General features: G+C 66.1%; 48 protein-coding genes and 3 rRNA genes (2 of these 51 cut by a window edge). 19 read left to right on the top strand and 32 right to left on the bottom strand.

Annotation, left to right across the window (positions count from 1 at the left end):
* Window positions 1-830, top strand: the 3' portion of a protein-coding gene (locus tag LFT46_RS05045; RefSeq protein WP_236821448.1) for a phosphotransferase. The gene continues 97 nt to the left of window position 1, outside the view; only the last 830 of its 927 coding nucleotides appear in the window; its start codon lies off the left edge, out of view; the stop codon is at window positions 828-830.
* 414 nt (window positions 831-1,244) lie between these two features.
* The gene (locus LFT46_RS05040) at window positions 1,245-1,856 is read left to right on the top strand and encodes a TMEM175 family protein (RefSeq protein ID WP_236821447.1); all 612 of its coding nucleotides are present in this window, start codon (window positions 1,245-1,247) and stop codon (window positions 1,854-1,856) included.
* Window positions 1,857-1,925: 69 nt separating this feature from the next.
* Here the strand turns inward: LFT46_RS05040 and LFT46_RS05035 are convergent, their stop codons facing one another.
* Window positions 1,926-2,222, bottom strand: a complete 297-nt coding sequence (locus LFT46_RS05035; protein ID WP_236801349.1) for a hypothetical protein — start codon at window positions 2,220-2,222, stop codon at window positions 1,926-1,928.
* A gap of 67 nt (window positions 2,223-2,289) precedes the next feature.
* Window positions 2,290-2,682, bottom strand: coding sequence for a nuclear transport factor 2 family protein (locus LFT46_RS05030; RefSeq protein ID WP_236821446.1), 393 nt, complete (start codon window positions 2,680-2,682; stop codon window positions 2,290-2,292).
* Window positions 2,683-2,896: 214 nt separating this feature from the next.
* On the opposite strand from LFT46_RS05030, the gene LFT46_RS05025 reads away from it, so the two are divergent.
* Complete coding sequence (locus LFT46_RS05025) at window positions 2,897-3,298, top strand: YybH family protein (RefSeq protein WP_236821445.1); 402 nt, start codon at window positions 2,897-2,899, stop codon at window positions 3,296-3,298.
* A gap of 52 nt (window positions 3,299-3,350) precedes the next feature.
* Here LFT46_RS05025 and LFT46_RS05020 read toward each other — a convergent pair whose 3' ends face one another.
* Together LFT46_RS05020 and LFT46_RS05015 are read right to left on the bottom strand one after the other, a co-directional pair.
* Window positions 3,351-3,617 (bottom strand): hypothetical protein, encoded by a 267-nt coding sequence (locus LFT46_RS05020; RefSeq protein ID WP_236821444.1) that lies wholly within the window; start codon window positions 3,615-3,617, stop codon window positions 3,351-3,353.
* A gap of 115 nt (window positions 3,618-3,732) precedes the next feature.
* Window positions 3,733-4,230, bottom strand: a complete 498-nt coding sequence (locus LFT46_RS05015) for a hypothetical protein (protein ID WP_236821443.1) — start codon at window positions 4,228-4,230, stop codon at window positions 3,733-3,735.
* A gap of 238 nt (window positions 4,231-4,468) precedes the next feature.
* Between LFT46_RS05015 and LFT46_RS05010 the strand changes: the two genes are divergently transcribed.
* Window positions 4,469-5,530 carry a glycerophosphodiester phosphodiesterase family protein gene (locus LFT46_RS05010; RefSeq protein ID WP_236821442.1) on the top strand — a complete coding sequence of 354 codons (1,062 nt, stop codon included), beginning with the start codon at window positions 4,469-4,471 and terminating at the stop codon, window positions 5,528-5,530.
* A 99-nt stretch (window positions 5,531-5,629) separates the two neighbouring features.
* Here the strand turns inward: LFT46_RS05010 and LFT46_RS05005 are convergent, their stop codons facing one another.
* The 3 genes from LFT46_RS05005 to LFT46_RS04995 all read right to left on the bottom strand — a co-directional run bounded on the left by LFT46_RS05005 (window position 5,630) and on the right by LFT46_RS04995 (window position 8,821).
* Window positions 5,630-6,487: a GmrSD restriction endonuclease domain-containing protein gene (locus LFT46_RS05005; RefSeq protein WP_236821441.1), complete on the bottom strand. Its 858-nt coding sequence runs from the start codon at window positions 6,485-6,487 to the stop codon at window positions 5,630-5,632.
* Between the two features lie 211 nt (window positions 6,488-6,698).
* Window positions 6,699-7,733, bottom strand: coding sequence for a TerC family protein (locus LFT46_RS05000; protein WP_236801341.1), 1,035 nt, complete (start codon window positions 7,731-7,733; stop codon window positions 6,699-6,701).
* Between the two features lie 218 nt (window positions 7,734-7,951).
* A complete protein-coding gene (locus LFT46_RS04995) occupies window positions 7,952-8,821 on the bottom strand; it encodes a DUF1295 domain-containing protein (protein ID WP_236821440.1) in 870 nt (289 codons plus the stop codon).
* Window positions 8,822-8,957: 136 nt separating this feature from the next.
* Between LFT46_RS04995 and LFT46_RS04990 the strand changes: the two genes are divergently transcribed.
* From LFT46_RS04990 to LFT46_RS04980, 3 genes are read left to right on the top strand one after another with little or no spacing between them, the layout of a single operon-like run.
* Window positions 8,958-9,419, top strand: a complete 462-nt coding sequence (locus LFT46_RS04990) for a MarR family winged helix-turn-helix transcriptional regulator (protein WP_236821439.1) — start codon at window positions 8,958-8,960, stop codon at window positions 9,417-9,419.
* Window positions 9,416-11,284: an AMP-dependent synthetase/ligase gene (locus tag LFT46_RS04985; RefSeq protein ID WP_236821438.1), complete on the top strand. Its 1,869-nt coding sequence runs from the start codon at window positions 9,416-9,418 to the stop codon at window positions 11,282-11,284. The genes LFT46_RS04990 and LFT46_RS04985 overlap by 4 nt, the downstream gene beginning before the upstream one ends.
* On the top strand, window positions 11,281-11,712 hold the full coding sequence (locus LFT46_RS04980) for a DUF2177 family protein (protein ID WP_236821437.1): 432 nt from the start codon (window positions 11,281-11,283) through the stop codon (window positions 11,710-11,712). The genes LFT46_RS04985 and LFT46_RS04980 overlap by 4 nt, the downstream gene beginning before the upstream one ends.
* Here LFT46_RS04980 and fdhF read toward each other — a convergent pair.
* The 5 genes from fdhF to LFT46_RS04955 all read right to left on the bottom strand — a co-directional run bounded on the left by fdhF (window position 11,663) and on the right by LFT46_RS04955 (window position 18,894).
* Window positions 11,663-14,422 carry a formate dehydrogenase subunit alpha gene (gene fdhF, locus LFT46_RS04975; protein WP_236821436.1) on the bottom strand — a complete coding sequence of 920 codons (2,760 nt, stop codon included), beginning with the start codon at window positions 14,420-14,422 and terminating at the stop codon, window positions 11,663-11,665. The genes LFT46_RS04980 and fdhF overlap by 50 nt on opposite strands.
* Window positions 14,419-16,161 carry an NAD(P)H-dependent oxidoreductase subunit E gene (locus LFT46_RS04970; RefSeq protein ID WP_236821435.1) on the bottom strand — a complete coding sequence of 581 codons (1,743 nt, stop codon included), beginning with the start codon at window positions 16,159-16,161 and terminating at the stop codon, window positions 14,419-14,421. The genes fdhF and LFT46_RS04970 overlap by 4 nt, the downstream gene beginning before the upstream one ends.
* A gap of 219 nt (window positions 16,162-16,380) precedes the next feature.
* Window positions 16,381-16,524: an MFS transporter small subunit gene (locus LFT46_RS04965; RefSeq protein WP_236801333.1), complete on the bottom strand. Its 144-nt coding sequence runs from the start codon at window positions 16,522-16,524 to the stop codon at window positions 16,381-16,383.
* 1 nt (window position 16,525) lies between these two features.
* A complete protein-coding gene (locus tag LFT46_RS04960) occupies window positions 16,526-17,911 on the bottom strand; it encodes an OFA family MFS transporter (protein ID WP_236821434.1) in 1,386 nt (461 codons plus the stop codon).
* A 173-nt stretch (window positions 17,912-18,084) separates the two neighbouring features.
* Window positions 18,085-18,894: a slipin family protein gene (locus LFT46_RS04955; RefSeq protein ID WP_236801331.1), complete on the bottom strand. Its 810-nt coding sequence runs from the start codon at window positions 18,892-18,894 to the stop codon at window positions 18,085-18,087.
* A gap of 161 nt (window positions 18,895-19,055) precedes the next feature.
* Between LFT46_RS04955 and LFT46_RS04950 the strand changes: the two genes are divergently transcribed.
* Window positions 19,056-20,732: an FAD-binding dehydrogenase gene (locus LFT46_RS04950; RefSeq protein ID WP_236821433.1), complete on the top strand. Its 1,677-nt coding sequence runs from the start codon at window positions 19,056-19,058 to the stop codon at window positions 20,730-20,732.
* 215 nt (window positions 20,733-20,947) lie between these two features.
* On the opposite strand, the gene LFT46_RS04945 is transcribed toward LFT46_RS04950, so the two are convergent.
* Window positions 20,948-21,448, bottom strand: coding sequence for a GNAT family N-acetyltransferase (locus LFT46_RS04945; RefSeq protein WP_236821432.1), 501 nt, complete (start codon window positions 21,446-21,448; stop codon window positions 20,948-20,950).
* A gap of 60 nt (window positions 21,449-21,508) precedes the next feature.
* On the opposite strand from LFT46_RS04945, the gene LFT46_RS04940 reads away from it, so the two are divergent.
* Both LFT46_RS04940 and LFT46_RS04935 read left to right on the top strand, forming a co-directional pair.
* Window positions 21,509-22,399 carry a potassium channel family protein gene (locus LFT46_RS04940; RefSeq protein ID WP_236821431.1) on the top strand — a complete coding sequence of 297 codons (891 nt, stop codon included), beginning with the start codon at window positions 21,509-21,511 and terminating at the stop codon, window positions 22,397-22,399.
* Between the two features lie 42 nt (window positions 22,400-22,441).
* Window positions 22,442-22,948: a DinB family protein gene (locus LFT46_RS04935; RefSeq protein WP_236821430.1), complete on the top strand. Its 507-nt coding sequence runs from the start codon at window positions 22,442-22,444 to the stop codon at window positions 22,946-22,948.
* Window positions 22,949-22,986: 38 nt separating this feature from the next.
* Here LFT46_RS04935 and LFT46_RS04930 read toward each other — a convergent pair whose 3' ends face one another.
* Together LFT46_RS04930 and LFT46_RS04925 are read right to left on the bottom strand one after the other, a co-directional pair.
* Window positions 22,987-23,904 carry a CPBP family intramembrane glutamic endopeptidase gene (locus LFT46_RS04930; protein WP_236821429.1) on the bottom strand — a complete coding sequence of 306 codons (918 nt, stop codon included), beginning with the start codon at window positions 23,902-23,904 and terminating at the stop codon, window positions 22,987-22,989.
* A 16-nt stretch (window positions 23,905-23,920) separates the two neighbouring features.
* On the bottom strand, window positions 23,921-24,970 hold the full coding sequence (locus LFT46_RS04925; protein WP_236821428.1) for a helix-turn-helix transcriptional regulator: 1,050 nt from the start codon (window positions 24,968-24,970) through the stop codon (window positions 23,921-23,923).
* Window positions 24,971-25,150: 180 nt separating this feature from the next.
* Between LFT46_RS04925 and LFT46_RS04920 the strand changes: the two genes are divergently transcribed.
* A complete protein-coding gene (locus LFT46_RS04920; protein ID WP_236821427.1) occupies window positions 25,151-25,585 on the top strand; it encodes a nuclear transport factor 2 family protein in 435 nt (144 codons plus the stop codon).
* A gap of 84 nt (window positions 25,586-25,669) precedes the next feature.
* On the opposite strand, the gene ppsA is transcribed toward LFT46_RS04920, so the two are convergent.
* The 5 genes from ppsA to LFT46_RS04895 all read right to left on the bottom strand — a co-directional run bounded on the left by ppsA (window position 25,670) and on the right by LFT46_RS04895 (window position 32,035).
* Window positions 25,670-28,099: a phosphoenolpyruvate synthase gene (gene ppsA, locus LFT46_RS04915; RefSeq protein WP_236821426.1), complete on the bottom strand. Its 2,430-nt coding sequence runs from the start codon at window positions 28,097-28,099 to the stop codon at window positions 25,670-25,672.
* A gap of 146 nt (window positions 28,100-28,245) precedes the next feature.
* Window positions 28,246-29,079: a pyruvate, water dikinase regulatory protein gene (locus LFT46_RS04910; RefSeq protein WP_236801321.1), complete on the bottom strand. Its 834-nt coding sequence runs from the start codon at window positions 29,077-29,079 to the stop codon at window positions 28,246-28,248.
* A gap of 9 nt (window positions 29,080-29,088) precedes the next feature.
* Window positions 29,089-29,727: a LutC/YkgG family protein gene (locus LFT46_RS04905; RefSeq protein ID WP_236821425.1), complete on the bottom strand. Its 639-nt coding sequence runs from the start codon at window positions 29,725-29,727 to the stop codon at window positions 29,089-29,091.
* Complete coding sequence (locus tag LFT46_RS04900; RefSeq protein WP_236821424.1) at window positions 29,727-31,235, bottom strand: LutB/LldF family L-lactate oxidation iron-sulfur protein; 1,509 nt, start codon at window positions 31,233-31,235, stop codon at window positions 29,727-29,729. The genes LFT46_RS04905 and LFT46_RS04900 overlap by 1 nt, the downstream gene beginning before the upstream one ends.
* Entirely contained in the window at window positions 31,232-32,035 is an 804-nt protein-coding gene (locus LFT46_RS04895; RefSeq protein ID WP_236821423.1) for a (Fe-S)-binding protein, read from the bottom strand. The genes LFT46_RS04900 and LFT46_RS04895 overlap by 4 nt, the downstream gene beginning before the upstream one ends.
* A gap of 196 nt (window positions 32,036-32,231) precedes the next feature.
* Between LFT46_RS04895 and LFT46_RS04890 the strand changes: the two genes are divergently transcribed.
* The 5 genes from LFT46_RS04890 to LFT46_RS04870 all read left to right on the top strand — a co-directional run bounded on the left by LFT46_RS04890 (window position 32,232) and on the right by LFT46_RS04870 (window position 38,559).
* Entirely contained in the window at window positions 32,232-33,980 is a 1,749-nt protein-coding gene (locus LFT46_RS04890; protein WP_236821422.1) for an L-lactate permease, read from the top strand.
* Between the two features lie 82 nt (window positions 33,981-34,062).
* Entirely contained in the window at window positions 34,063-34,815 is a 753-nt protein-coding gene (locus LFT46_RS04885; RefSeq protein WP_236801316.1) for a FadR/GntR family transcriptional regulator, read from the top strand.
* Between the two features lie 17 nt (window positions 34,816-34,832).
* Entirely contained in the window at window positions 34,833-37,661 is a 2,829-nt protein-coding gene (locus LFT46_RS04880; RefSeq protein ID WP_236801315.1) for an FAD-binding and (Fe-S)-binding domain-containing protein, read from the top strand.
* 105 nt (window positions 37,662-37,766) lie between these two features.
* Window positions 37,767-38,405 (top strand): hypothetical protein, encoded by a 639-nt coding sequence (locus tag LFT46_RS04875; protein ID WP_236821421.1) that lies wholly within the window; start codon window positions 37,767-37,769, stop codon window positions 38,403-38,405.
* Window positions 38,398-38,559, top strand: coding sequence for a hypothetical protein (locus tag LFT46_RS04870; RefSeq protein ID WP_236821420.1), 162 nt, complete (start codon window positions 38,398-38,400; stop codon window positions 38,557-38,559). The genes LFT46_RS04875 and LFT46_RS04870 overlap by 8 nt, the downstream gene beginning before the upstream one ends.
* 4 nt (window positions 38,560-38,563) lie before the next feature.
* On the opposite strand, the gene LFT46_RS04865 is transcribed toward LFT46_RS04870, so the two are convergent.
* The 5 genes from LFT46_RS04865 to LFT46_RS04845 form a co-directional block, all read right to left on the bottom strand.
* On the bottom strand, window positions 38,564-38,866 hold the full coding sequence (locus LFT46_RS04865; RefSeq protein WP_236801312.1) for a hypothetical protein: 303 nt from the start codon (window positions 38,864-38,866) through the stop codon (window positions 38,564-38,566).
* A gap of 208 nt (window positions 38,867-39,074) precedes the next feature.
* Complete coding sequence (locus tag LFT46_RS04860; RefSeq protein ID WP_236821419.1) at window positions 39,075-40,172, bottom strand: DUF2891 family protein; 1,098 nt, start codon at window positions 40,170-40,172, stop codon at window positions 39,075-39,077.
* A 35-nt stretch (window positions 40,173-40,207) separates the two neighbouring features.
* On the bottom strand, window positions 40,208-41,179 hold the full coding sequence (locus LFT46_RS04855) for a DUF979 domain-containing protein (RefSeq protein WP_236801310.1): 972 nt from the start codon (window positions 41,177-41,179) through the stop codon (window positions 40,208-40,210).
* Complete coding sequence (locus LFT46_RS04850) at window positions 41,176-41,889, bottom strand: DUF969 domain-containing protein (RefSeq protein WP_142130864.1); 714 nt, start codon at window positions 41,887-41,889, stop codon at window positions 41,176-41,178. The genes LFT46_RS04855 and LFT46_RS04850 overlap by 4 nt, the downstream gene beginning before the upstream one ends.
* 211 nt (window positions 41,890-42,100) lie before the next feature.
* Window positions 42,101-42,778 (bottom strand): GntR family transcriptional regulator, encoded by a 678-nt coding sequence (locus LFT46_RS04845; protein ID WP_236821418.1) that lies wholly within the window; start codon window positions 42,776-42,778, stop codon window positions 42,101-42,103.
* Between the two features lie 245 nt (window positions 42,779-43,023).
* Between LFT46_RS04845 and LFT46_RS04840 the strand changes: the two genes are divergently transcribed.
* A complete protein-coding gene (locus tag LFT46_RS04840; RefSeq protein WP_236821417.1) occupies window positions 43,024-43,623 on the top strand; it encodes a hypothetical protein in 600 nt (199 codons plus the stop codon).
* The gene (locus LFT46_RS04835) at window positions 43,620-43,829 is read left to right on the top strand and encodes a hypothetical protein (protein WP_236821416.1); all 210 of its coding nucleotides are present in this window, start codon (window positions 43,620-43,622) and stop codon (window positions 43,827-43,829) included. The genes LFT46_RS04840 and LFT46_RS04835 overlap by 4 nt, the downstream gene beginning before the upstream one ends.
* 6 nt (window positions 43,830-43,835) lie before the next feature.
* On the opposite strand, the gene LFT46_RS04830 is transcribed toward LFT46_RS04835, so the two are convergent.
* From LFT46_RS04830 to LFT46_RS04805, 6 genes are all read right to left on the bottom strand, one after another.
* Window positions 43,836-45,584 (bottom strand): acetyl/propionyl/methylcrotonyl-CoA carboxylase subunit alpha, encoded by a 1,749-nt coding sequence (locus LFT46_RS04830; protein WP_236801307.1) that lies wholly within the window; start codon window positions 45,582-45,584, stop codon window positions 43,836-43,838.
* Window positions 45,577-47,256 (bottom strand): 5-oxoprolinase/urea amidolyase family protein, encoded by a 1,680-nt coding sequence (locus LFT46_RS04825; RefSeq protein WP_236821415.1) that lies wholly within the window; start codon window positions 47,254-47,256, stop codon window positions 45,577-45,579. The genes LFT46_RS04830 and LFT46_RS04825 overlap by 8 nt, the downstream gene beginning before the upstream one ends.
* A 2-nt stretch (window positions 47,257-47,258) precedes the next feature.
* A complete protein-coding gene (locus LFT46_RS04820) occupies window positions 47,259-48,017 on the bottom strand; it encodes a LamB/YcsF family protein (RefSeq protein ID WP_236821414.1) in 759 nt (252 codons plus the stop codon).
* 420 nt (window positions 48,018-48,437) lie between these two features.
* Window positions 48,438-48,554, bottom strand: a 5S ribosomal RNA gene (gene rrf / locus LFT46_RS04815).
* A gap of 172 nt (window positions 48,555-48,726) precedes the next feature.
* Window positions 48,727-51,856, bottom strand: a 23S ribosomal RNA gene (locus LFT46_RS04810).
* A 505-nt stretch (window positions 51,857-52,361) separates the two neighbouring features.
* Window positions 52,362-53,884 (bottom strand): 16S ribosomal RNA (locus LFT46_RS04805).
* The 16S, 23S and 5S rRNA genes sit together here, the layout of an rRNA operon.
* Window positions 53,885-55,111: 1,227 nt before the next feature.
* Between LFT46_RS04805 and LFT46_RS04800 the strand changes: the two genes are divergently transcribed.
* Entirely contained in the window at window positions 55,112-55,582 is a 471-nt protein-coding gene (locus LFT46_RS04800; protein ID WP_236801302.1) for a hypothetical protein, read from the top strand.
* A gap of 173 nt (window positions 55,583-55,755) precedes the next feature.
* On the opposite strand, the gene LFT46_RS04795 is transcribed toward LFT46_RS04800, so the two are convergent.
* Window positions 55,756-56,467: the 3' portion of a PASTA domain-containing protein gene (locus LFT46_RS04795; RefSeq protein ID WP_236821413.1), read on the bottom strand. The gene runs 50 nt beyond the window's last position; the window shows 712 of its 762 coding nt (coding positions 51-762); its start codon lies beyond the right edge, outside the window; its stop codon occupies window positions 55,756-55,758.

Below are 56,467 nucleotides of genomic sequence, written 5' to 3'. Positions count from 1 at the left end.
AACTGTTCCGTTTCGATTCCGATGAGCGAGGCCCCTGCGCGGTCAAGGTCCGGCCGGAAGGGTGGGAAAGAGTCAGCAGATGCCTTCAACTGCAGGCGATCGCCGCCGATGCGGGGTTTCCTTGTGCCCGTCCCATGACGGACGCGGCCCGGCTCGGCCCCGGGATGGTCGTTAGCGCAGAGTCTTGGCGCTCCGGCGGTGAGATGCACGTGGATGGAGACGTCCGGTTCGCTGATCGCTCGGCATCCCTCTTGGCCGACCTTGCAGCGATCCTCGAAGTGGAGTCCCCGAGGGGCCTGGGCGCGCCGCCGCCATGGATGTACTGGAATCCCCCGACACGCAGCTTGTGGCCGCCAAACCCGATCGCGGACGCGATGGACCAGGACCGGGTACCTGCGCACGTGAACGCGATTGCCCGTGCTGCGTCCAAGCGACTCGCCGCAACGTCTCTTCCTTTGGTCGTCGGCCACGGAGACTGGAAGAGCCAGAATCTTCGATGGAAGGATGCCAGCCCCTGGGCCGTACACGACTGGGACAGCCTCGTGGCACTACCGGCTGCAGCTATCGTCGGAGCAGCATCAGGGGCATTCACAAGCACCGCCGTCCCGACGCTTGCGTCCCTGGAAGCATCGGAGGAATTCATCGATTGCTATGAACGCACGAGAGGCAAAGTATTCACCTCAGAGGAGCGCGAAATCGCCTGGGCTGCCAGCCTGTGGCCGGCGCTGCACAATGCCAGAGGTGAAAGCCTCTTTCAATCGCCACCCACTGCACTGGAGGCACTCACCAGCCAAGCACCTGAAAGGCTTCGCCGCGCTGGTATCCGCTGAATGATCTTGAGCGGGGCCGCTAAAGGTCTTGTCGGGCACTGTGACAAGGGGCTGCCACCCTAGGACCAAATGGTTACAGCTCGAATCTGCTTCGCGACGCCAAATGATTCCACTGCCCTCGAGACAATCGAAATTACTGCCGATCGGCTTCTCCTTGATTGGCTTCTTCCTAATCAGTGGCCGCAAGGGCCTTCCGCCGGTGGGGGAGCCCAGGGGATTGGGTCCAAGACTTTTTCGGCCACTACCATCTGGGAGGCTTCGTCGTACACGGACAAGCGCACGGCGCGGACTCCAATCCACAGGGATACGGCGCTGTCCTCCGCGACGCTATAGCGCTGTCCGGCACGGTAATCTGTGCAGGCGTCTTGGTCAGTCCGGTCTAAGCAAGCTCGGCTTTGCGTGCATGATATTCGGATGAACAAGAACCGGCTTGAAGCTTTCAGCGACGGCGTTTTGGCCATCATCATCACCATCATGGTGCTCGAACTGCACACCCCGGAGGAACCAACATGGGCCGGGGTCGCCGCCATCCTGCCGACGCTGTTCACCTACCTCCTGAGCTTCGTGTATGTGGGGATCTACTGGAACAACCACCACCACATGATCCACCTCGCCAGCCGGGTGAACGGCGCCATCCTCTGGGCCAATTTGCACCTGCTGTTCTGGCTGTCACTGTTCCCGTTCACCACGCGGTGGATGGATGAGTCCGGCTTCCTGCAGATCCCCGTGCTGCTGTACGGGATCAACCTGCTGTGCGCCGCGATCGCCTACTTCATCCTGGAACGGCGGCTCATTGCCGTGCAGGGTAGGGACGGCGCCCTCGCGCGGGCGGTCGGGAAGGACTGGAAGGGCAAGGCCTCGCCGCTGATCTACCTCACCGGCATCGCCCTCACCTTCGTTCAGCCGTTGCTGGGCGTCGCCGCCTTCACCGTCGTCGCGCTCATCTGGCTGGTGCCGGACCGGCGGGTGGAACAGTTCGTCGTCAAGGCGCACGAGGACACCGCCGGCCAGGGCCACAGCAACTGAAGGTCATAGGCAACAGGCCGGCGCGAGAGGGCTGCAGCGCCCCGACGAAGGCGAGGCGCCGACGGGTTTTCAGGCCGCGGCGTTGCGGGTGAAGTAGTTGTGCACGTCGCAGAAGGTCATCTTCGGTGGTGCGGCGAATCCCAGTTCCATGCTCAGCGGCCCCATCGTGTCGCGGGCGAAGGCATCGAACTGCTCGCGGCTTTCCCAGACATCCGTGACCTGGAAGCCGTTATCGGTTGCTGTGGCCCAGTGGGAAATTGATCCCTCCGGACCAGGCCCTCCCGGGGTCAGCCCCATTCTCCTGTTGATCTCGTCATATTGTTCGAGCGTTGAACCATCGAACTCCATGATGATTGCTACCGCCATGATCGCTCCCCTTTTTTTCATCGTTGTCCGATTCCCGCGAAAAATGATTTGGCCGGCCTGCGGGCAGTCAAGACCAGAAATCAGACACGAGGGTTGTTTCCTCCTGCATTTCGGTGCCCTCCGTGACTTTGCCGTCGGCGATGCTGAACACGATAACCTGCCGCATATCCATGGTCTTGCCGTCTCGCTCCGCGTGTGAGAACTGGACGCCAACCGTATATCTGTCCCCCGCCGCCACGTCCTCCACCGTGACCCTCATCGAACCGTTGGACCGCGCATAAAGTTCGCCGAAGTAGGCCAGGATCGCGTCCCGGCCCTTCTTATCGCCGGACAACGGACCTGTGCCGCCGACATGCCAGACGGCGTCTTCAACGAACAGGTCCCGGAGCGTATCCATGTCGCCTGCGCTGAACGCTTCGTAGCCCCGCCGCACCAGTGCGGCGTTTTCTGGTGCTCCCATTTCGGGCACCTCCATCCTCCTCGCCGGATCCTTGCGAGGACAGATTAGGCCCGGGCTGGGGACCGGTCGAGGGGAACAGCACCCCACATTGCCCCCCTCTTTTCTGCGGCGCTTTACCTAGCAACCGGGGCGGGGTTGCTGGAAATGAAAGCGCGCGCTCATAGGGGACTTTCCGCCCTTTTCCGGGCCCACACCGCACAGGTATCTTGACGCGATGAGTGACCGCGAGGACTTTCTTCAGTGGGTCAGGACGACGCTGCACGACGCGGAAGTCGCCCTGCACAACGGAGACGCGAATCCGCGCCGTGCCCTCTGGTCCCACACCGAGCCCGTCAGCATCCTCGGGGCACTGCGCAACGCCTACGGGCTGGACGAAGTGGAGCAAAGCTTCAGGTTCCTGGAGAACAGCTTCTCCAACTGCTCGTCGTGGGAGCTGGAGCTTCAGGCGTGCGACGTTTCCGGGAACATGGCCTATACCGCAGGCATCGAGCGCATCTCCTTCCACAGGGACGGCAAGCCCACCAACCTCACGCTCCGCGCCACTCAGGTCTACCGGCGCGAGGATGGCCAGTGGAAGGTGGCCCACCGGCACGCCGATGTAGTGCCCCAGCAATAGCCAAGCGCTGCACATTCCCGCTCTGCCTGAGCAGCGCGGCTGCATCTCTGGGCTACTCTCCCATGCCTGGATGCACCGGCACGAAGTCCACCCTGTTGCCGGAGTTGGTCCGCTTTGCCGGAGCCCGGTTGAACCCTTTCGCGTCGAGCCCGTTCTTGGCCCGGAACTCGGCGAGCGCAGCGTCGTAGGCGTTGTTGAGGGTCTGGCCCGAGAACTCGCCGGTGGTGCCGTCATTGAAGGCAATCCTGATTCGGACGCTGGCCGGGTAGTGCCGGTTCATGCGGACAAAGCCGTCGGCGTCCTGCTGGAGAGTTATCAAGGGAGTCCTGCTTTCGTTGGTGGGAGGAGCAGACTCCAGTGTGGCGCAGACTCCAGTGTGGCGCACGAACCCGGGACGGCGGCACCCGTCCGGGTACCGCCGTCGAAATTCTTGGTTAGCAGTGAACGGGGCTGTAGAACGCAGCACCCCAGCTGGATTTGTCCGTTGAGTTCGGCCCAAAGCTCGCGTCCAGGGTGATGCACTGGCCGCCGACCGGTTGCGTATCCGTGTAGACCGGTCCCGCATAGTAGGAGTAATAGTCGTGCGAGATGTCGTCGGGGCCGTAGGACGGGTACCGTCCGATCATGTTCTGGCGGTACATCCGGACACCGTAGGTGGGGCCGTAGGCGTAAGCGACAGAACAGTTTTTCCGCGCCGTAGAGTTCCAGTACACATCGATGGAGCCGGTTTTGGTTCCGGGCTTTCCGTAGCGGTAGTCCTTGCTGTAGCTGGGCACGGTGATGGGGTGGGAGCCGATGTACGTGTATCCGGTGCCGCACGGGCCTGCGGCATCGGCGGGAAGCGCTGCGACCAGGGACGCCCCTGTCGTCACCCCAACGGCGACAAGCAGCGACAAGCCCTTGAGCTTCGGTTTACCCTTCGTGAATTTCATGATTCTCCAACGTGGTGAGTGGCTGGTTGCAGCTGAATGCTGCAGCGCAGGCTCATATAAGCACAACGAATAGACACAAAAAGACAGGGAACAGGATGGGGAGTCCTCCCCTGCCGGCGGCTACGTCCCGTTAACCTCCCCTCCAACTCGCCGCACCCATTGCGCAACCTGCCCTCCCTAGCGTGGACTGGTCACTCGCCGGCCACCCGCCGGCCCCGCCACCCCAGGAGGAACCACCATGCGCCACGTCCTGACCGCCGCGGCAGCCGCCGCCCTCATCGCTTCCATGGGGGGCCCCGCCGTCGCCGCCGAAGGCAACCCGGCCGGCACGCCGTCGTCGAACGCTGCCGGAACCGCCACCTCGGCGATCAAAACCAACGAGCGCAACGGCTCCTTCGATCTGCAGAGCCACCGTGGCGGCCGCGGCCAGTGGACCGAGGAGTCCCTGGCCGCGTTCGGGAATTCCCTTGCCCTGGGCGTGACGACGCTGGAGCTGGACACGCACCTGACCCAGGACGGCAAGGTGGTGGTCTGGCACGACGACACCATCCAGGCCAACAAGTGCGTTGACACCGCCCCTGCCAGCGCGGGTGATCCCGAGTTCCCCTATGTGGGCCGCCGCGTGGCCGACCTGTCCCTGGCCCAGCTGAAGACGCTGGACTGTGGCTACAAGCAGCTGCCCGGGTTCCCGGAGCAGGACGTGATAGAGGGCAACCGGATCGCCGAGCTCAAGGACGTCTACCAGCTGGGCCGCGACCGCAAGGCCGACAAGGTCCGGTTCAACGTCGAAACCAAGGTCAACGACACCGAGATTGGCGGCGCCGGCATGGAGTCGCTCACCCGCGCCGTGGTGGCGGAGATCGAAGCATCCGGCATGGCGGACCGCACCACCCTGCAGTCCTTCGACTGGTCCTCGCTGAACCTCACCAAGCAGATCGCGCCGGAGCTGACGCTCGTTGCGCTGTCCAGCGGCGACGCCTGGATGGGCGTGGGCAAGCCGGGTGCCAGCCCCAACCTGGGCGGCATCGACATCGACGACTACGACGGTTCCCTTCCCAAGGCGGCCGCCGCCCAGGGGTACGACGTCGTCTCCCCCACGTTCAGTTCAGTCACCCCCACGATGATCGCCGAAGCCCACGAACTGGGCCTGGCCGTCATCCCCTGGACCGTGAACACCACCGCGGACATGACCCGGCTGATGGACATGGGCGTGGACGGCATCATCACCGACTACCCCACCCGCCTGCGCACCCTCATGGAGGAACGCGGCCTGAAGCTGCCGAAGGCGTACCAGGGCTGACACCCTTTGACCTTTAGGGCACACAGCCGACGGCGGCACCCAGGCCGGGTGCCGCCGTCGGCCGTTGCGCACACCGGACGGTAGGGGTTACCAGGCCGCTTATCCCTCGCAGGCCACCCCGTCGCCGTCGCCGTCCAGCCCCGAGCGGTACCCCGGGGAATCCGCGTAGAGCGGGGCTGCTCCCGCTGCCACCGCCTCGGCGCAGTTGGCGTAGTAGACGGTGGTGGACGCAGAGGCGGGTGCGACGGTGGTCGGTGCCGGCTGGCCGGGGCAGCCGGCCAGGATGCCGGCGATTGCGTCATGCTCGGCCTGGGTCACCCACAGGCTGTAACGCGCTTTCACGGAAACCTGCCGCGCCACGTACTCGCACCGGAAGGCCTTGGCGGGCGGCAGCCAGGTGGCGGCGTCGCCGTCGCCCTTTTGCTGGTTGGTGGGCCCGTCCGTTGCCTGCAGGTTCAGCGGGTCGTTGGCGAACGCCGTCCGCTGCTCCGTGGTCAGCTGCTGGGCGCCCTTCTGCCAGGCGTCGCTGAGGGCCACCACGTGGTCGATCTGCACGGCGCTGCTGGTGGTGGTGCCACGGACGAAGTTGATGACGGTGCCCGTGTAGGGATCCGCGAGCACCCCGGTCTTGACCGTGCAGGGGACGCTGTTGACGTAGGTGATGTCGGTAAGGTCCCGGTTGAGGATGTCGTTCCGCGTGTCGCAGCCGTTCTGGTCCACGTCCGCCCATGTGGGCCCGAACAGCGACCGCTCATACCCCGTCTTGGGCGCGCGGCCCTTCACGGGGAGGGTTTCCAACAGGTCCGCGGCCTGGACTGTTGCGGCGGTGGCGCTGTCCGCGGCAACCGCCGGCAGGTTTGCTCCGAAGAGGGCCAGCAACGCGGAAAGGACGACGGCGGCGCTCCAGCGGGTTCCGGACGCAGGCGCGGTGGTGGGCAAGGACGCGTGGCTGGACATGCAGTTCCCCCGGATTGTGCACGAAAAGTTTGGTGCGTCAGCCCCCATTACGCTGACGCCACGAAAGAGCCTAGCGGCCAGAATCCGCTGAGATTGACGGTTTCAGCGCAACTGGGGCAATCCTTCCCGACTCCTGCGCTTAAGCTGCGACGGCGGCACCCAACCCGGGTGCCGCCGTCGTCCGTCCTGCATAGGTAGAGCCAGCCAGTGGCTACCGCGGCGTGCCCGCCGTGGAGTCAGTATCCTCCTGGGTCACCTCAGGGTGGACGGCTCCGCCGCCGCCCAGCCCGCCGCGGGTCTTGGCCAGGCTGGCCACCGTGGCCACCAGGATGGTTGCGCCGATGAAGAGCAGCGAGAGCCAGATGGGGATCTCCGGCACCCACAGGAGCGGCTGGCCGCCGTTGATGAACGGGAGCTCGTTGACGTGCAGGGCGTGGAAGAGCAGCTTCACGCCGATGAACGCGAGGATCACGGCCAGGCCCTGGGCCAGGTACACCAGGCGTTCCAGCAGTCCGCCGATGAGGAAGAACAGCTGGCGCAGGCCCATCAGGGCGAACGCGTTGGCGGTGAAGACGATGTAGGCCTCGCTGGTGAGGCCGTAGATCGCGGGGATCGAGTCGACGGCGAAGATCAGGTCCACGAACCCGATGGCGATGATGGTGAGCATCATCGGCGTCACGAAGCGCTTGCCGTCCAGCTTCACGGTGAGCCGGTCCCGGTGGTAGTCCGGAGTGACAGGGAGGACGCGGCGGACCAGCTGCATGAATTTGCCGTCGGCCGGGTTGGCGTCGTGGCCGCCGAAGGCCTGCTTGTAGGCGAGGAAGAGCAGCAGGGCGCCGAAGATGTAGAACACCCAGGAGAAGTTTTCGATCAGCGTGGCCCCGATGGCGATGAACCCGCCGCGCAGGACCAAGGCGATGATGATGCCCACCATCAGCACTTTCTGCTGGTACTTCTTGGGAACGGCGAACCCTGTCATCACGATGAGGAACACGAAGAGGTTGTCGACCGACAGTGCTTTCTCGGTGAGGTAGCCGGCGAAGTACTCGCCGCCGAACGTCCAGCCCGAGACCACGCCGATGCCGACGCCGAACAAAAGGGCGAGCCCGATGTAGAACGCGGACCAGCGGGCGGATTCGCCGATGGACGGCTCATGCGGCTTGCGGACGTGGGCGAAGAACTCGTAAACGAAGAACAGAATGGTCACCGCGAGGGTGATGATCCAGACCAGGGGTGTTACCTGCATGTGGGTACTCCAAGGGTAGGCGCTGACATTGACGCCAAGGTCTCCTCCGCCCGGTGAAAACCGGAGCCGGTGGCCCGGGATGCATCGCTGCATCCGTATTGACGGGCCAACCACAGACGGGAGTACTCCCCTTGATGGGTTAAATCGTACCTGAACAACGGGCGACGGCGGCACCCGGTTCCGGAGGCCGCCGTCGTCAATCCCTGTTTGGGAAAGCCCTACTTCAGTTTTGGTACCAGCACAGGGGTGTTCTTCTTGTAGGCCTCGTAGTCGGCCTGGCCGCCCCACTTCTTGTCCGCCTTTTTCTCAAGGGGCGGCACGCCGCTGCCCTTGATCAGGAGCAGGGCCACGAACACCGGGGAAATCAGTGCCGCCCACTGCCAGCCCTGGAGTACAGGCAGCGCGATGATGGCCACGCCCACCCAGAGCGTGATCTCTCCGAAGTAGTTGGGGTGGCGGGACTTGGACCACAGGCCGGTGTTGATGAACCGGCCCTTGTTTGCGGGGTTGTCCTTAAAGCGGGTCTTCTGCACGTCGGCCACGGTCTCGATACTGATGCCAACCAGCCACACCAGCAGGCCCACCCAGAAGAACCCGTCCAGGCCCACTTTCTTGTCCGAAGTGATGGCCACCCAGGCAAGCGCGGCGGTGAGCACCACCCACAGGCCCTGGAGGGTCCAGGTATTCAGGAAGCGGAAGAAGTCGGGCTTGAGCTCATCGAAGCGGTCGTCCTTGCCGTGCTTGCTGATCCGCAGGAACAGGAAGCTTCCCAGCCGCGCGGCCCACAGCACCACCATGGCCGCCAGCAGCAATCCGCGCGCGTCCACCCCCGGGGACGCCAGCACCAGGAACACCGTGATGGAGATGTAGGTGAGGGCGCCGGTGAGGTCGTAGAACTTCTCCGTCTGCGCCTTGAAGGACGGAATGAACACCAGCCACTGGATGACGAACGCGATGGCAACTCCCAGCGCGAACACGGGCCACCCGGCGATCCTGGCTCCGCCCTGGCTTCCGGCGAGGGCGATGAGCACCGCCAACACCACGGCGATAACGGTACTGATGAGTGCCTTGCGGCTCTTGTCGTTCACGGACAGGTTCCTTTCCCCTGGCCGGCCGCGCGCTGCTGCACGACCGGTCCCAACCGCGCCTGCTAGTCTTTCATGTATTCAAATGAATTTGATGACTAGAGGACAATAACTACTATAAGGCTGCTGAGGAGGAACCATGGCCCCGCCGCCCTACCACCCCGCCGCGTCCGCGCTCCAGGCTTTGTTCGACCTCGCCAACGAAACCGAGCGGGAAGTGGCCCGCTGCCTGCACCTGAACCTCACCGACTACCGCGCACTCTCGGCGCTGGCCCAGTCAGGGGCAGTCACCGTGGGCACCCTTGCCGAAAAGCTGGGCGCCACCGCTGCCACCACCACCGCCATCGTCGGACGGCTGGAAGCGCGCGGTTACGCCGAACGGCTTCGCTCGGAGGAGGACCGGCGGCACGTGCATGTCAGCGCCACCCCCGCGGCCACCAAGGACATCATGGACCTGATGCGCCCCCTCATGGACGCCACCAACCAGTACCTCGAAGCCCTCCCCCGCGCCCGGCAGGACGCCGTCGGGGACTTCCTCAACATCGCACTGAACCTCATGCAGGACCACCTGCACTCCCTTTCCGAGAAGGACACCCCTTGAGAGAGTTCACCTCCCCGCCGCTGGCCGACCTGTCCGGGCACCGGAACGCCACGGACCTGCTGATGCACCGCTTCCGCATCTCCCCGGACCACGTCGCCTTCGAGGTCCGGGCCGGCGGAGCCCCCGTCACCGATCCCTGGCGGCAGGTAACCACCCGGCAGTTCGTGGACGAAGTCCGCGCCCTGGCCAAGGGCCTGATCGCCGCCGGCCTGCAGCCCGGCGATTCGATGGCCATAATGTCCCCCACCCGCTATGAATGGGCGGTGGCGGACATGGCAGCGTGGTTCGCCGCCGCCGTCGTGGTTCCCATCTACGAAACCTCCGCCCTGCCGCAGGTGACCGCCGTCCTGGAAGACGCCGACGTCCGCCTGGCGCTCGCCGGCACCGCCGCGCACGCTGCCCTGCTGGAGCAGGGCTTTGCGGGGAACGGTGCTGGGCACCTGGGTGTCTGGACCATGGATGCCCGCCCCGGCGCCGACCTGGCAGCCCTGGTCCAGGGCGGCGCGGAGATACCGGACGGCGACGTGGAGGAACGCCGCCTGCTGCACGACCTCGATTCGGTGGCCACCATCGTCTACACCTCCGGCACTACCGCAGCCCCCAAGGGCGCCCTGATCACCCACCGCAACTTCGTCGGCCAGATCCTCAACGTGGGCGCCGCCTACACCAGCGTGGTCCGCGAGGACGGCAATACCATCATCTTCCTGCCCATGGCGCACGTCCTTGCCCGCGGCCTGCAGCTGATCTGCGTGGCCAACGGCATGCGCATCGCGCACCTCTCCGACCCCCGCGACGTGGTGCCCGCCCTCGGCGCGCTCAGGCCCACGTTCCTGGTGGTGGTCCCCCGCGTCCTGCAGAAAATCCAGGCCTCCGCAGCCGCCGCCGCGGCGCAGAAACACCTGGGCCGCGTGTGGGCGTTGGCGCAGCGCACGGCCGTGGAGTGGGGCAGGTTTGCCGAAGCGCACGACGCCGATCCCTCCCTGAGTGCCCCGCGCGGCCTGCGGGTGCGGCGCGCGGTGTTCGACCGGCTTTTCTACCCCCGCCTCCGGGCGCTGGTGGGCGGCCGGCTGGACTGCCTGCTCTCCGGGGCGGGCGCCCTGGATGCCGATCTGTCCCTCTTCTTCCGCGGCCTGGGCCTGCCCGTCATCGAAGGCTACGGGCTCACGGAGACCACTGCCCCGCTCACCGGCAACCTGCCCGGCGCCATCCATTCCGGAACGGTCGGCGTGCCGATGCCCGGCACCACGGTGCGGATCTCGGACCAGGGCGAGGTGCTGGCCCGCGGCGTGGGAGTCTTCGCCGGATACCGCCGGGCATCCGACAATGCGGATGCTTTTGTGGACGGCTTCTTCCGTACCGGCGACCTGGGCTCCCTGGACTCCGGCGGCCGGCTCACCCTCAAGGGCCGGATCAAGGACGTGATCGTCACCGCGGGCGGCAAAACCGTGACCCCCTCCATCTGGGAAGGCTACGTGGAGGGCGACCCCCTGGTGGCGCACGCCGTCATGGTGGGCGAGGGCAAGCCCTACCTGGGCGGGCTGGTGCTGCTGGACCCGGAGTCCGTGGCGGCCTGGGCCGAGCGGGAGGGCATCGCCGACCTTGCCGGGCTGCGGATCCCCGATGACGGCAGCGCGGTCCAGATCGAGGACGAGCGGCTGCTGGGGGTGGTGGGCAAAGTGGTCACTGCCGCGAACGCCCGCCTGGCCCGGTCGGAACAGGTGCGAAAGTTCGTGCTGCTGCTGGCCGACCTCAACGAGTCCCACGGGCTGGTCACCCCCACCATGAAGCTCAAACGCGCCGTCTTCACAGAACGCGCCCGCCACTTCGTGGAAAACCTCTACACCGACGCAAGGAGCAGAGCATGAGCCCCCGCACCAGGAACTGGCTGACCGCCTACGTTGTCACCGCCTTGATCTTCGCCGTGCTGGACGTCGCGTGGATCCTGCTGGTGGCCAACCCGTTGTACCAGGGCCAGATCGGCGGCCTGCTGGCGCCCAAGGCGAACCTCCTGGGCGCGGTGCTGTTCTATGTCATTTTCGTGGCGGGGATGGTGCACTACGGCGTCCGTCCAAACGCCCAGGACGTCTCCGTGCGGCAGCGGGTCACGGGGGCGGCACTGTTCGGGTTCTTCACCTACGCCACGTGGGCGCTCACCGGGTTTGCCGTGCTGAAGGACTTCACCGCGCTGGTGGCCGTGACGGACATCCTCTGGGGCGCTGCGGCCTGCAGCCTGGTCACGTGGATTACCGCGACGGTCCTCCGCCGGCGGATCGGGAAGACGCAGCCAGCCTGACCGCGGTGACCTTGTACTCCGGGCAGCCGGTGGCCTCATCCCCCACCGGCGAGGTGAGTCCGTTGACCGCGGCGCCGGGGAAGTGGAAACCGGCGAACACCTGGCCCGGTTCCACGTCGTCACTGATCTTCACCTGAAGCACCGCCTCCCCGTGCCTGCTCGCCACCCGGACGGTGTCACCGTCGCCCACGCCCAGCGCCGCCGCGTCGCCCGGCCCGACGTCCACCGTCTCCCGGCCCAGCAGGCGCAGGTTGGCGGTGCGCCGCGTCATGCTCCCCGAGTTGTAGTGCTCCGCCCTGCGCCCCGTAATCAGCAGGAACGGGAACTGGCCGTCGCATTCCTCGCCGGGCGGAAGATAGGGCCTGGCGGCCAAATGGGCCAGCCCGTCCGGCGTCGCGAAGCGGTCCTCGTAGAGCCGGGCCGTACCGGGGGAATCCGGGGATCCGCACGGCCAGTGCAGCGGCCCTTCACGGTCCAGCCGGGAGTGCGTGACACCGCCGAACAGGGGCGCCACGGCGGCGCACTCCGCCATGGCATCCGCGGGCGTTTCGCAGCCGAGGCCCGCCCCCATCCGGTCCGCGACGGCGTGCAGCACGGCAAAGTCAGTGCGGACACCTGCAGGGGGTGCAACGGCTTCCCGGACCCGCTGGAAGCGCCGGTCAAAGTTGACGAACGTTCCCTCCTTCTCCAGCCACGCCGCCACAGGGAATACGACGTCGGCGGCCGCGGCGGTATCGGACAGGAACAGGTCGTTGCAGATCACCAGCGGGCAGGCCTCCAGCGCGGCGCGGACGGCGGTGCTGTCCGGGTCCGTGGTGAGCACGTCCTCGCCAATGATCCAGAGCGCCTGGAGCGCCCCGGACCGGGCGGCAGCAAACATTTGCGGGATCCGAAGACCGGGCCGGGCAGGCACTTCAGCCCGCCAGGCGGCCGCGCACCGGTCCCGCGCGGCAGGGTCACCGACCTTCTGGTACCCGGGCAGCAGGTCCGGCAGGGCCCCCATGTCCGAAGCACCCTGGACGTTGTTCTGTCCCCGAAGCGGGTTCACACCGCCTCCGCCGCCGGGGCCCACAGCTCCGCGCAGGACTGCGAGGTTGGACAGTGTCCGGACACCGTCCGTGCCGTGCAGGTGCTCCGTCACGCCCAGCCCGTAGAAGATGGCCGGCGCCGCTGCCTGCCCGTAGAGCCGCGCCGCCTGCACCAGGTCCTCCGCCGGCACCCCGCTGATCGCTGCCACCCGGTCCGGTGGGTAGTCCTCCAGCAGCACCCGCAGTTCCTTATAACCGGTGGCGTGCGCCGCCAGGAACGCGGAATCAGTCATCCCCTCCCGTACCAGGACGTGCGCCAGTCCGTTGAACACAGCCACGTTGGTTCCCGGCCGGGGCCGGAGATGGACAGCCGCGTGCCGGGCCAGGTACGTCCGCCGGGGATCCACCACCACCAGGCGCGCTCCGCCCATGACCCGCTCGAAGATGCGTGAGCCCACCACGGGGTGTGCCGCCGTCGGGTTCGCACCCACCAGCAGGATCGCGTCACACGCATCCAGGTCATCGAACGGGTTGGTCCCGCCGCCCAGGCCGAAGGCGGCAGCCAGGCCGGTGGCCGAGGGGGCGTGGCAGAGACGGGAACAGTTGTCCACGTTGTTGGTTCCCATGACGGCGCGGGCAAACTTCTGGGCCAGGTAGTTCTCCTCATTCGTGGCCCGTGCCGATGAAATCAGGGCGAATCCGTCCGGGTCTGCGTCCCGGACTGCGGTGAGCCTGCCAGCCACGAACCCGATGGCCTCGTCCCAGGTTGCGGGAGTCAGCGTCCCGTTCCGCCGGATCAGGGGCGTGCTGAGCCGCTCCGCTGAGTTGAGGAACCCGTGGGCAAACCGGCCTTTGACGCAGGCGTGTCCCCGGTTGAGGGACCCGTTCATGGCCGGCTTGACGGTCATGATGCTGCTGCCCCGGGTAGCCACCTCCAAAGTGCAACCGACGCCGCAATAGCCGCATGTCGTCGTCGTCCGCTGTTCGCTGGGTGCCTGGTCACTGGGTGCTTGTTCGCTGGGTGCTTGTTCGCTGGTTGTCCGCTGCAGGTCCAGCAGCCCGGGCTCCGAGAGGGCCCCCGTGGGGCAGGTGTCCACGCAGGCGCCGCAGGAGACGCAATCTGATTCCGCCCACGGGCCACCCGTCCCCGGCGCCACCACCGTCCCCGCTCCCCTGCCCACCAGGGTGAGGGCGAACGTGCCCTGGATCTCCGCGCAGGCGCGCACGCACCGCCCGCAGGCAATGCAAAGGTCGCGGTCCAGCTTGACGTACGGGTGGGAGTGGTCGACGCCGCGGACCGGGAGCAGCACGGCGCCCGCCGGGGCGCGCACACCGTGCTCCGCACACTCCCGGGCCAGCTCACTCCGGTCCGCCTCCGGCCCACCTTGGTATGCGTCCAGCGCCCTGGGCGGCAGTCCCGCCACAATGGCTTCGAGTGCCGCCCGCCGGTCCGGCCGGGAGGCTTCCACCGCGATGACAAGCCCGTCCTGGGCAGGTGTGCTGCAGGCTGCCGCGAGGCCGCGGCCGGCCACTTCCACCAGGCACGTCCGGCACGAGGCCACAGTGCTGAGCCGGTCATCGTGGCACAAGGTGGGAACCGCCAGCCCGGCGGCGCGCACGGCGTCGAGCAGGGTTGCGCCGTCCGTCACGTCCACCGGGTGCCCGTCGACGGAGAGCCTCATGCCGTCCACCCGGGAAGTCCGTAGACACGGGCGAGGCTTCGCACCGCAGCCGGGACGCGGCGTCCGAATGCGCACAGGCTGCCCACTGCCATGGTGCGCAGCACGTGGTTCCGTTGCGCGCCGCCGTCGTCCCCCTGCTGCGGGTCTTCCGGCAGCCCGGCCAGCGTCCGCCCGCGCCACGTGCCCACCCTGCAGGGCGAACACTGCCCGCAGCTCTCCTCCGCGGCGAAGTCCCAGAGGTTCTGCAGCACCTGGGTGCCGGTCAGCCGGTCATCGAAGGCGACGATTCCCGCGTGGCCCAGGGCTGCCCCATGCCGGGACAGGGCGGCTTCGCTCAGCGGGATATCGAGGTCGTCAGGGCCAAGGAAACCGCCCAACGGATCGCCTATCTGCAGGGAGCGCAGGGTGGCGCCGTCACGCAGTCCGCCCCCGAGGTCCTCCACAATCCTCCGCACGGGCGTGCCGATCTCCACCTCATAGGCGCCGGGCCGCAGGAACCGCTCGGACAGGCATGCCAACATCGTCCCGGACTCGGTTGCAGTTCCCATCTCCGCGTACGCGGGACCGCCGTGCTGCATGATCCACGGGACGGCGCAGAGTGTCTCCACGTTGTTCACCACGGTGGGCCTGCCGTGCAGCCCGTGTGCTGTGGGGAACGGCGGGCGCGGCCGCACCACGCCGCGCAGTCCCTCGAGCCCGTTCAGCAGGGCGGTTTCCTCGCCGGACACGTAGGACCCGGCGCCAACCGCCACCCGGATGTCCAGCCGCGTTCCACTACCTGCCACGTCGGGGCCAAGGTGGCCGGCTTCCCGAGCCGCAGCCAGCGCCTCCCGCAGCCTGGCCGCGGCGCGGGGATACTCGGAGCGGACAAAAACGATTCCGGTCTCTGCGCCGACGGCGTAGCAGGCCAGCGCCAGGCCCTCCAGGACGCGGTGCGGGTCCTCTTCCATCAGGAGCCGGTCGGCAAAGGAGCCCGGGTCCCCCTCGTCACCGTTGGCCACCACCACCCGGGGCGCAGGGTGCTCAAGCGCAGCCCGCCATTTCGCGGCGGTTCGGAAGCCTGCCCCACCCCGTCCCCGCAGTTGCGCCGCTTCCACTTCTGCCAGCACATCCCCGGGGGCTGCGGAGGCTGCGATGGCGGGCCATACCGACCACGGCTGCGCTTCTCCCAGCACCCCGGCCGTCACCACGGGCACCCGGCTGTTGCTCGCCACCGGGATGGGCGGAGCGGTCCGCGGAGCTTGGTGCGCCAGTTGAGCTGCCAGGTCCGGCCCGGCGTGTGCCTCAGCGCCGTCCAGCGCTGCCGGCCCCGAATAGCAGAAGCCCAGGCAGTGCACCGCCTGGAACGAGACGGAGCCATCCCCGGCCCGGCTCCCGGCCTCCACTCCGAGTGCCGCCTCCACGGTGGCCAGGTGCGTCCCGCCGGTTGCCGCGAAGCATGCCGCGGCGGTGCACACCCGCACGTGCCTGTTGCCGTGGGGCACTGCGAAGTCCGCGAAGAAGGACGCCGGGCCTTCCACGGCCGCGGCGGGAAGGCCCAGGGTGCGGGCTATCCCGCGGGCGGTCCCCGTGCCACCCTCGGGCCCGGCAGCATCCGTGCCGGCCATGGATTGCAGCAATGAGTCCGGGACACGGGTGATTTCACGCCCAAAGCGGGCGGCATACCGCCGGAACGGATCGTCCGTGGTCCAATCCCCTGTGCCATCGGTTGGGGAGCCCGGCTGCCGGGGTTCCTGCATGACCCCAACCCTCGTCGCTTCGGAGCAGCCCGGGGAAGGGTCCAAAGTCCCCGCCCATGGAGCGCGGACTGGTGCACCCGGCCGTCGGTGGCGTGCCCGGCGTCACGCCCGCACACAGACTGGCCCAGTTTTCAGGAGGAAACCGCTGAAATTCAGCGGCCCCACGGACGTTCGTCCCTGAAAACTGGGCCAGTGTGACGCGCAGGCAAGCGTAGCGGGCTATCCGAAGAGCGCCGCCACCTGGGTCAGTGTCTGGAAGACGCCGTAAGCCAGCGGGATCCCTACCAAAGCCCAGCCCAGGATTAGCCGGCCGGTGGACCGCTTGACCGGCTGGGCGCCGGGGGTGTGTGCAGTGCTGCTCATGTCAGGCCTCCATGGAAGATGTGTGCCGCTCGGGGCGGGGTTCGTGGAATCGGGCATCGACGGGTTTGACCAGCAGGTTGGCAATGAAGCCGATCACCAGCAGTGCCACCATGGTCAGCAGCGCGGGCTGGTAGGACGCGTCGTTCAGCTGGCCCGGCTTGCCCTGCGCGTCGAGGATCGAGTTGACGATCAGCGGCCCGGCGACCCCGGCCGCAGACCATGCGGTGAGCAACCGGCCGTGGATGGCGCCCACCTGATAGGTCCCGAAGAGGTCCCTCAGGTAGGCGGGGACTGTGGCGAAGCCGCCGCCGTAGAAGGAAATAATGACGAACGCCAGTGCCACGTACAGGAAGGTCGAGGTGGAGCCGGCCAGCGCCAGGATGATGTACAGCACGGCGCCGACGCCCAGGTACATCATGTAGATCCGCTTGCGTCCGGTGACGTCGGAGGTGGCGGACCAGGCGAAGCGTCCGGTCATGTTGCCGATGGACAGCAGCCCCACGAAGCCGGCCGCGACGCTCGCGGTCACCAGGGACTTGCCATCGGACTGCCGGAAGAAGTCCTGGATCATGGGCGCTGCCTGCTCCAGGATGCCGATGCCCGCGGTGACGTTGCAGAACAGCGCCACCCACACCAGCCAGAACTGCCGGGTCTTGATGGCGTTCTTCGCGGACACGTTATCCGTGGTCACCAGCTTTGCCGCCTTGACCTTGGCGGGGTCGAACCCGGCGGGCCGCCACCCCTCCGCAGGCACCCGGATGGTGAATGCACCGAAGAGCATGTACACGAGGTAGACGGCGGCGAGGGTCAGGAAGAGCTTGCCCACGGCATCGCCGCTGGCAACCCAGCCCTGCGCACCGGAGTTGGGGTCGTATGCCTTGAGCAGGGCCTGGGATACCGGGCTGGCGATCAACGCACCGCCGCCGAAGCCCATGATCGCCATGCCGGTGGCCAGGCCGGGCCGGTCCGGGAACCACTTGATCAGCGTGGACACGGGCGAGATGTAGCCGATGCCCAGGCCGATGCCGCCCACCACGCCGTAGCCCAGGTACACCAGCCAGAGCTGGCGGGTGAAGATGCCCAGCGAACCGATCAGGAAGCCGCCCACCCAGAACATGGCGGCGGTGAACATGGCCTTGCGCGGGCCGTTGGTGTCAACCCAGGTGCCCATGATCGCGGCGGAGAGGCCCAGCATCACGATGGCAATGGAGAAGATGACGCCGACCTCGGTGAGGCTGGCGCCGAAGTGCTTGACCAGCGCGGTCTTGTACACGCTGGTGGCGTAGGCCTGCCCGATGCACAGGTGGACGGCGAGCGCGGCGGGCGGCACCAGCCAGCGGTTGAAGCCCGGCGGGGCGATGGAGTGGTCACGGTCCAGGAAGCCCATGGTTTGATTCCCTTTGCTTGTGGAAGACGTCAATGTCTGATCGGGCCAGAGGCCAAGGGCCTTGGTTTGGCCCGGCCCGTTGCCTTCGGCAATCATGATGCAAATCATCAGCAAACGTACTGTTGGCGCGCCGAGCGGCGGGTTTTTTGTGCCGAGCGGCGTGCAGGCGAAAGTCAGGCCGCCTTGACGGGTGACGTGCTGCCGGAGGATGCCGCCTGGCCTTCGCGGGCCAGGAAGGCGGAGAGTTCGCCGATTGTGCTCATCAGCGGGGCGGGGAAGACGACCGTGGTGTTCTTGTCCACGCCGATCTCTACGAGGGACTGCAGGTTTCGAAGCTGCAGTGCCAGCGGGTGGGCCATCATGGTGTCGGAGGCGTCACCGAGGGCTGTTGCGGCGATCGCTTCGCCTTCGGCGGCGATAATCTTTGCCCTTTTTTCGCGTTCCGCTTCGGCCTGGCGGGCCATGGCACGCTTCATGCTTTCGGGCAGCTGGATGTCCTTCAGCTCCACCAGCGTGACCTCGACGCCCCATTCGACGGTAAGTACATCAAGGATTTCCCTGATGTCGGCGTTGATCCTCGCGGTCTCCGACAGGGTCTGGTCCAGGGTGTGCTGGCCTACGACTTTCCGCAGCGTGGTCTGGGCGATCTGGTCGATGGCCGCGGCCACGTTCTCGATCGCGACGACCGACTTCACGGCGTCCACCACCCGGTAGTAGGCCACCGCGGAGACGTCCACGCTCACGTTGTCCTGGGTGATGATGCCCTGGGACTGGATGGGCATGGTGACGATCCGCAGGCTGACCAGCTGCAGCCTGTCGATCACCGGGATGATGAACTGCAGGCCCGGTTCCCGAACTCCGATGACTCTGCCAAGCCGGAAGAGCACGCCCTTTTCGAACTGACGCACGATCCGGACCGCCATCCTCGCGACGATGAGCAGCAGGATGACCAGGACGATGACAACCAATGTGGTGGGGTCCATAAGGATCCCCTCCTGAATTGCTGGCGGGACCTGCCGGAACCGGGCGGCGCCGTGACAGATGTCCCGGCTCCATTCTCCCACCAACCTTGAAAGGGAGAGCTTCAAACCTGCTGTAGTTTGATGCTGAACTCTCACTTACCAACAACCGGGGCAGGGATCGCATGGACGCGGACGTCATCATCATCGGCGGCGGCCTGGCGGGGCTGGTGGCCGTCAACGAACTGGTCCGCGCGGGCAAGCGGGTGGCCGTCGTGGAGCAGGAGAATGAGGCCAACCTGGGCGGGCAGGCGTTCTGGTCCCTGGGCGGGCTCTTCCTGGTGGACACCCCGATGCAGCGCCGCCTGGGCGTGAAGGATTCCTTCGAGCTGGCGTGGCAGGACTGGCAGGGATCGGCACAGTGGGACCGGCTGTCCGGCCGCCTTCCCGAGGACGAGTGGGCCCGCCAGTGGGGCCGCGCGTACGTCGAGTTCGCCGCCGGGGAGAAGCGCGCCTGGCTGCAGCAGCAGGGCATCCGGTTCACGCCGCTGGTGGGCTGGGCCGAGCGCGGAGACGGCAGGGCCGGCGGCCACGGCAACTCAGTCCCCCGCTTCCACGTCCCGTGGGGCACCGGCACCGGCGTCTCCGAGCCGTTCGCTGACAAGGCCCGCGAGGCGGCTTCGTCGGGCAGCGTCCGGTTCTTTTTCCGGCACCGGGTGGACGGTTTAACGTACGACGGCGGCACGGTCACCGGGGTGCGGGGCTCGGTACTGGCACCGGACACGTCCCCGCGCGGGGTGTCCTCCACCCGGGAGGTGGTTGGCGGGTTCGAGCTGCAGGCGCAGGCGGTGGTCATCGCATCCGGCGGGATCGGCGGCAACCATGACCAGGTGCGCCGCTGGTGGCCGGAGCGGCTGGGGACGCCGCCGCAGAAGTTGGTCACCGGGGTGCCGCAGCACGTGGACGGGCGGATGCTGGACATCGCGGACCAGTCCGGCGTCCGGCTGGTAAACCGGGACCGCATGTGGCACTACACGGAGGGCATCCAGAACTGGAACCCCATCTGGCCGGACCACGCCATCCGGATCCTGCCGGGCCCGTCCTCGCTGTGGTTCGATGCGCTGGGCCGGCGGCTCCCCTCCCCCGGCCTGCCGGGCTACGACACCCTGGGCACCCTGAACCTCCTGCGAACCACCGCCGACATCCAGCAGTACGACCATTCCTGGTTCATCCTCAACCAGCGCATCATCGAGAAGGAGTTCGCCCTCTCCGGCTCCGAGCAGAACCCGGACATCACCAACCGCGACCTCAAGCTGCTGCTCCGGACCCGGCTGGGCCGGGGCGCCGGCGCCCCGATCGAGGCGTTCAAGGAGCACGGCGCGGACTTCGTGGTGGCGGACGACCTGGCGGATCTGGTCCGCGGGATGAACGGGCTGACGGAGGAGCCGCTGCTGGACTACGCGCAGCTCCGGCGGCAGATCGGGGAGCGCGATGCCGAGGTCCGGAACCCGTACTCCAAGGACGCCCAGGTGGCAGGCATCCGCAACAGCCGCCGCTTCCTGGGCGACAGGCTGTTCCGTACCGTTAAGCCGCACCGGATCCTGGACCCGAAGGCCGGGCCGCTGATCGCGGTGCGGCTGCATGTGGTCACGCGGAAAACCCTCGGCGGGATCCAGACCAACCTGTCCGGCCAGGCGCTCGGGCACGACGGCGTTGCCATTCCCGGCCTCTACGCTGCGGGCGAGGCGGCAGGCTTCGGCGGCGGCGGCGCCCACGGCTACAACGCGCTCGAGGGCACCTTCCTGGGCGGCTGCATCTTCACCGGGCTCACCGTGGGCCGGAGCCTGGCCGCCGCGCTCTGACCTCACCCCGGCTGGCCTGCCCGGTACCCAGGCCGAACGTCCTCACTTCCCGCGAACTCAACCGCACCTACGGCACGGACGCGGCGCCCGCCGTCGTCCATAACCCGCGAGATGGCAGTTCGCAGCAATGTTCCTGTGAAGCACTGCCGTGAACTGTCATCTCGCGTTGGGCGCGCACTGCCGCCGTCGTACGCAGCTCCCGTCGCCTCCTGCTGCTAAGGCTGCGCCCGCCGCACCAGCCGGACTTCGGGCAGTTCCTCCCATTCGGGCGGCAGGGTGTTGCGCTTGCCATCCGGCCGGAACCCCTGCTTCCGGTAGAAGGCCAGGGCGCGGGGATTGTTTTCCAGCACCCACAGGTAGGCCGGGCCGGAGCCGACGGCGGCACTCACCAGGGCCGCCCCCAGCCCCGTTCCGTAGGTGCGCCGGAGGGTGTAGATAGAGTAGAGCTCCAGCGCTTCGGGGGCGTCGTCCTCCCGGCCGGGGCCGGCGTCCGCGTAGCCCACAAGCTGGTCGTTGCCGTCGAAGGCAAGGATCCGCGGCTCGTCCCTGGCCAGGAACGTCCGCCGCCGCACCACCCGCTCCGGGATGCTGGCCCTGCGCCGCGCGAAGAAATCCGCCGACAGCAGGTGCGGGTAGCACTCCTCGTGCGCCTGCGTCTGCATGAGCACCACTGCCTCGGCGTCCTCCGGCGTGGCCTGGCGAAGTCGAAAGTCCATGGCGCCAGCCTAGCCAGCGGGCCGGCGTTCCCGCGCCATCCTGCGCACTTAGGATGAGGCATGGACTTTGAAGGCGTGCTTTTCACGGTGGTGGGCTTAGCGCTGATTCTGCTGATGATCGCCGATGTCTTCATGACGCTGCTGTACCCGCATGGCTCCGGTCCGGTGGGCCGGACCATCATGCGGGTGTTCTGGCGGGTGTCGAGGAAGGTCCGGGGCGGGGCCTCCTCCGTCGCCGCGCCGATGGCCATGGCAGCCGTCATCGCGGCGTGGGCTGCCCTGGCTGCGGTGGGCTGGGCGCTGCTGTACCTTCCGCACCTGCCGGCCGGTTTCTCCTACTCGGCGGACATTCCCCGGCAGGCCGACTTTGCCGAGGCGCTCTACGTTTCGCTGGTGGCCCTTTCCACCGCGGGGTTCGGCGAAATCGTGGCCATCCACCCGGTCCTTCGGCTGGTCATGGCATTCCAGGCTGTTGCGGGTTTTGGCCTGCTGACCGCCACGGTCTCCTGGATCCTGCAGACCTACCCGGCGCTGAGCAGGCGCCGCGCGCTTGCCCACCAGCTGAACCTGTTCCGCGAGGCAGCCGGTCCGTCCGGCATTGCCTCGCTGGAGGCCCGGCACGCTGCGGGACTGTTGGAGTCGATGGCGGAGAACGTGGCCTCCGTGAGCATCGACCTGCTGTCCTTCAACGAGACCTATTACTTCCACGAGGTGGAGCAACGGGGGTCGCTGCCGGCCACGCTTGCCTACGCCCACCAGCTGGCGTCGGAGGCCCAGGGCAGCGACAACGCCGAGCTTCGGTTCGCCGGGCGGATGCTCTACGCGGCGTTGGAGGACCTGGCCGAGGTGCTGCGCGGGAAGTTCGGCCACGAGGGAAGCACCTCCTCCGACGTGTTCGACCACTACGAGCTCCACCACCGGCACCGGCGGCCGCCGGAGCGGCGAAAGTGAAGTGGCTGCTTCCAGGGGCGCCCGCCTTGCTAGGGTCTGCCTATGGCACCCCACTTCCACTCGATGGACGACGTCATCAACGAACCCGAGCGCGGGCAGTTCGAGTTCTTCCTGGACGAGCACCGGGCCGCCCTCAACGGTTGCCTGGACGGCCTGACCGAGGAGCAGGCACGACGGCGGCTGGTCCCCTCCCGCACCACGCTGCTGGGACTGGTGAAGCACGCCACCTTCGTGGAGAAGGTCTGGTTCGATGAAGCCTTCACCGGCCGCCCACGGAGTGAGATCGGCATCCCGACGACGCCGGACGAGTCATTCATCCTGCACGATGGCGACACGATCGATTCGGTCCGGGCGGCGCATCGGGAAGCCTGTGCCGCGTCCCGTGCCGCAGCGGCCCCGCTGAGTCTGGACAGCGTGGTGACCGGCAACCGACGCGGGCCAGTCCCGCTTCGCTGGGTCTACCTGCACATGCTGCGCGAGCTGGCCCAGCACTGCGGCCACGCAGACATCCTGCGCGAACAGATCCTGGCGGAGCACGGCGCGGCCTGAAGCGGAGGCGGCGGCCGGCACCGCACGCGGCCCGCAAGCTACCTCCGCCTGTGCGGTGCCCTGTGATGTGACCGGACGTTGATGGGCAGGAAACGGCGGCGGCCGGTCATCTCGCCGCGGCTCGTCAGTGCCACGGCGGCGACCGCCACCCACGTTGCGGCGGCCTGGCCCCACGGGTATACCTGCTGGGGAACTCCGGGTGTCAGCGGGTTAAGGATGAACTGGAAGGCCGCCAGGCTCGCGTGCATCAACGCCGCCACAAGCACACTCCCCGTATGTTCGTAGACCCAGACCATCAGCACCCGGTAGGCGGTCAGCTGGCCGACGAGCACCGAAACCACCCAGAACGACATGAAGATTGCCAGCGGCACCCCGCCGTTTGTCCCGCCGCCACCCCAATAGCTCACGAAGAAGTGCCAGACACCCCAGAGCACGCCCACCAGCAGCCCGGTCCACAGAACGCTGTAATGCTGCCTGGCCTTGGGAATGGCAAACCCGGTCCACCCGATCTCCTCAAGAAATCCAGCCGCCAGACCGATGGCGAGCGCCATCAGGATGGTTCCTGCCTTATCCGGCTCCGTGACAAACCGCGGCGCATAATCCAGGGAAAACAGCCACAGCACCAGCACGGGGACCGCCAACGTCACCGGTGCCACCAGCAGTGCGAAGAGGTACCATCGCCGGTCAACCCGCCAGACACGCAGCCGCGACCAGAGGTCCCGGTACCCTGCCCGTCCCGACACGATTCCCGTCAGAACCAGGCTGGCGGCAGCTGGTCCCAGCAGCATGGCCGGCACCGTCACGGGAATGGTGAGCTGGAACTGTTCCGGCGTGGGCGACAAGCCACCCGTGACCGCCAGGACGGCCACCACAATGGCGGCCCAGGACAGGAAGAAGGTCACGCCGAAGTACCACGGCAGCGGATGTCTGCGCACCGATTCCGTCAAGGCATGCATGAAACCTCCCCGCCTTTCAGGCTACGAGCCGGGCCACCAACTCCCCCCGGCTGCCAACGCCGACTTTTTCGAACACGGACTTCAGGTGGTCGTGCACGGTGTGCGGCGAGATGAACAGGTGCCGGGCGATCTCCGCGGTCGGGTTTCCGGACAGCACCTCCAGGCAGACGTCCCGCTCGCGGGCAGTCACCCCGTACGCCATCAGCAGCAGGCCGGCGAGTTCGTGGGTGGTAGCGGGTTCCACAGTGACCACCATCTGCTCCGGATCATCGCCGGTAATCAGCCGGCTGGCCTGCAGCATCACCCAGTTGTTCCTGGCATCGCGCATCCTGGCCCGCGCCGTGCCGGACGCCGCGACATGCGCCTGCGCGACTACGGCATACAGCGTCTGGCTAAAGCGGCCGGGCGCCACGTCCTCCACCCCGGCCAGCCAGGAGGCGGCGGCGGGCGTAGCGGCGCGCAGGTCACCGTGCAGCCCGGCCAGGACAATGACGGGCCCGACGGCGGCCGGCCCGGTGGGGTGCCCCACCCGGACAACCGCCCGGGTGGCCGCAGCCAGGGTTGCGGTCACGGCGGCCAGGAACTCCACCTCCCGGTCGGTAAAGTCGCGGCCGCCTTCGCGGAAGATGCTGCCCACTCCCCAGCACGCCTCGTCCACCCGGAAGGCGGCACGCAGCTCATGCTCCAGGCCGAGCGGCCTGAGCAGGTCGTTGATCCGGACACTGCGGACCACATCCCGGTGCGGCGCATCCGAAATCCTGGCGACGGGACGCTGGCGCCGCAGCAGCTCGACGAACGTGTTGGGTTCCCGGCCCGTGTACTCGGACTGGGCAAACCGCATGAAGTACTCCTCAAACTGGTGCCCGCCCACCGGCCACGGCTGCCAATTGGTGATGGAGGTCATCGCCATCGAGTCGGGGTCGACGCCGGCCCAGCACCCCTGCTCGAACGGCACCGCCCGCTGCACAACGGCAAGCGCCGCGGCATAGAGGTCCGCCAAGTCCATTCCGCCGACGGCCATGGCAGCGATCTCCCGCCGGGCACGCTCCGCGCGCTCCTCCCACATACCTCCAGTATCGTCCCGGCCGCCATTGCAGCAATCCCCTATTTTGGGGGTTCCCGCAGCACCCCGAAACCCCCATCGAGGGGGTCGCCGTGGTGCGTGCCGCCGTCGTACTTTTCCTTCACGGACGCCGCGCGGGACGCGACGTTTCGGGGCTCATCCCAAGGACCAAAGGAGGCTGAAATGGGACAGGCAAGCGATGCCATGGACCGGTTAATGGCTGCCATGGCGGCAAAAGACATTGAGGAACTGGCGGATTGCTTCGCCGCTGACGCCGTGCTCCGGACTCCGGACCAAGGCGAAATCAGCGGCAGGGAGGCGATCGCGGAGTACTTCCACCACTTCTGGGAGGCGATGCCGGATGTCAGGTACGAGCAGTCGGCAAGGCATGAGGCCGTGGACGTGGCCATCGTCGAGGGTTTCGTGGCGGGCACGAACTCCAGGTCGCTGGGCCTGCCCACCGGCGGGACCCTGCCCGCGACCGGGAAGCAGGTCCGGGTGCGAAGCTGCGACATTGCCAGAGTGCAGGCAGGCCTGATCACCGCGCACCACGCCTACTTTGACCAGATGGAACTCCTGGGACAGCTGGGGCTGCTCCCTGAACTATCCAACCAGTGAGGACCAAGCAGTAAGGGCGGCCCCGTCACGGCCTTTCGGCTATGGCGGGACCGCCCTTGGCAGCTGCGGGCTACTGGTTGTAGGTCAGGCTGCACCGGCGGCGGCAACCGCCGCGCCGTTGGAGGCAGCTTCGGGAGCATCAGACGCGCCGGCGAGCCGGATCCAGGTGTCCACCACAGTGTCCGGGTTCAGGGAGACGGAGTTGACGCCTTCCTTGACCAGCCATTCGGCGAAGTCGGGGTGGTCGCTGGGGCCCTGGCCGCAGATGCCCACGTACTTTTCCCTCGCCCGGCAGGCCTTGATGGCCATGCTGAGCAGCTTCTTCACGGCCGCGTCCCGCTCGTCGAAGCTGTTGGCCACGATCGCCGAGTCCCGGTCCAGGCCCAGGGTCAGCTGGGTCATGTCGTTCGAGCCGATGGAGAAGCCGTCGAAGTACTCCAGGAACTCGTCGGCGAGCAGCGCGTTGGACGGCAGCTCGCACATCATGATCACCTCGAGGCCGTTCTCGCCGCGGCGCAGCCCGTTCTCGGCCAGCAGTTCGATGACGCCCTGCGCCTCGTCCAGGGTCCGCACGAACGGGATCATCAGCTTGACGTTGGTCAGGCCCATCTCGTTGCGGACGAAGGACAGCGCCTCGCACTCAAGGTCGAAGCAGTCCCGGAAGGACGGCTCCAGGTAGCGGGACGCGCCACGGAACCCGATCATCGGGTTTTCCTCGTGCGGCTCGTAGGCGGGGCCGCCGATCAGGTTGGCGTACTCGTTGGACTTGAAGTCGGACATGCGCACAATCACCGGTTCCGGCGCGAAGGCCGCGGCGATGGTGGCCACGCCCTCGGCCAGCCGCTTGATGTAGTACTCGCGGGGGCTGGCGTAGGCGCTGATCCGCTGCCGGATTTCGGCGGCTACGTCCTCGGGCTGGCTGTCCAGGTTCAGCAGGGCCTTGGGGTGGATGCCGATCTGCCGGTTGATGATGAACTCCAGCCGGGCCAGGCCCACGCCGTGGTTGGGCAGCTGCGCGAAGGTGAACGCCTGCTCCGGCGTGCCCACGTTCATCATGACCTTCACGGGAGCTTCGGGCAGGTTGGTAATGCCGGTTTCCTCCACGCTGAAGTCCAGCAGGCCCTGGTAGATGACGCCCGTCTCGCCATCGGCGCAGGACACCGTGACCTCCTGGCCGTCGGACAGGGTATCGGTGGCGTTGCCGGTTCCGACGACGGCGGGAATCCCCAGTTCCCGGGCGATGATGGCTGCATGGCAGGTGCGTCCGCCCCGGTTGGTGACGATGGCGGAGGCGCGCTTCATGATCGGTTCCCAGTCGGGGTCGGTCATGTCCGCCACCAGCACGTCGCCGGTCTGGAAGGAGGCCATCTGGTCGATGGCGGTGAGGATCCGGACCTTGCCGGCGCCGATGCGCTGGCCGATGGCACGGCCTTCCACCAGCACGGGGCCGCTCTCGTTCAGGCGGAACCGGCTCATGCTGCCGGGGGCCCGGCGTGACTGCACGGTCTCCGGACGGGCCTGCAGGATGTACAGGCCGCCGTCGATCCCGTCCTTGCCCCATTCAATGTCCATCGGGCGGCCGTAATGCTTCTCAATGGCGACGGCGTGGCGGGCAAGCTGCTCTACGTCGTCGTCCGTGAGGCTGAAGCGGGCGCGCTGGGACTCCTCCACCGGAACGAAGTCGATGGTGCGGCCGATCTCGCTGCTGCTGGTGTACGTCATCTGCAGGGCCTTCTCGCCCAGGCCACGCTTAAGGATCGCGGGCCGGCCAGCCGCCAGGGCAGGCTTGTAGACGTAGAACTCGTCCGGGTTCACGGCGCCCTGCACCACGGCCTCGCCCAGGCCGTAGGAGGAGGTGACGAAGACGGCGTCCTGGAAGCCGGATTCGGTGTCCATGGTGAACATGACGCCGGAGGCGCCGACGTCGGAGCGCACCATGCGCTGGATGCCCGCCGAGAGTGCCACCTCGGCATGTTCAAACTTGTGGTGCACGCGGTAGGCGATGGCGCGGTCGTTGTAGAGCGAGGCGAAGACGTCCTTGATGGCCTGCAGGATGTTCTCGATGCCGCGCACATTCAGGAAGGTCTCCTGCTGCCCGGCGAAGGAGGCATCGGGAAGGTCTTCCGCGGTGGCGCTTGAGCGGACCGCCCAGGACAGGTCCTCGGAGCCTGCGTGCTTGTCCACCAGCTGCTGGTACGCCTCGCGGACCTGCGCCTCGAAGTCCGGCAGGAAGGGCGTCTCGCGGACCAGGGTCCGGATCTCCTGGCCGGCTGCGGCGAGGGCGGTCACATCATCGGTGTCCAGCCCCACCAGCCGGTCGGCGATCTTCTGGTCCAGCCCGGAATCGGACAGGAACCGGCGGTAGGCGTCGGCCGTGGTGGCGAAGCCGTCCGGGACCTGGACGCCGGCGGAGGTCAGGTTCTGGACCATCTCGCCCAGGGAGGCGTTCTTGCCGCCCACCTTGTCCAGGTCCTTGAGTCCGAGTTCAGAGAACCACAGAACGTCTGTCGTCATGTTTACTGCTCCTTTGCAGAGGGTGGCGTAGGCGTGGCCGGCCGTTCACGGTAGTGCCGGCCGGAAGGAAAACCCTGCTAACAGTTTCAGGTCTGCAGCGGAGTTTCCACATCATGTGGGCTACGCCACTTTTGTGAAATCGGGGGCTAATGCTTCAGGTTCATCCGCTGCAGGATGGTGGCCGCCATCTCCTCCACGGAGACGGTGGCCGAGTTCAGGTACGGGATTCGGTGCGAGACATACAGCTGTTCGGCGCTGCGCAGCTCAAACCCGCACTGCCGCAGGGACGCATACGGCGAGCTGGGCCGGCGTTCCGTGCGGATCTGGCTCAGGCGCAGCGGGTTGGAGGACAGGCCAAAACACTTCGACACGAAAGGCCGCAGCGGTTTGGGCAGCCCGTCCCGCTGGAAGTCCTCGTCCACCAGCGGAAAGTTTGCCGCGAAGATCCCGTGCTGCAGCGCCAGGTACATGGTGGTGGGCGTCTTGCCGCACCGGGACGGGGCCACCAGGATCACCTGGGCCTTCTCCAGCGCACGCAGGCTCTGGCCGTCATCGTGCTCCATGGCATACTCCACGGCCGCCATCCGGGACTGGTAGCGCGCGGCGTTCCCCAGCCCGTGCGCCCTGCCGGGTTCGCCGCTGGCCGGGTGTCCGAGCGCCTCCTCCAGGACTCCCACGTGGGTGCCGATCAGGTCCACCATGGCGCCCTTGCATCCGGCCAGGATCTGCCGGATTTCGCTGCTCACCGCGGTGGAAAAAACCAGCGGTCGCGGCCCGGTGGCGGCCAAGGCGTCGATGGTCCGCACCACGGACCGCGCCTGCTCCTCGGTGGTAATGAAGGGGATGGTCACGCGGTCAAAGTTGTCCACCGGGAACTGGGTGAGCAGCGTATTGCCCAGCGTTTCCGCGGTGATGCCGGTACTGTCCGAGAGGAAGTAGACAGGCCGCAGGGCAGAAGTGTTCAGAGCAGCAGTGGTCATGGAAAAACTCTAGCGGGCAATGATGACATCCAGCCTGCGGGGGCCGTGGACCCCCTCCACGCGTTGCAGCTCGATGTCGCTGGTGGCACTCGGGCCGCTGATCATGGTGATGGGCCGGGTCCCGTCGATCCGGCCCAGCGCCTCGGGCAGGATGCCGGCAATATCCGCGGCCTTGACCACGCAGATGTGGTGGTCGGGGACCAGGCTGATGGCGCGGCGCCCCTGGTTGGCGCTGCCGTCCAGGATGATGGTTCCCGTCTCGGCCACGGCCACCGCGCTGCCGGTCACCACGGCGTCGGTGCCGTCCAGGTCGGCCACGCTGAGCGGTTCCGCCGGGGAGTCGACGCGACGGCGGGACCCGCCGGTGCCGGCGTCGTCCATCGCTGCCAGCCAGCCGCCGTCGAGCCCTTCCGGGACGACGTAGCTGCGCGCCCCCTCAAGGAGCGAGGCAATCGTGGCCGGCACCTCGGCGGCGGGCACCACGGCCACCTGCGCCTTGTAGTCCACCAGCCGGTCCACCAGGAGGTCAACGAGGCCGTCGGCGTCCATGCCTGATGCGGCCCGGTACTCCCGGGGGATCTGCGGCGCCTCGGGGCTGTCCTGCAGCGCGGAGCGGATCCGCGAGAGGATGTCTTCGCGTGCACTCATTACTGGGTTTCCTTTTCGTCTCGTGACGGCGCGGGCGACTTATGCTCCTTGGCCCACCAGTCCCGGAAGGACTGGGCCGGGGGCGCCGGGATGTCGCGGCTCTGGGTCCAGCCGCCGGCGATGCCGGGCAGTTTCTTGATCTTCTTGTCGCGTCCGGCGGCGAGCCGGCCCAGCGGCAGTCCTTTCTCCACCAGGCCGAGGTGCTTGCCGGAAGACAGTGCCCAGGAGGCCGCCTTCATGCCCACGTCCATCTGGCTGGGGACCTTCTTCGTCCCGCGCTTGCTGTCCACGTCCACGCTGCGCAGGTGCACCAGGATGTCGGGGATGTTGATCTTCACGGGGCAGGCGTCGTAGCAGGCACCGCACAGGGAGGAGGCGTAGGGCAGGGAGCTGTTTTCCTCCGCCTGGATGCCGGTCAGCAGCGGGGAAAGGATGGCACCGATGGGGCCGGGGTAGGTGGAGCCGTAGGCGTGCCCGCCCGTCCGCTCGTATACGGGGCAGACGTTCATGCAGGCGCTGCAGCGGATGCAGTGCAGCGCCGAGCGGCCCATTTCATCCGCGAGCGCAGCGCTGCGGCCGTTGTCCAGGAGCACCAGGTGCACATTCTGCGGCCCGTCACCCTCCGTGACGCCGGTCCACAGTGAGGTGTACGGGTTCATCCGCTCCCCGGTGGAGGACCGCGGGAGCAGCTGCATGAACACTTCCAGGTCCTGCCAGGTGGGCAGCAGCTTCTCGATGCCCATCACCGTGATCAGCGTTTCCGGCAGGGTGAGGCACATGCGGCCGTTGCCTTCGGATTCGACGACGGCCAGGGTGCCGGAATCTGCGAGGGCGAAGTTGGCCCCGGACACAGCCACCTTGGCGGTGAGGAACTTGCGGCGCAGGTGCTCGCGGGCGGCCATGGCCAGGACGGGCGGATCGTTGGTGAGTGCCGGATCGGCTCCGGGCATCTCGCGGAGGAAGATGTCCCGGATTTCGGTGCGGTTCTTGTGGATGGCCGGCACCAGGATGTGGCTGGGCTTGTCGTGGTCCAGCTGGACGATGAGCTCGGCGAGGTCCGTTTCGAAGGCCTCGATTCCCTGCTCCTCGAGGTACTCGTTGAGCCCGATTTCCTGCGTGGCCATGGACTTGACCTTGACCACTTCGGTTTCACCGGTCGCCCGGACCAGTCCGGCCACGATTTCGTTGGCCTCCCTGGCGTCGCGGGCCCAGTGGATCACGCCGCCGCGGGCGGTGAAGTTTTTCTCGAACTCCTCCAGCAGCTCGGGCAGCCTGGCCATTACCGACTCCTTGATGGCGGAGCCGGCATCGCGCAGCTGCTCCCAGTCGGGCAGTTCGGAGACCACGGCCTGGCGCTTGTCGCGGATGGTGTGCGTGGCATGGCCAAGGTTGGCCCGCAGCTGGGCGTTGCCCAGTTCGCGGTGCGCCGCCTTGGGAAAGGATTCGCCGGCGAACAGGTTGCCGGAGCCGAAGGCCGGAAGCGCGGGCATTCCCAAAAAGGTGGTCATCGGAGGGCCTTTCCGGTAGAGACGCGGACTTCGCCGGTCACGGACGCCGGTTCTTCCATGGTGCTTGCGAGGATTTCCGCCAGGTGGAGGGTGGTGGTGGAGCTGCCCTGCCGGGAGAGTCCGCCGCCGATGTGCATCAGGCAGGAGGCGTCCCCGCCGGTGCAGAGTTCGGCGCCGGTGGCTTCGACGTTGGCCGCCTTGTCCTGGAGCATGGCCGAGGAAACATCGGCGTTTTTCATGGAGAACGTGCCGCCGAAGCCGCAGCACTGGTCCGCCTCGGGCAGGTCGGCAAGGTCGATCCCCTGCACGGTCCGCAGCAGGCGGGACTGCCTGTCCCCGAGCCGCAGCAGGCGCATGCCGTGGCAGCTGGGATGGTAGGTGACCCGGTGCGGGAAGTAGGAGCCCAGCTGGGCGCCGGCGTCGGTCACGCCCAGCACGTCCACCAGCAGTTCGGACAGTTCGTAGGTTTTGGCGCCGACGGCGGTGGCGCGGGCTTCGAGCGCGGCGTCACCGCAGGAGCGGGCCACCATGGGGTGCTGGTGCTTGACCGAGGCAACGCAGGAACCGGACGGGGCGACGGCGACGTCGTAGTCCGCGGTGTCAAAGGCGGCGACGTGGTTGGCCACCACGGGGACGGCTTCTTTGAGGTAGCCGCTGTTGACATGCATCTGGCCGCAGCAGGCCTGGCCCTCAGGGAACACCACGTCGTGTCCCAGGCGCTCCAAAATCTTGACGGTGGCCTTCGCCGTGGCCGGATACATCGCATCCACAATGCAGGTGGCGAACAAGGCAATTCTCATGGCGGCCTTCCGGGAAGGGGTAGGGATGTTCGTATGGTCTGACCACAGTAGAACACGTGATACCAGCCACTTTCAACCCCGGACCCGGTGGTGAAGCGGCTCACACCAACTGGGAATTGTGGGCTACACTTCCGTGGTCGGACCATTGTGGTCTGACCAAACACGACCCCAACACCCCTCAACGTGGAGGAACTCTGTGGACCACTTCACCCCCAGCACTGACCCGGTGCTGAACAGCGTTGCCTGGTCGGCCATTGTCGCCCTGCTGCCGCTGCTGACCTTCTTTCTCCTGCTCGCCGTCGCCAAGACCAAAGCCCACGTGGCCGGCGGATTTGCCCTGCTGGTGGCCCTGGTGGTGGGCATCCTGGCGTTCAAGATGCCGGCCGGCCTGGCGCTCCTGTCCGCAACCCAGGGCGGCGTTTTCGGCGCCTTCCCTGTGCTGTGGATTGTGGTCATGGCCGTCTGGCTCTACCAGGTGACGGTGCTCAGCGGCCGCTTTGAGGACCTCCGCCGGGTCTTCGATGTCATTGGCGGCGGCGACGTCCGCCTGCAGGGTGTCCTCATCGCCTTCTGCTTCGGCGGGCTGCTCGAAGCCCTTGCCGGGTTCGGCGCGCCGGTGGCCATTACCGCCACCATGCTGCTGGCCCTCGGCCTTCCTCCGTTGCGGGCAGCCGCCGCCGTGCTGGTGGCCAACACCGCTCCGGTCGCCTTCGGCGCAATGGCCATCCCGATCACTACCGCCGCCGGACTTACCGGGCTGCACGCGACGGACATCGGCGCCATGGTGGGCCGCCAGGCACCGCTGCTGGCAACTTTCGTCCCGCTGATCCTGCTCTTCATCCTGGACGGACGCAAGGGCTTGAAGGACTGCTGGCCTGCCGCTTTGGTCGTCGGATTTTCCTTTGCCGCAGCGCAGTTCCTCTGCTCCAACTTCTTCTCGTACGAACTCACCGACATCATGGCCTCATTGGTCGGCCTGGGCGCGGCTGTCCTGTTCTTCCGGTTCTGGAGGCCCCGCGGCACGGCGGCAGCGCGTGACCGGCTGGGCGTGGCCGCGGAGTCCGTGGCCGCCGTCGGTGCCACGGCTGGTAACGGCGGCCCGCGAAGCGCCCGTTCAGGCAGCGCGGCCACCGTGGAGGCGGCCGAGCGCGAAAGCCTCACCCCGGCACGTACCTGGCTCGCGCTGTTTCCCTACTTCCTGGTCATTGTGGTGTTCGGTATCGTCAAACTGTGGAAGCTCGGCGTCGACCTTCCTGCCGCCCTCGCCGCCACCGACGTAAAGATCCCGTGGCCGGTCCTCCACGACGCCCTGGTCAGCGCCGACGGCAAGCCGCTGTCCTCCACCGTCTACGTCTTCCAGTGGCTGTCCAGCCCCGGCACGCTCCTGCTGATCACCGGCCTGATTGTGGCGGTCGTCTACGCCCGCTTCGATGACCGCGGCCGCTTCCCCATGACGGTAGGCAACGCCGTGGCCGAAATCGGGCGGACCATCTTCAAGATGCGATGGGCCGGCCTCACCATCATCACGGTGCTTGCCCTTGCCTACGTCATGAACAACTCCGGCCAGACGGTCTCGATCGGCGTGTGGCTGGCCGGCACCGGAAGCTTCTTCGCGTTCCTCTCCCCCGTGCTCGGCTGGCTGGGCACGGCCGTGACCGGTTCGGACACCTCCGCGAACGCACTGTTTGCCAAGCTGCAGCAGACCGCGGGCGTGAATGCGGGCATCGACCCGACCCTGCTCGTGGCCGGCAACACCGCCGGTGGCGTGGTGGGCAAACTCATCAGCCCGCAGAACCTCGCCATTGCCGCCACCGCCGTGAACCTCGACGGCCAGGAGTCCGTCCTTCTGCGTAAGGTAGTCGGATGGAGCGTGGGGTTGCTTCTGGTGCTGTGCACCATCGTCTACCTGCAGTCCACCCCAGTCCTGGGCTGGATGCTCCCCTAGCCAGTACCCGCGGCCACTTCCCGCGCAAAACCGGAGTGCGGGTCCACTCGGGGCCCGCACTCCCCCACCCAGAGGATCGCCCGTGACAACCCCCGCAGCCGGAGCAGCTCCCCGCCCTCGAACCCACGACGCACTGCTGAAAGACATTGAAGCGGACCTGCGCGCCGGCAAGATCAAGGTCGGCGACCGGCTCCCGGGCGAACGGACCCTGGCGGAAAACTACGGAATCTCCAGGGCATCAGTGCGGGAGGCCATCCGGATCCTCGACGCCATGGGGGTGGTCCGCAGCTCGGTGGGGTCCGGGCCCACCTCCGGTGCCATCGTCGTTTCCGATCCGTCCGCCGGGCTCTCCTCCGCGCTCCGGCTGCATGTTGCCAGCAACCGCCTGCCGGTCGAGGACATTGTCCAGACCCGCATCCTCCTGGAAACCTGGACTGCCCGTGCAGGTGCAGAGCGTGAGGACGGCGACACGGAGCGCGAACAGGCGGCCCAGCTGCTGGAGGCCATGGACCACCCCGAGGTGGACCGGGCAGCCTTCCACGAGCTGGATGCCCGGTTCCACGTGGCGCTGAGCTCGCTCGCGGGCAACGAGGTGATGGCCACCATCATGGAGTCCCTCAGCGGTTCGATCGTCGACTATGTCAAGGGTTCCATGGACGCCATGGAGGACTGGCCGGATGTCCTGGAAGTCCTCCGCACCCAACACCACGGAATCTTCGATGCCGTCCAGTCCCGGGACGGCGAACTCGCCGCGCGCCTGCTGCGCGAGCACATCGAATGGTTCTACCAGCGGGCAGGGGACGCCAAGACGCCCCGGCCCCACACCATCACCTAAGTTTTTTGGAGTTACGCATGCGAACAGCAACGGCAGGAGCCGAATCCCCCATCGAACAGCTGGGGCTGGATACCGTCAGCACGCGGGACCTGGACCGCCATGCCATGGCCCACGACGCCTCGCACTACCTCCTCGTTCCCCAGGGGGTGGCCACTCCTCGCAATGCCGCCGACGTCGGCGCCCTGCTGCGGCGCAGCCGGGAGCTTGGGGTTCCCGCCACCTTCCGGTCCGGCGGCACCAGCTTGTCGGGCCAGGCCCTGAGTGACAGCCTGCTGATCAACACCCGCCAGCATTTCCGCGGCGTCGAGGTGCTCGACGGCGGCGCCCGGGTCCGTGTGCAGCCCGGCGCCACCGTGCGCAGCGTCAATGCCCGGCTGGCCGCCTTCGGGCGTAAGCTCGGGCCGGATCCCGCCAGCGAAATCGCCTGTACCGTGGGCGGGGTCATCGCCAACAACTCCTCCGGGATGGCGTGCGGCACCGAGTTCAACACCTACCGGACGCTGGAATCAATGGTGCTGGTGCTGCCCTCGGGCACGGTCATCGACACCGCCGACGCCGATGCCGACCGGCGGTTGCGTGAGCTGGAACCGGAACTCCACGAAGGGCTGCTGAGGCTGCGCCGCCGGGTCCTGGGGAACGACGAGTCCGTCCGCATCATCCGGTCACTGTTCTCGATGAAGAACACCATGGGCTACGGCGTGAACTCCTTCCTGGATTACGAACGCCCGGCCGATATCCTGATGCACCTGATGATCGGCAGCGAGGGGACCCTCGGCTTCGTGGCCGAGGCCGTCTTCCGCACCGTCGAGGTCAAACCGGCCGTTGCCACGGGGCTCCTGGTCTTCAACACCCTCGATGCGGCCACGGCTGCCCTACCGGACCTGGTTGCCACCGGCCTTGCCACCATCGAACTCATGGACGCGGCAGCGTTGAAGGTGGCCCAGGCTGCCGCCGACGCCCCCGCTGCGATCAGTACCCTGCCGGTCCAGGGACACGCCGCGCTGCTGGTGGAACACCAGGGCTCGGACGCCGCCGAGCTGTCCGGCAAGCGCGCAGGCTCGCAGCCGCTGTTCGACTCGCTGGACGTGGCCGCGCCCTTCACGCTGACCACGGACCCGAAAGACCGGGCAGCCCTCTGGCACGTCCGCAAGGGCCTGTACACGGCGGTCGCCGGCGCACGCCCCTCGGGAACCAACGCGCTGCTGGAGGACATCGTTGTCCCGGTTCCCGCCCTCGCGGACACCTGCGGCGAACTGACTCGGCTCTTCCACGAGCACCATTACAAGGAATCGGTGATCTTCGGGCACGCGAAGGACGGGAACGTCCACTTCATGCTCAACGAGCGCTTCGACGATCCGGCCCAGCTGCTGCGCTACCAGGCCTTCACCGACGAGATGGTGGACCTGGTCCTCGGCGCGGGCGGTTCACTCAAGGCCGAGCACGGCACCGGGCGCATCATGGCGCCCTTCGTCCGCCGCCAATACGGCGACGAGCTCTATGCGGTCATGCAGGAGATCAAGCGGCTGATCGACCCGCCCAACCTCATGAACCCGGGCGTTCTGCTCGCCGACGAACCACTCTCCTACATCGAGAACCTGAAGGTGGCCCCCACCGTCGAGGAGGAAGTGGATCGCTGCGTCGAGTGCGGGTACTGCGAACCGGTCTGCCCCAGCAAGGACATCACGCTTACTCCGCGCCAACGCATCGTGCTTCGGCGCGACATTGCTGCCGCTGAGCAACGCGGCGACCACGCCCTCGCCGCCAACCTGCGCAAGGACTATGACTACGACGGCGTGCAGACCTGCGCAGCGGACGGCATGTGCGTCACCGCCTGCCCGGTGCTGATCAACACCGGGGACTTGGTGCGGCGGCTGCGCAAGGAAAACGCCAACACCGTCGCGGCGGCCGGCTGGAACAAGGCCGCCGAAAACTGGGGCACCGTGACCGCCGCCGGCGGGCTGGCCCTGACTGTAGCCAAGGCCATGCCAGCGCCACTGCCAAAGGCCGCGACCGCCGTCGGCCGCGCCCTGCTGGGGACGGAAGCGGTGCCCGCCTACTCCACCGTGCTGCCCGGCGGGGGTTCCAGGCGCAGCGCGCGGCCGGACCCGGACAGCGTCGCCGTGTTCTTCCCCGCCTGCATCGGAACGATGTTCGGCCCGGCGGATGCTGCAGGCGGCGCCGCGAAGGGCTCGGCCCAGGCCTTCCTGGACCTCTGCGACCGCGCCGGCGTGCCGGTCACCGTTCCGGAAGGCATCGAGAGCCTGTGCTGCGGCACGCCGTGGAAGTCGAAGGGGTTTTCCCAGGGCTACGAGGCCATGAGCTCCAAGGTCCTGGACCAGTTGTACGAGGCCAGCGGCCGGGGCGAGCTGCCGGTGGTGTGCGACGCCGCGTCCTGCACGGAGGGCCTGGACACGATGAAGCGCCTCGCGGCTGCGGGCGAGGAGCGGTACGCCGGGCTGCGCTTTGTTGACTCGGTGGAGTTCGTGCACGAACACGTACTTGGGAAGCTCACGGTGACTGCCCCGCTGGGTTCCATCGCCCTGCACCCCACGTGCTCATCCACGCAGCTGGGGACAAACCCGGCCCTGCTCGAGATCGCGGGGGCTGTTACGGACGATGTGTTCGTGCCGCTGAACTGGGGTTGCTGCGCGTTCGCGGGCGACCGCGGCCTGCTCCATCCGGAACTGACCGACTCCGCCACGGACCGGCAGGCCCGCGAGATCAACGAGCGACAGTTCGACGCCTACGCCTCCACCAACCGCACCTGCGAACTGGGGATGTCCAAGGCGACCGGCCGCTCCTACCGCCACCTGCTGGAAATCCTCGAGGAGGCAACCAGGCCTTGAGGCATCCCCGCTAGACTGGCCGGGCAAGGACGGATTGGGGGATCCAGGGCGGCACTGCCGCTTGTTCCGCTGGTCGGTCGCAGCCAACGGACCCAAGGACCACCGATGACGTTCTTCCAGGACTTTCCCGTCCCTCCCCTGCCGCCCCGGCCGCGGGGAACCAGGCACGTCCCGCCCCCTTGGGTGGCTGCACCCGCCTACGAACTGCCTGCCGTTGTCCATCTGGGCAGGTTCGTGAGCCGGACGCCGGGAATGGTGGTGGCAGTCAAGGGCGCCGAGGTGTTCTCTACCGGGTGCCTGTTCAGCCTGTCCTGGCTCTTCCGCCGGACCGATCAATCCGATGAGGACTGGGACGATTTGCAGCCGCTGTTCTTCCAGCCCGGCAGGGGCATCCGTGGCAGTGGCCGGCAGGCCGGACTCCTGTTCGGCGTCGAATTTCCCGATGGTTCAAAGGCCAGCACCGGCAGCCAGGTACCCTACGGGTCATTGGAGCCGGGCACCAATCCGGAGCCTCCCGTCCTCGCCCTGAACGGCGGCGGGGGCGGCGGGGGCGATGCGGAGTTCTCCGGCAGCGGCACGCTCTGGCTGTGGCCGCTGCCGCCTGCCGGCGACCTGCGGCTGGTTGCCCAATGGACCGACTTCGGCCTGCAGGAAACGTCCATCATGCTCGACGGCGGGACCTTGCGTCAGGCGGCCGCGTCCGCTCAGCCGTACTGGCCGGAGGAGGAGCGCACTGATGGGTAACGCGACCGGGCTTGTCCTGCTTGCGCTCTTCGGCGCGGTCTTCTTCTACATCCTGTACGGCGTGGTCCGCGCCGCGGTCCGCGACGGGATCCTCCAGGCGGATGAGCGGCGCAGACGGCGTGCAGCGGACGAGCCGGAACGGCTCGGCGGTTAGCTGGTCAGCAGGCGCCTACGACGTCCTCTTGTTCCGCAGCCTCTTCCGACAGCGCGGACACGATGCTGCCGTAACCCTGCACGAACATCCGCCGGCCCTGGCCCTCGTCGGTCCATACCCAGATGATGGAGTAGTCGGAGGTCACGGCGTCAACGACGCCGGTGCCGGCCAGGGTTCCCTCGGCGAAGCGGACCCTGTCCCCCACCGCCAGCCGCGGATGCCTGGCCCGCTTCCTTCGAGGCCTGGGCGTGGCTGCTTTCCCTGCCATCGCAGGGTCTGACGGGCAGGTGCTGGTGTGCTGGCGCATCGGCTTCCTCTGGCTCGCGGGCGGACGGTCAGCTCATTACAACCCTGCCCGCTGCTCCCAGGTCACGCCCCAGCGTGGTGCAGCAAGACTAACGCGGCGGTACTCCCGGATGCACAAACAGCCCCCTCGGAACGGAGTATGACTGCTCCGTTCCGAGGGGGCCGTTGACGCCGGCGGACCCCACAAGGGATACACCGGCAGGAAAGAATCAGTCCAAATCCGCCATGGATCCCAGCGCGTCCCAAGCGAAGCTGGCCAGCCAGTGGGTGGACATGAAGTCGCCGCTCTCCAGCCCGTGGAGTCCGGCTTTCAGCAGCGGATCCAGCGCCTCGACCAGGACAGCAGCGGCGGCGGAAGCCTCGGCGCTGCCGGATTCCCGAAGCGTGGCGATGATCCGGGCAACCTGCCCGGCCCGGGTCAGGTTCAGCCCGTGCAGGTGCACCAGGTAGCCGTCGGTTTCATCGGTGACGCTTACCGGCTGCAGGATGCGCGACTCCGCGGAAAGCCCCGGGAGGAACCCGGCGAACCACTCGGCGAACTCGTCCGCGGACAGCACGCGGCGCATCAGGTCCGCCTCGCTGAGTCCGGCGGACAGGAAATCCTGGCCGCTGAGCTCCCAGTCGCCCGGCCAGTCGCGGTCGTTACCGAACCATCCACGTGCCGCTTCCTCGCACGCCTTTGCAGCATCAACGCGGCCCAGTGACCGGAACGCGTCCAGCATGTAGCCCACGCCGAATGCGGCGTTGGTGTGCAGCCCGTGGCGCACGGGGTACTGGGCCTTCTGCATCCACGCAGCGCTGAGGTCCGCCACGGCATCCACCAGCGGTTCCAGCGCAGTGCCCCACTCACGCAACTGCGCATCGGCGGACGCAGAGCACGTCGCGGCCAGCCGCATCAGCCATGCCCAGCCGTAGGGCCGTTCCCAGGACGGATTAGCCAGCAGGTAGTCCCGCTCCACGGCCAGCTTGGCCGGCGTGAGGTTGGCGCCCAGGGCTTCCCGGAGCGACGCCTCTGTGGGGCTATCCACCCAGGGCGCCGGGCCGTCGTCGGACGCTCCTTCCGGTGCAGCCCCGCCAAGGGGTGACCCGGGGGTGCCGCCCAGCAGGCTGGCCCCCAGCCAGTGCATGTGCACGCAGGAGTGCCAGTCGAAGGAGGTGTAGAACGCGGGGTGGATTTGCTCCGGGGTGGGCCGGTCCTCGGCCGACACCTGCGTGTGGTGCGCCGAGTGAGGGTAGGGCTCGGAGAGGTTGCCCAGCACCACGGCCGCGTAGTCCGGGGCCGCCTGTACGCGGAGGTCGTTGTCCATCATGCTCCTTAGAAAGCCGGGGTCGGCGAAGAGGTTTAGTGGAAGGCCAGGAAGTACATCAGGGCGATGTTCACCGCCAGCAGCGGGATGGCCGTGCCCACTTGCGCCGTGATGACGCCGTACTTGTTGTTCATCTCCAGCAGTGCGGACGGCACCAGGTTGAAGTTGGCGGCCATCGGGGTGCAGAGCGTGCCGCAGAAGCCGGCCAGCATGCCGATGGCGAAGATGATGGCGGGATCGCCGTGGAAGGTCTGCACCAGCACGGGCCAGCCAATCGCCGCGGTCATGATGGGGAAAGCCGCGAAGCCGTTGCCCATGAGCACCGTGAACAGGAACATGCCGATGCAGTAGACCAGCACGCCGGCGATCAGTGAGCCCTTGGGCAGCAGGCCTGAGGCCAGGTTGCCCACGGCGGTGCCCACGCCGGCTTTGGTGAAGAGGATGCCCAGCGTGGTGAGCATCTGCGGCAGCAGCGCAGCCCAGCCGATCGATTCCAGGATGCGGCGGCTTTCGAAGATGGGCGTCGCCGGGTTCTTCGGCTTCAGGATCACAAGGGCGACGATGACGGCGGCCACGGCGCCGATGGCCAGGGCCACCAGCGTGGTGTTCTTGGGGTCGAGCAGCGGGGTGCCGCCGATGTTCAGCACGGGTGCAGCCAGCACCAGGATCACGGTGACCAGCGGCAGCGTAAGGGCCGGGATGAACAGCTTGTTGCCGAAGCGCTTGGCGTAGGACTCGCGCTCGGGGCCGGTGGACGTGCGGTGCTTGCCGTGGCCCAGCAGGCCGGTGGATGCCAGGACCACCAGGACCAGGACTGCGACGCCCAGGATCCAGCCGGGCGCGGTGCCTGCCTGGACCCAGGTGCTGTAGAAGAAGCACAGGCCCAGGATGCCCCAGAAGGCGGAGCTGCCCCAGCGGCGGGGGTGGTTGGTGTCGGCGGCAATCAGTGATGCCCACGCGACGAACAGAATGCCGATCAGCCAGTAGACGGCTTCAACGTTGATCATTTGGCTTCTCCTGCGGCTTCCTTCGGGGCGGTGAGCTCGTACTCGCGGTATTCCTTGTCCAGCTGCTTGTCCAGGCGCAGGAGCCGGAAGCCGTGGATGAGGAACGCTGCGATGGCGGTGGGGATGGCCCACAGGGCCAGCTGGAGCGGCTCCAGGTGGAGGTGGTACGTGGTGTCAACGAACGTGGTGATCAGCAGGATGGAGCCGACGGCCACGAACACGTCCTCGCCGAAGAACACGCCCACGTTGTCCGCACCGGCGGAATGGCCCTTGATCTTCTCGCTGATCTTTTCCGGCACGTGGCCGTAGCGACGCAGCGCGGCGCCCTCAGCCATGGGGAACACCAGCGGACGGACGGTCTGGGCGTGGCCGCCGATGCTGTTCAGGCCCACGGCGGCGGTGATCTGGCGGACAGCCAGGTAACCGATGAGCACGCGGCCCGCGGTCAGCTTGGCCAGTCGGCCGATGAGGACCTTGGCCTGCTCCTGCAGCCCGAAGAACTCGATGATGCCCACCACCGGCAGCACCGCCACGAAGATGGTGACCGAGCGGCTGCTGGCAAAGCCGGTGCCGAAGGCATCAAGGATCTGCGCGGGGTTCATGCCGCCCAGCAGTGCGGTGACGATGCCGGCGACGGTGACGACAATCAGGGGGTTCAGGCGGATGGCGAAGCCAACGATCACCAGCAGCACCCCGATGAGTACAAGCATGACTATCCCTTCCCAGGGGACCCGTGAAGGGTCTTTCAAAATGGGGGCCGGCGCGTCAGTGAGGTTGGTCAGTTGGTGATGACGGCGCCGAGGGGCGGGAGCCCCGGTGCGTTGGAACTGCAGAGTTAAGTGAGCTGCAGAACAACGGTGTGATCTAAAGCATAGCTTTTTGTTCAACAATCCTGCAACCCCTTTTTGGCCGGGGTTGCTTTCAGCGGCCGACGGCGTCCAGCAGCTGGGTTTCGGCGCGGTCCAGGTAAGTGGCCAGAAAGTCCGCTGCCGCGGCTTTGTCCCCCGCCTCCAGCAGTTCCACGATGTGCGCGTTGTCCTCCACGTAGGGCTCATGGAAGGCCGGGTTGGCGGCCATGGAGTGGAACACGAGCCGCATCTCGGCCAGGACCTGTTCCATGAGGTTGTTGAGCCGCTCGCTGCCGGCCCGGTTCACGATGGCACGGTGGAAGTCCTGGTTGGCGCCGGCCATTCCGGGGATGTCCCCTTCCGCGGCGGCGGCCCTGGCGGCCTTGATGATGGCAGGCAGCGGCTCGATGGAGGTCTCGCCGGACCACAGCACGGCGGCCGGTTCCAGGAAGCGGCGCACGCGGTAGATTTCGCGGATGTCGTCGGGGGTGGGGTGGGCCACGAACACGCCGCGGTTGGGGATGCGGGTGACGATGTGCTCCGCGTGCAGCGCCGTGAACGCCTCGCGCAGGGTATTGCGGGACACCCCAAGGGCCTCGCGGAGGGCTTCCTCCGCAAGCTTGGAGCCGGGCTTGAGCAGGCCGGCCTCGATCCGGCTGCGCAGCTGGGCGGCCACCCAAAGGCCGGTCTCGGCGTGCTTTGTGGTCCTGGCCTGGGCTTGGAGATCGGCCAGTACCTCGTCAAACGTCATGGCACCACGATAACGGCAGGGCACCGGTCCCCTGTTGCGCACCGGATGGATTCCGCCATTATGGTGACCATGACGTGGCTTGACGGCCTGCGTTTCGACCCGATCGCCCCGGTGCTGTCGAGCGGGCACCCCGCGGTGCGCTCCTGGGCCGTCCGTGAGTTGGTCTCCGGGCCGGCAGGGCTGCCACCCGCCCGGGCACAGACGCCTGACGAGGCAATCTGGGATCTGCCGATCCCCCCAGGATCGTGCGGCGCCAGGCGGCGAACGGGTCCTGGACCTATCCGGGAAGACGGCCCCGTGCCAGCACGGATTACGACCTGCTGGAGACCTACCGGCAACTCGGGTTCCTCGTCGACATGTTCGGGTTCACGCACCGGCATCCGGCTCTCGCCGCAGCCGCCGGCTATGTGCTCGCACACCAATCCGCCCAAGGTGATCTCCGCGGAATCTACGGCAACCAGGTGTCCCCCAACTACACTGCGGCCCTCATCGGGCTCCTGAGCAAAGCGGGGTACGGTGAGGATCCGCGCGTGGAACGGGCGTTCGACGGGCTTGAGGCGTCGCGGCAGGACGACGGCGGCTGGGCACTTCCGCTCCGTACGCGGGGTAGGAAACTTGACGCCCTCGACGAGCCGCAGACCATCACCGGCGACCCGGCGCAGCCGTTCTCGCATCTGATCACCGGGATCGTGCTCCGGGCATACGCGGCACATCCCAGGCACCGCGAAAGCACCTCCGCACAAAAGGCTGCGGAATTGTTGGCGGCCCGCTTCTTCGAGCCGGATGCCTATCCGGACAAGGCCGGGCCGCCGACTGGACCGAGTTCAGCTTTCCTTTCTGGATGACAGACCTCGTTTCCGCCCTCGACGCCATCAGCATCATCCGGCCCGGGTTCAGGTCGCACAAAACCGACCAGGCGCGCGACTGGCTGGCCGCACACCAGGAACCGTCCGGCCTCTTCACCGGCCACCTGCTCCGGGACCGGTTCCACGACCTCCAGCTCTGGTTCAGCCTCGCAGTGTGCCGCGTGTTTGCGCGGATGCCCTTGTGAGGTGCGTCAGGAAATGGTGGTGAGCACCTGCCCGGGCCCGACGGCGTCTCCGGCGGCAGCGTACAGCTCACCGAGGGTGCCGGCACGATGGGCGGCCACGGCGGTCTCCATCTTCATGGCCTCGAGCACCAGCACCGTCTCCCCCTCCTCAACGCTGGACCCCGGCGCCGCCAGCCACTTCACCACGGTGCCAGCCATGGTTGCCAGCAGGTCGCCGTCGTTCTTCTCCGCTTGGGTCTCCGCGTGGCTCTCCGGAGCGTCCGCAGACCGGCGGCCGCCGCCGTCGAGCAGCGAATCCAGCAGCGCCTTGGGCAGCCCCAGCTCCATCCGCTTGCCGTCAACCTCGATGCCGATGGTCCGGCGGGGCTCCTCCGGAGCGGCGGGGCTGAATGCCGGATCCGCGTCGAGCACGGTGGCGAACTCGTTTTCGATCCACGTGGTGTAGACCCCCAGGGCATCCGTGCCGGTGAAGTCCGGGGCATCCACCACCGCGCGGTGGAAGGGCAGCACGGTGGCCAGGCCGCCGATGCGGAACTCGCGGAGGGCACGGCGGGCGCGGCGGAGGGCCTGCTGCCGGTCGGCGCCGGTGACCACCAGCTTGGCCAGCAGGGAATCGAACTGTCCGGGCACCACGGACCCCGCGCGGACCCCGGTGTCCAGGCGGATCCCCGGTCCGGTTGGCACCTCAAACTCCGTTACCGCGCCTGGGGACGGCAGGAAGCCGCGGCCCGGATCCTCAGCATTGATGCGGAACTCGAAGGCGTGGCCGCGGGGTTCCGGATCCGCCAGGATGGGAAGCTTCTCCCCTGCCGCGATGGCCAACTGGGCGGCCACCAGGTCCACGCCCGAGGTTTCCTCGGTGATGGGATGCTCCACCTGCAGGCGGGTGTTGACCTCCAGGAAGCTGAGGAAGCCGCTGCCGTCCAGCAGGTACTCCACGGTACCCGCGCCGACATAGCCTGCCTCACGGCAAATGGCCTTTGCCGAGGCATGGATTTCCGCGCGCTGTTCGGGGGTGAGGAACGGCGCAGGAGCCTCTTCCACGAGCTTCTGGTGGCGGCGCTGCAGCGAGCAGTCCCGCGTGCCCACCACCACCACGTTGCCGTGCGTATCCGCGATGACCTGGGCCTCAACGTGGCGGGGCCGGTCCAGGAACTTCTCCACGTAGCATTCGCTGCGGCCAAAGGCCGCCAGGGATTCGCGGACGGCGGAGTCGAAGCTTTCCTCGATGTCGGCCAGGTTCCGGACCACCTTGAGGCCGCGGCCGCCCCCGCCGAAGGCGGCCTTGATGGCCACCGGCAGGCCCACCTGTTCGGCGAAGGCGCGCACCTCTTCAGCACTGTCCACCGGACCGTCGCTGCCCGGAGCCAGCGGGGCGCCGGCGCGGACCGCCACCTCGCGGGCGCTGACCTTGTCGCCCAGCAGCCGGATGGTTTCCGGGGAGGGGCCGATCCAGGTCAGGCCGGCATCCATGACGGCCTGGGCGAAGGCGGCGTTTTCGGACAGGAAGCCGTAGCCGGGGTGGACGGCGTCGGCGCCGCTCTTCGCCGCGACGGCCAGGATCTTTTCGATGTCCAGGTAGGTCTCCTGGGGCCTGGATCCTGCCAGCGAGTAGGCCTCCGTGGCGGCTTGGACGTGGAGCGCGTCGGCGTCGGGGTCCGCATACACGGCCACGCTTTCCAGGCCTGCGTCGTCGCAGGCCCGGGCGATCCGGACGGCGATTTCGCCGCGGTTGGCAATGAGGACTTTACGCATGGGAGCTTTCCTTAAGTGTTTCGGGCAGTGCTGCCGAAGGTGGTGCAGCGGCGAACCGCACGGTGGTGCCCGGCGGAAGTTGGGCGGCCTTGTCCAGGTCCGCGTGGACGACGACGGCAATCACCGGATAACCGCCTGTCACCGGGTGGTCGGAGAGGAAGAGCACGGGCTGCCCTTCGGGCGGCACCTGCACGGCGCCGCGGACGGTTCCTTCGCTGGACAGTTCGCCGTCGCGGCTGCGGCTGAGTGACTGGCCCTTCAGTCGCAGGCCGATGCGGTTGGACTGCGGCGTCACGGTCCACTCCTGTTTGAGGAAGTCCTGCAGGGTTTCGCAGCTGAACCAGTCCTGCCTTGGTCCGGGAACCACCCGAAGCACGGTGGCCTGGTCCGACTCCGGGAGGGGTGACACCTCCGGGTGGCCCACCACGCTGCCAGGATTGGCCGGCTCCACGGGCAGGACGGTGCCGGCCTCGAGCAGATTAGGGCCAACGCCTGACATGGTGTCCGTGGAACGGCTGCCCAAGGCTTCAGGGCCGCCGATTCCGCCGCGGACCGCCAGGTAGGACCGCAGCCCCCTCGTCGCGTTCCCTACTTTGAGCATCTCCCCCGCCAGCAGCGCGAAGGGGGCGTCGCACTCTGGGTGCCGTGCCGGCGTCGTGCCTCCTTTGCTGGCCGGCGTGATCTCCAGCGGAACCTCCGCGCCGGTCACGGCAAGGACCTGGTCGGTGAGGGCTTCCAGCTCGAGTCCGCCGAAGAGGAGTTCGATTCCCGCTGCGCCTTCGCGGTTGCCCACCAGGCGGTTGGCGCGGCGCAGGGCTCCGCGGTCCATGGCCCCGGCGCTGCTGACGCCCAAGGACGCGAAGCCGGGGCGGCCCAGGTCCTGGATGGTGGCCTGCAGGCCTGGCTTCCGGACGATGAGGCCCGCGCCTTCTCCTGCCGGGAACTCCTCTTCTGACGGCTGGTCTTCTGCCGGCTGGCGGGTTTCTGCCTGTCGCCCCGCTGTCACAGTTGCCTGGGCCCGGACCGCGTTGAACCTGACGTTATCGCCGGGCCGGATCAGGGCGGGGTTCTCCCGTCCGAGGTCCCACATCACGGCGTCCGTGCGGCCGATCAGCTGCCAGCCGCCCGGTGACTGCCGCGGGTAAACCGCCGAATAGGCACCGCCCAGGGCGACGGCGCCGGCGGGCACAGCGGTTCGGGGTGACCGGCGTCGGGGAACCTCCAGGCTGGGGTTTTCGCCGGTGAGGTAAGCGAAGCCCGGTGCGAAGCCAGCGAAGGCGGCGGTCCAAAGCTGGCCTGTATGGGCGGCCACCACTGCCTCACGGCCCAGGCCGGTGAGCGACGCGACCTCGTCCAGGTCCTCGCCGTCGTACACCACATCGATGGTGACCAACGCGCTCTGGATTTCCGCAGGCGCGTCGAGGTCAAGGCCGCGGACGTGCGCGGCAAGAGCCCCTATAGCCTGCGATGATTCCGCGGTGACCAGGACTGTGGCGGCGGCAGCAATGACGTCGATCTGGCCGGGCTGGGGGTGTGCGGTGAGCTGGGCCTGGAGGCTCAGCACGGCGTCCAGGGACGAGAGCTCAACCAGGATGGCCCGGTTCCCGGCGGGGCGGATGCCGGTTACTTCTGCATGCGTGGCCTTACTGGCCTGCTGCTGGATGGGGGTCATGGCTAGGCGAAGCTTTGGATCTGGATGCCGGCGTTCTCCAGCGCGGAGCGGACGGCGGCAGCCATCGCCACGGCGCCGGGGGTATCGCCGTGCAGGCAGATGCTTTCGGCCTTGACGGGGACCAGCGATCCGTCGGTGGCACGGACCACGCCGTCGCCGGCCAGGCGCAGGACATGTTCGACGACGTCGTTAACCTCATGCAGCACGGAGCCGGCTTCCCGCCGGGAGACCAGGGTGCCGTCCGGGTTGTAGGCACGGTCAGCGAAGGCTTCGGCGACGGTCCGCAGCCCGGCGGCGTCGGCCTGGCGCTGGATTTCGGAGTTGGGGAGAACCATGAGGGGGAGGGTGGGATCCACTGCGAGGATGGCGGCGACGACGGCGCCGGCCTGCTGCGGGTGGTTCACGATCGTGTTGTACAGGGCGCCGTGGGGCTTGACGTAGCGTACGGCGGTTCCACCGGCGAGGGCCACGGCCTGGACGGCGCCGATCTGGTAGACGACGTCAGCGGTCAACTCTGCGGGGGTCATGTCCACGAAGCGGCGGCCAAATCCTGCCAAGTCCCGGTAGCCCGGGTGGGCGCCGACGGTGACGCCGGCCTTCACGGCTGCCTGGCACGTGGCCATAATGCCCACAGGGTCGCCGGCGTGGAAGCCGCACGCTACGTTGGCACTGGACACGCTTTCAAAAATGGCGGCGTCATCGCCGAAGGACCAGTTCCCAAAGGACTCGCCGACGTCGCTGTTCAGGTCGATGCTGGGCATTGTGATCTCCGTCTCGGATTGGTGTCCTTCAAGAATGCCCTAAAAACTCAGATTGTTCAACAATCCGCAGCCCCCTATTTCCCACTCTCCCCCGACGCCCGCTCACATCTGGCAGGTTTTCCCCCGACGCCCGCTCACCTCTGGCAGGTTTTCCCCCGGCGCCCGCTCACCTCTGGCGGGTTCTCCCTGAACGCCTGCTCACCTCTTGGCGGGTTCTCATCCGAGGCCCGGGTGGGTTGTGGTGTTGTTCTATCAGTTGTGGTTGTTATCGGGGGGGTGAGTGCCCTCAGTGATGGAGCAACCAGGTTTGGAGAGCCCTGGTCGGTCGGGCGGTTCTGGGGGCTGGCCCCGGTACCCTTTTTGGTTGTTAAATGTGGGAGGCCCCAACCGTGTGGTTGGGGCCTCGACCAGTTAATGATGTTCCGGCGGTGACCTACTCTCCCACACCCTCCCGGGTGCAGTACCATCGGCGCTGTGGGTCTTAGCTTCCGGGTTCGGAATGGGACCGGGCGTTTCCCCCACGCTATGACCGCCGTAACCTTTTCACCCGAACCCCTTAGGTAATGCCGGGGGTGGGAAGACTTTGTGGTTACAACATTGGTGGTGTTGTTGTATTCAGTTGTTGGTTCCGTGCCATCGACCCCGGTGTTTTGGGGTTGTTGGTTGGGAACCACATAGTGGACGCAAGCAGAGTTTTGTATGTTTCTGTGTGGTGTAAGTTGTTGGCCTATTAGTACCGGTCAGCTTCACGAGTCGTTAGTCCTCGCTTCCACATCCGGCCTATCAACCCAGTGGTCTGGCTGGGGGCCTCTCACACCCGAGGGTGTATGGAAATCTCATCTTGAAGCGAGCTTCCCGCTTAGATGCTTTCAGCGGTTATCCCATCCGAACGTAGCTAATCAGCGGTGCACTTGGCAGTACAACTGACACACCAGAGGTTCGTCCGTCCCGGTCCTCTCGTACTAAGGACAGCCCTTCTCAAATTTCCTGCGCGCGCAGCGGATAGGGACCGAACTGTCTCACGACGTTCTAAACCCAGCTCGCGTACCGCTTTAATGGGCGAACAGCCCAACCCTTGGGACCTACTCCAGCCCCAGGATGCGACGAGCCGACATCGAGGTGCCAAACCATGCCGTCGATATGGACTCTTGGGCAAGATCAGCCTGTTATCCCCGAGGTACCTTTTATCCGTTGAGCGACGGCCATTCCACAATGTACCGCCGGATCACTAGTCCCGACTTTCGTCCCTGCTCGAGATGTCTCTCTCACAGTCAAGCTCCCTTGTGCACTTACACTCGACACCTGATTGCCAACCAGGCTGAGGGAACCTTTGGGCGCCTCCGTTACTTTTTAGGAGGCAACCGCCCCAGTTAAACTACCCATCAGGCACTGTCCCTGACCCGGATTACGGGCCGAAGTTAGATGTCCAAAGTGACCAGAGTGGTATTTCAACGATGACTCCACCCGAACTGGCGTCCGGGCTTCAACGTCTCCCACCTATCCTACACAAGCCACTCCGAACACCAATACCAAACTATAGTAAAGGTCTCGGGGTCTTTCCGTCCTGCTGCGCGTAACGAGCATCTTTACTCGTACTGCAATTTCGCCGAGTTTATGGTTGAGACAGCGGGGAAGTCGTTACTCCATTCGTGCAGGTCGGAACTTACCCGACAAGGAATTTCGCTACCTTAGGATGGTTATAGTTACCACCGCCGTTTACTGGGGCTTAAATTCTCAGCTTCGCCTTACGGCTAACCGGTCCTCTTAACCTTCCAGCACCGGGCAGGAGTCAGTCCGTATACATCGTCTTGCGACTTCGCACGGACCTGTGTTTTTAGTAAACAGTCGCTTCCCCCTGGTCTCTGCGGCCCCGATCCCCTCCCACCAGCGATGTGGTGTTCAAGGTTGGGGCCCCCCTTCTCCCGAAGTTACGGGGGCATTTTGCCGAGTTCCTTAACCATAATTCTCTCGATCGCCTTGGTATTCTCTACCTGATCACCTGTGTCGGTTTGGGGTACGGGCGGCTAAAACCTCGCGTCGATGCTTTTCTCGGCAGCATAGGATCACCAAATCCCCCCATACGGGGGTCCCATCAGATCTCAGGCCATATGAATGGCGGATTTGCCTACCATTCGCCCTACATCCTTAGACCGGGACAACCATCGCCCGGCTCGGCTACCTTCCTGCGTCACACCTGTTAATACGCTTGCCTCCCGGGATCAGGTCCTGCGCTCCACCAAAACCCTTCCGTCCAAAGGACGGTCGGGCAGGTTTCGGGCAGTTAGTATCCCCCGCTCAGCATGGGCGGTTTTTCGCCGGTACGGGAATATCAACCCGTTGTCCATCGACTACGCCTGTCGGCCTCGCCTTAGGTCCCGACTTACCCAGGGCAGATTAGCTTGACCCTGGAACCCTTGATCATTCGGCGGACGGGTTTCTCACCCGTCTTTCGCTACTCATGCCTGCATTCTCACTCGTGTAGGCTCCACCACTGGTTTACACCGCAGCTTCACCGCCCACACGACGCTCCCCTACCCATCCACACTCCTGAACCACGAAGGCTAGGACAATATGTGAATGCCACAACTTCGGCGGTGTACTTGAGCCCCGCTACATTGTCGGCGCGGAATCACTTGACCAGTGAGCTATTACGCACTCTTTTAAGGGTGGCTGCTTCTAAGCCAACCTCCTGGTTGTCTGGGCAACTCCACATCCTTTCCCACTTAGCACACGCTTAGGGGCCTTAGTTGGTGGTCTGGGCTGTTTCCCTCTCGACTATGAAGCTTATCCCCCACAGTCTCACTGCTGCGCTCTCACTTACCGGCATTCGGAGTTTGGCTGACGTCAGTAACCTTGTAGGGCCCATTAGCCATCCAGTAGCTCTACCTCCAGCAAGAAACACGCAACGCTGCACCTAAATGCATTTCGGGGAGAACCAGCTATCACGAAGTTTGATTGGCCTTTCACCCCTACCCACAGCTCATCCCCTCCATTTTCAACTGAAGTGGGTTCGGTCCTCCACGACGTCTTACCGTCGCTTCAACCTGGCCATGGGTAGATCACTTCGCTTCGGGTCTAGATCACGCCACTCACACGCCCTATTCAGACTCGCTTTCGCTACGGCTGCCCCACACGGGTTAACCTCGCGACGTAACACTAACTCGCAGGCTCATTCTTCAAAAGGCACGCCGTCACCAGAATCAGACTGGCTCCGACGGATTGTAAGCACACGGTTTCAGGTACTGTTTCACTCCCCTCCCGGGGTACTTTTCACCTTTCCCTCACGGTACTGGTCCGCTATCGGTCATTAGGGAGTATTTAGGCTTATCAGGTGGTCCTGACAGATTCGCACGGGATTTCTCGGGCCCCGTACTACTTGGGATACTCTCACAGGCGGTACAAACACATTACGGTTACGGGACTAACACCCTCTCTGGCCGGCCTTTCAAAACCGTTCACCTATGCGCGCACATCACACCCCACCAGCCCGGCAGAACTGGTATGGAAAGTCCCACAACCCCGACCATGCAACGCCCGCCGGCTATCACACATGGAACGGTTTAGCCTGATCCGCGTTCGCTCGCCACTACTAACGGAATCACTATTGTTTTCTCTTCCTGCGGGTACTGAGATGTTTCACTTCCCCGCGTTCCCCCCACGCACCCTATGTGTTCAGATGCGGGTCACCAGGCAACTCACGCCCCTGGCGGGGTTTCCCCATTCGGACACCCTGGGATCACAGTCCGGTTATCGACTCCCCCAGGCTTATCGCAGATTCCTACGTCCTTCTTCGGCTCCTAATGCCAAGGCATCCACCGTGTGCTCTTAAAAACTTGACCACAAAGATCAAAAACATTTTCGAGAGAACCACAGAAACTGTCCCGCGCACCCAAAGGCACACGAACCAGATCCAGGTTCATAATCTTGGAAATTGCTTCTTATACAAGATGCTCGCGTCCACTATGTAGTTCTCAAACAACAACCCCACACCACACACCCCACACACAACCCCCCAAAAAAGGAGTCAAACACGTGCAGAAACGTCATGGCAGGGAAACCAGAAACAAACAAACCCGGCAAGACCCGAAAGCCTCCCCGGTCCTGTTGTCTCAGGACCCAACAGTGTGCCAAACACTAAACCACCCGGAAAACCCCCGGCCCACCGTTCCAGAACCACCAGGGTTCGTACTAAAGAAGACCACAAGACCAGACAGCCGCTATTTGTTGATATTCCACCCTTGAGCACCCGCCACGGAACAGTCGTCCGTGCAACGGGCCTTTACTCCTGACAACACACCCACCACCAACATGCATTGGCGACGGATCATTGTAGGTGCTCCTTAGAAAGGAGGTGATCCAGCCGCACCTTCCGGTACGGCTACCTTGTTACGACTTAGTCCCAATCGCCAGTCCCACCTTCGACAGCTCCCTCCCACAAGGGGTTAGGCCACCGGCTTCGGGTGTTACCAACTTTCGTGACTTGACGGGCGGTGTGTACAAGGCCCGGGAACGTATTCACCGCAGCGTTGCTGATCTGCGATTACTAGCGACTCCGACTTCATGGGGTCGAGTTGCAGACCCCAATCCGAACTGAGACCGGCTTTTTGGGATTAGCTCCACCTCACAGTATCGCAACCCTTTGTACCGGCCATTGTAGCATGCGTGAAGCCCAAGACATAAGGGGCATGATGATTTGACGTCGTCCCCACCTTCCTCCGAGTTGACCCCGGCAGTCTCCCATGAGTCCCCGGCACTACCCGCTGGCAACATGGAACGAGGGTTGCGCTCGTTGCGGGACTTAACCCAACATCTCACGACACGAGCTGACGACAACCATGCACCACCTGTAAACCAACCCCAAAGGGGAAGGACTGTTTCCAGCCCGGTCTGGTTCATGTCAAGCCTTGGTAAGGTTCTTCGCGTTGCATCGAATTAATCCGCATGCTCCGCCGCTTGTGCGGGCCCCCGTCAATTCCTTTGAGTTTTAGCCTTGCGGCCGTACTCCCCAGGCGGGGCACTTAATGCGTTAGCTACGGCGCGGAAAACGTGGAATGTCCCCCACACCTAGTGCCCAACGTTTACGGCATGGACTACCAGGGTATCTAATCCTGTTCGCTCCCCATGCTTTCGCTCCTCAGCGTCAGTTAATGCCCAGAGACCTGCCTTCGCCATCGGTGTTCCTCCTGATATCTGCGCATTTCACCGCTACACCAGGAATTCCAGTCTCCCCTACATCACTCTAGTCTGCCCGTACCCACCGCAGATCCGGAGTTGAGCCCCGGACTTTCACGGCAGACGCGACAAACCGCCTACGAGCTCTTTACGCCCAATAATTCCGGATAACGCTTGCGCCCTACGTATTACCGCGGCTGCTGGCACGTAGTTAGCCGGCGCTTCTTCTGCAGGTACCGTCACTTACGCTTCTTCCCTACTGAAAGAGGTTTACAACCCGAAGGCCGTCATCCCTCACGCGGCGTCGCTGCATCAGGCTTTCGCCCATTGTGCAATATTCCCCACTGCTGCCTCCCGTAGGAGTCTGGGCCGTGTCTCAGTCCCAGTGTGGCCGGTCACCCTCTCAGGCCGGCTACCCGTCGTCGCCTTGGTAGGCCATTACCCCACCAACAAGCTGATAGGCCGCGAGTCCATCCAAAACCACAAAAGCTTTCCACCAACCACCATGCGATGATCAGTCATATCCGGTATTAGACCCAGTTTCCCAGGCTTATCCCAGAGTCAAGGGCAGGTTACTCACGTGTTACTCACCCGTTCGCCACTAATCCACCAGCAAGCTGGCATCATCGTTCGACTTGCATGTGTTAAGCACGCCGCCAGCGTTCATCCTGAGCCAGGATCAAACTCTCCGTTGAAAACAAACAGACACAACCACAACCACCGGAAATAACGGCGACCACGGCTGCACAAAATTTGAAACCAGCCAAAAACACCATGCACACCACGGCGTGGCGGCACAGCACAATCAACCAATCACATTACATAATCGGTATCAACAAACTTGGCACACTATTGAGTTCTCAAACAACAGACACACCCGGCACCACCCAAACCAACGTTCAGGATCGCTCCGGAGCAACTTTTCAAACTTACCCGATCCGGCCCGGCTTTGCAAACCACGTTCCCGCGTCCAAAACCACCAGAATCAGCCCCCACCCACACACAGCACGCCACAAAAGCGAACCATTTCCAGGCCGTTCAAAAAAGGGGGGTTGGCCGCTATCTTTCCGCTTCAGCGGCGGCGACTCAGAAAACAATACCCCCACACAACCCCCACCGCAAATCGACCGTTTCATCCGCAGGATCCGCGGAATCCAGGGGCAGGAAGGGTCATTGGCGCACCCAGGCCGCGCGCCGCCGTCGTAATTCCCCTGTGTGGTCTCCGGCACAGGTGGCGCACCCCGCCGTCTATGCCCACGACCAAGTAGCCCTCCCAGGGGAAACACGTAGTGATTACTCGAGCCGTTGGAAACGGTTCGAACCTAAAGTGATGACTGGAGCTGGCGGCGAAGGTGTTCGCCCGAGACCACGAACGCCTCCCCCAGCCGCCGCCAGCTCCGCACATGACACGGGAACAGGAAAGACGTCCCGCCAGAGCGAACCTCAAGATTGCGGCAATTAGTCCCGATATCGGACAGAGTGCCTTTCGCGTCATCCCTGACGTTCCTAGAGTGTCACTACGGCAATGGCCAGGGGACCGTCCCCAATGGACCAAGCCAAGGGGGACATATGGGCGCAGGTATTCCGAACGCCAACGCGGAAGCCTCCGTCGTGCCGCGTGCGAGGGGTGGAGTTCCTCTTCCTGCCCCGCCGAGGAAGCCCTTGGCAAGACCTCGCGCCATCCAGCAGAATTCCGCTTCCATGCGCAGGGAACATGAAGTACAGCGGCTGATCCGTGACCTCGGCGCCCTCGCAGCCTCGCATAGTCCCCAGACCCCCTAGGACCAAGTCCCGTACGACGCTTCCAACGCGATGGAGGCTGATAAGACCTGCCCGTCCGCCGTGTCCCGGTTCCAAAGACCCTGTTTCCCCACTTTCGCCCGCCCTAGTCTGGCGTCATCGATCACATCAAGGAGGCATTCATGCGCACAGCAGAACCAATGACCGACACCGAGCGGATCCATCGTCTCTCCGAGAACCTCCTGACTCAGTTGTCGAGGGGCAAGGAATGGGCCACGCCGGGCGTCCAGGCTGCGCTCCAGAGAGCAGTGGCCGGGCTGGATACTGGCATTGAGACTGCCTCCCCGCGCCTCCAAGCCATGTTGCGGCGGTTGGCGGATGAGCTCGCCGGAGGAGTAGAGACTCTCACGCCCCGGGTGCAGGAACAGCTGAAGCGCGTCGGCCCGAAAGTGTCCGTGCCGGCGCCAGTACAGACACGACGGCCCGCCGCCAAGGTGTGGTTGTGGATTCTCGGGCTCGCTGCCCTGGCGGCAGGGGCGGCCGTCTGGCGCTCGGCCCAGGCGTCAAAGCAGAAGCCAGCCCCGTCGAGTGAGCAGGAAGCCGGCGGCAACGATCCTAATGTCGACGCGGACCTTACCCCGGGACGAATGTAGGAGCGCCTGCTGGGGAGCCGGCAGGCGAAACCTCCGCGGGCCGCGAGGCGGGTGCCGAGGGCAACGGGTCACTGCCCACACGGACCAAGGTCGCCGGGGATGACCCTCTAACGAGACGAGCCGCGGATGTTCCCACCAGAACAGGAAGCATCCACGGCTCGTCCCTGGGGTAACTACTGACGCCAGCGCGAACGTGAATCTGTAGCCGACGGTTTGCAGGTGTACGTGGCTCCCTTGGCACTCAGCCCGACTGCACCCGCGGGTGAACAAAAAGCACCGGGTGTAACGCCCCCTGCCGGGGCGGGTGCCTGAGCAGGTCCCTGTGCGGCCTTCTGCGCCGCAGCCGCTTGCTCGGCGGCTGCCCTTGCAGCTGCGTCCCGTGCGGCTTGATCCGCTGCGGCTTTTGCCGCGGCAGCCTGGTCGGCCGCGGCCTTGTCGGCGGCCGCCTTGTCTGCAATAGCTTTGTCCGCAGCAGCCTTATTAGCTGCAGCCTTCGCGGCTGCTGCCTGTTCCGCAGCGGCCTTATCAGCCGCAGCCTTTTCGCTGGCGGCTTTCTCCGCGGCAACGTCGTCCAGGTTCTTGACGCCCAAGTGCACTGTGGATCCCTTTTCCGCCTGCGCACCGTTGGCAGGATCCTGGGTAACCACCTGCCAATTGCTCTTGACGATGATCGCCTTACCCTTGGCGCTGTCCACGGTCTCAACCTTGAAACCAAGCTTTTCCAACTGGTCCTTGGCCTTGTCCAGGGTCAGGTTCACCACGGCCGGGACCACGACTGTCTCCGTTGTTTGCGAAACGGCCGTTGCCGTTGCCGTTGCTGTCGGCTGCGTAGCCGCCTGCTTGCCGCCGCAACCGGTCAGCATGAGACCGGCCAGCACGGCAAGG

The organism is Arthrobacter sp. FW306-07-I (genome assembly GCF_021800405.1).
Classification (GTDB): domain Bacteria; phylum Actinomycetota; class Actinomycetes; order Actinomycetales; family Micrococcaceae; genus Arthrobacter.
This window is presented reverse-complemented; position numbering and strand designations above follow the sequence as displayed.

What these genes read in the sequence shown, in the direction of transcription:
- LFT46_RS05040 (WP_236821447.1), top strand. Translation starts at nt 1,245, where the DNA reads ATGAACAAGAACCGGCTTGAAGCTTTCAGCGACGGCGTTTTGGCCATC.
- LFT46_RS05035 (WP_236801349.1), bottom strand. Translation starts at nt 2,222, where the DNA reads ATGGCGGTAGCAATCATCATGGAGTTCGATGGTTCAACGCTCGAACAA.
- LFT46_RS05030 (WP_236821446.1), bottom strand. Translation starts at nt 2,682, where the DNA reads ATGGGAGCACCAGAAAACGCCGCACTGGTGCGGCGGGGCTACGAAGCG.
- LFT46_RS05025 (WP_236821445.1), top strand. Translation starts at nt 2,897, where the DNA reads ATGAGTGACCGCGAGGACTTTCTTCAGTGGGTCAGGACGACGCTGCAC.
- LFT46_RS05015 (WP_236821443.1), bottom strand. Translation starts at nt 4,230, where the DNA reads ATGAAATTCACGAAGGGTAAACCGAAGCTCAAGGGCTTGTCGCTGCTT.
- LFT46_RS05010 (WP_236821442.1), top strand. Translation starts at nt 4,469, where the DNA reads ATGCGCCACGTCCTGACCGCCGCGGCAGCCGCCGCCCTCATCGCTTCC.
- LFT46_RS05005 (WP_236821441.1), bottom strand. Translation starts at nt 6,487, where the DNA reads ATGTCCAGCCACGCGTCCTTGCCCACCACCGCGCCTGCGTCCGGAACC.
- LFT46_RS05000 (WP_236801341.1), bottom strand. Translation starts at nt 7,733, where the DNA reads ATGCAGGTAACACCCCTGGTCTGGATCATCACCCTCGCGGTGACCATT.
- LFT46_RS04990 (WP_236821439.1), top strand. Translation starts at nt 8,958, where the DNA reads ATGGCCCCGCCGCCCTACCACCCCGCCGCGTCCGCGCTCCAGGCTTTG.
- LFT46_RS04980 (WP_236821437.1), top strand. Translation starts at nt 11,281, where the DNA reads ATGAGCCCCCGCACCAGGAACTGGCTGACCGCCTACGTTGTCACCGCC.
- fdhF (WP_236821436.1), bottom strand. Translation starts at nt 14,422, where the DNA reads ATGAGGCTCTCCGTCGACGGGCACCCGGTGGACGTGACGGACGGCGCA.
- LFT46_RS04970 (WP_236821435.1), bottom strand. Translation starts at nt 16,161, where the DNA reads ATGCAGGAACCCCGGCAGCCGGGCTCCCCAACCGATGGCACAGGGGAT.
- LFT46_RS04965 (WP_236801333.1), bottom strand. Translation starts at nt 16,524, where the DNA reads ATGAGCAGCACTGCACACACCCCCGGCGCCCAGCCGGTCAAGCGGTCC.
- LFT46_RS04960 (WP_236821434.1), bottom strand. Translation starts at nt 17,911, where the DNA reads ATGGGCTTCCTGGACCGTGACCACTCCATCGCCCCGCCGGGCTTCAAC.
- LFT46_RS04955 (WP_236801331.1), bottom strand. Translation starts at nt 18,894, where the DNA reads ATGGACCCCACCACATTGGTTGTCATCGTCCTGGTCATCCTGCTGCTC.
- LFT46_RS04950 (WP_236821433.1), top strand. Translation starts at nt 19,056, where the DNA reads ATGGACGCGGACGTCATCATCATCGGCGGCGGCCTGGCGGGGCTGGTG.
- LFT46_RS04945 (WP_236821432.1), bottom strand. Translation starts at nt 21,448, where the DNA reads ATGGACTTTCGACTTCGCCAGGCCACGCCGGAGGACGCCGAGGCAGTG.
- LFT46_RS04940 (WP_236821431.1), top strand. Translation starts at nt 21,509, where the DNA reads ATGGACTTTGAAGGCGTGCTTTTCACGGTGGTGGGCTTAGCGCTGATT.
- LFT46_RS04935 (WP_236821430.1), top strand. Translation starts at nt 22,442, where the DNA reads ATGGCACCCCACTTCCACTCGATGGACGACGTCATCAACGAACCCGAG.
- LFT46_RS04930 (WP_236821429.1), bottom strand. Translation starts at nt 23,904, where the DNA reads ATGCATGCCTTGACGGAATCGGTGCGCAGACATCCGCTGCCGTGGTAC.
- LFT46_RS04925 (WP_236821428.1), bottom strand. Translation starts at nt 24,970, where the DNA reads ATGTGGGAGGAGCGCGCGGAGCGTGCCCGGCGGGAGATCGCTGCCATG.
- LFT46_RS04920 (WP_236821427.1), top strand. Translation starts at nt 25,151, where the DNA reads ATGGGACAGGCAAGCGATGCCATGGACCGGTTAATGGCTGCCATGGCG.
- ppsA (WP_236821426.1), bottom strand. Translation starts at nt 28,099, where the DNA reads ATGACGACAGACGTTCTGTGGTTCTCTGAACTCGGACTCAAGGACCTG.
- LFT46_RS04910 (WP_236801321.1), bottom strand. Translation starts at nt 29,079, where the DNA reads ATGACCACTGCTGCTCTGAACACTTCTGCCCTGCGGCCTGTCTACTTC.
- LFT46_RS04905 (WP_236821425.1), bottom strand. Translation starts at nt 29,727, where the DNA reads ATGAGTGCACGCGAAGACATCCTCTCGCGGATCCGCTCCGCGCTGCAG.
- LFT46_RS04900 (WP_236821424.1), bottom strand. Translation starts at nt 31,235, where the DNA reads ATGACCACCTTTTTGGGAATGCCCGCGCTTCCGGCCTTCGGCTCCGGC.
- LFT46_RS04895 (WP_236821423.1), bottom strand. Translation starts at nt 32,035, where the DNA reads ATGAGAATTGCCTTGTTCGCCACCTGCATTGTGGATGCGATGTATCCG.
- LFT46_RS04880 (WP_236801315.1), top strand. Translation starts at nt 34,833, where the DNA reads ATGCGAACAGCAACGGCAGGAGCCGAATCCCCCATCGAACAGCTGGGG.
- LFT46_RS04875 (WP_236821421.1), top strand. Translation starts at nt 37,767, where the DNA reads ATGACGTTCTTCCAGGACTTTCCCGTCCCTCCCCTGCCGCCCCGGCCG.
- LFT46_RS04870 (WP_236821420.1), top strand. Translation starts at nt 38,398, where the DNA reads ATGGGTAACGCGACCGGGCTTGTCCTGCTTGCGCTCTTCGGCGCGGTC.
- LFT46_RS04865 (WP_236801312.1), bottom strand. Translation starts at nt 38,866, where the DNA reads ATGCGCCAGCACACCAGCACCTGCCCGTCAGACCCTGCGATGGCAGGG.
- LFT46_RS04860 (WP_236821419.1), bottom strand. Translation starts at nt 40,172, where the DNA reads ATGGACAACGACCTCCGCGTACAGGCGGCCCCGGACTACGCGGCCGTG.
- LFT46_RS04855 (WP_236801310.1), bottom strand. Translation starts at nt 41,179, where the DNA reads ATGATCAACGTTGAAGCCGTCTACTGGCTGATCGGCATTCTGTTCGTC.
- LFT46_RS04850 (WP_142130864.1), bottom strand. Translation starts at nt 41,889, where the DNA reads ATGCTTGTACTCATCGGGGTGCTGCTGGTGATCGTTGGCTTCGCCATC.
- LFT46_RS04845 (WP_236821418.1), bottom strand. Translation starts at nt 42,778, where the DNA reads ATGACGTTTGACGAGGTACTGGCCGATCTCCAAGCCCAGGCCAGGACC.
- LFT46_RS04835 (WP_236821416.1), top strand. Translation starts at nt 43,620, where the DNA reads ATGACAGACCTCGTTTCCGCCCTCGACGCCATCAGCATCATCCGGCCC.
- LFT46_RS04830 (WP_236801307.1), bottom strand. Translation starts at nt 45,584, where the DNA reads ATGCGTAAAGTCCTCATTGCCAACCGCGGCGAAATCGCCGTCCGGATC.
- LFT46_RS04825 (WP_236821415.1), bottom strand. Translation starts at nt 47,256, where the DNA reads ATGACCCCCATCCAGCAGCAGGCCAGTAAGGCCACGCATGCAGAAGTA.
- LFT46_RS04820 (WP_236821414.1), bottom strand. Translation starts at nt 48,017, where the DNA reads ATGCCCAGCATCGACCTGAACAGCGACGTCGGCGAGTCCTTTGGGAAC.
- LFT46_RS04800 (WP_236801302.1), top strand. Translation starts at nt 55,112, where the DNA reads ATGCGCACAGCAGAACCAATGACCGACACCGAGCGGATCCATCGTCTC.